The following is a 57,671-nucleotide window of genomic DNA, read 5'->3' on the forward strand; positions in this document are numbered from 1 at the left end:
CCAGCGCGTCCGCGACCCGCCGCTCCAGCTCGGCGGCGGGCACGCGCAGGTTCTCCGGGCCGAAGGCGACTTCGTCTTCGACCCGGCCCTGCACAAGCTGCGCGTCGGGGTCCTGGAACACGACCCCGACGCGCCGGGCCACCTCGCCGATCTCCGCTTCCGCGGGATCGACGCCGTCCACGCACACTCGGCCCGTACGGCTTCCTCCCCCGGCGCGGGGGAGATACCCGCTGATCAGCTGCGCCAGGGCCGATTTGCCGCTGCCGCTCGCCCCGACGAGCGCCACCCACTCCCCGCGTTCCACGGTGAGCGTGACGTCCTGCACCGCCGGGACCCCGCCGGGCTCAAAGGCGTAGCTGACGCCCAGCATCTCCAAAGCTGGCCGCGCCATGTTACGCTTCCATCCGGCGCCCGGCCGCAAAGCGGCGAAGGAGCCCGCTGCCGGCCAGGGCATCGCCGAGCAGCTTGACCAACAGGCCGCACAGGATCATCCCGCTCAGCACCCGGACGACCAATGCGAGGAGCAGGACGTCCGTCCCCCATTTCGTATACCCGAACATCTCGGCGGCGAAGAAGAACCACAACGGCACCATCGCGCCCCCGGTAACCGTCAGCATCAGCCAACTCCATTTTTGATAGCGCACAAGGGCAAACGCCACCTCAACAATGACCAGATAACAGGCCGCAGCCACGAAGCAGGACAAGATCCCGTACGCCGATCCCATAAAGGCTTGGACCACCGCACCGATACCGTAAGTAATCAGAGCCGTTCCCGGTTTGCGGATAATATAATACGCCAGCAATCCGTAGATCATATACAACCCGGTGATCGTGGAGGTGAGGATAGGTCCCCCCAACCCGTTCAGCGCCTGATTTAATGGCGACAGGAAAACCGTCAGCACGGCATTCGCCGCCGCCAGCATCGCCATCAGCACGATATCCAGCGTAGTAAAGCGTTGAAACGCCTTGGCGGAACTTGCTTCTTTCACTTGAACCACCCTCTCATCCGTTTTCAACTTAATTGTTAACCATAACTGTTAATTTAGGTTAACAATAAGGCGGCGTCAAGTCCTTTTTTCCGAAGTCTCGCCATCTGCACCCGTTTGAACCGGCTCTTGAAGCGCATGGTTATCGGATTGTTCCGGCCTTCGGGTCATTTTTTTCGCATTACAACATCCACAGGCCTGCCGTCCCCACCAAACTTAACGCGATCGTCCACACGCCAACCGCTGTTAGTGGCACGTCCCGCAAAAACGTACGCTCCCGGTACGCGCCAAATCCTTTGGCGTCCATGGCCCCGGCGGTTTGTTCCACCCGACGGATCGCACCGGTAAATACGGTAACCAGTTGCCCCCGCCATTGTTCCAACCGTTCGGTCAATCCCCGCGGCCGGCGCCCCATCCGGAGCTTGCGAGCGGCTGCCTCCTGTCTTGCTTCTTCCGCCAGCAACGGCAGAAACGTCAGCGCCATCGAGATGCCAAACACAAACCGATACGGCAGCTTCAGCCGGGTCGTCATCATTATGACGAAGTCCTTGGGATCGGTTGACTCGATATAAGTCAGCGAGGATAAGAACAAGCTGACCATCCGCAAGGTTACCACCGCGGCATCGCTAAACGCAGCAGCCGAAACCGGCAGCAATTCCCCGAATCCACCTTCGCGCATTTGCACGGCCAACGCGGTCACGACGAATAACGGCAGGCCAAAGCCTACAATCCAGGCGATGCGCCGCAGCAACCGCCGCCAGCTCATCCCGGCCCCAAGCCGGGCTGCCGCGATCAGCGCCAGCAGCAGAACGGCCTGCTGGCGCGGGTCTTCCCAGTGCATGGCGAGCACGGCCAGACAAACTAACGCAACCCATTTGCTAAGCGGATCAAGACGGTGCAACGCCCCGAGGTTCTTTTTCGTAAGCCCCATCGTTAAGTTATCCTCCCGCATAATGTTCTTTCTTCAGCAAAGAATACATCAGCAAATCGACGAACCCGCTCGCCGTGCGTTGATACTGACGCAGCAGTCCTTCCTCCGCGAACCCAAACGCCTTCAGCAGCTTGCGAGAGGCGTCGTTGCGCGGATCCACCAGCGCTTCAATCCGGTTTAACCCCATCGTTTCATACCCGTAGGCGAGCAGCATCCGCAGCGCTTCCGACATATATCCGTGCCCCCAGTACTCCCGGCCCAGGTCATAGCCGATTTCACCGCGATAAGCCCCCGCGAGTTCCCAGACGTTAAACCCGCAGCTGCCGATCAGCGTCTTCTCCTCTTTGAGTTCGATGCCAAAACGGAGCGCGTCTTCGCTCTCGGATAAACCGTTAAGCAGGTTAATCATTTCCCAGGCTTCCTCCACGGAAGCAAACGGCGGAACATTCATATACTTCGTGACTACAGGATCGCTCCAATAACGAAACATGACCTCCGCATCGCTTCTCCCCATCCGCCGCAAACGCAGCCTTTCGCTTTCCAGCACGGGGATGTCCCCGCCGCATTTATACACGATTGCCCAGCCCCCTTGCTGTTTCCGTTCTAACCTTGCCGATTGTGACCCCGAGTGAACTTCTCCCGACTGAACCGACACCCTTTAATAGCTAATCATATCGGATCAAGCTCGTCAAAGGGGGGCGGCAAATTTTCCGTACAGGCGATTTTCCTTCCAACTTTTCGGTGATACTATTATAGACATAGAGAGCTTTACGGATAGGCTCGCAAGGAGGAACCTGCGCACATGGTATTCACGATCGTCATTCTGGTTGTACTGCTGGTCGTGCTGGTATTCGTAAGCGGCTTGCCGCGTTTTGCGGTGCGCCAAATCACCCAGATGCGTCTGCAGCCGGAGGAGAGCATTTACGAATATTTGGAACGAACCGGGGTATACACCCGCGAACAATTCGAGCAGTTGCCTAAACGACCTGTACAAGTGATGTCCCGCGACGGGCTGAAGCTGGGCGGATTTGTGCTGGAGCTGTTTCCCGAAAGCCACCGCTGGATCATCATCGTGCACGGCTATACGGTTTCGCTGCATGCCTCCACGCAATATATCGACATGTTCCAGAAAGCGGGATTTAATATTCTGCTGGTGGACCAGCGTCGGCACGGAGGCAGTGAAGGCAGCTACACCACTTATGGTTATCAGGAGAAATACGATGTCCAAACATGGGTGCACTGGATATTGGAGAATTACGGGGAGAGCAGCGTGATCGGCCTGCATGGCCAATCCCTGGGGGGTGGAACGGTTCTGGAGTATCTCTCCATCGCTCATCCGAATGTGAAGTTCGTCATCGCTGACTGCCCTTATTCGGACTTAACCGAGCTTATGCGGCATCAGATTTCCAAGCTGAACAAGCTGCCGGCCAAGCCGCTCCTGCCGCTGGTCAACAAGCTGCTGCAGCGTAAGGCCGGCTTTCGTCTGGACCAGGTCAGCCCGATGAAAGCCGTCGAAAACAGCACCTTGCCGGTCTTGTTCATCCATGGCACGGAAGACAATTACGTCCCGACTTATATGAGCCGGGAGATGTACCGTCACAAGCCCGAGCCCAAGGAGCTGCTGCTTGTGGAGGGCGCCGTCCATGCCAATGCTTACGGCATAAATCCGAAGCGGTATGCCGAGGAGGTTCAGTCCTTCATCGAGAAGGCGTTAGGCCAGGAAGAACCGGCCGCCGCTTATTTGCCGAGCATCTGACTTTGGGCCATAACGATATACTGATCGAGGCGCTGGCTTAATTCCAGAATGGTGCCGCTGCTGAAGTTATCTTGGGTAGCGGCATTCATTAACTCCAGACGCAGGTGCTCGATGGTTGCCTTCAGATCGCTGCTGATTTTGTTATTGGTACGGCTTGCGCCTCGTAGTGTTTGGGGTACCATAAAAATCACCTTTTCATTAATCTTGTCCCTATTTTACCTCATGATGCCAAAAAACATATTTTGCAAATTTGATAAAAAATAGCACTCCATGTCGGACTTTGTAAGAAAAGAACAACTGCCTTTTGCGCATTATGCTATTCCTCGACAAAACTCTACCTTATAATAGATATATCGCTGCGCCGGCGCGGCGGTCTTGCCCGGCCCGCAGCTACAAGGAGGGAATCACACATGTTTCATGCCAACGAGTACAGCGGCTCCCGCGAAGAACGGCAGAATGCCGTCTTGTCGCAGCTTCAGGCGCTAATTTTCGAGGAAAGCAACCCGGTCGCCAATTTAGCCAATGCTGCCGCATTGTTGAACTTTTTCTTAGATGATATCAATTGGGTTGGCTTTTATTTATTTGACGGTCAAGAGCTGGTGCTCGGCCCGTTTCAGGGGCTTCCGGCCTGCATTCGGATCCCGCTCGGCAAAGGCGTATGCGGCACCAGCGCGGAACGCCGCGAGACGATGCGAATCGAAGACGTTCACGCTTTTCCAGGGCACATCGCCTGCGACGCCGCTTCCAACAGCGAGATCGTCGTTCCGCTCGTCAAGGAGGGGCAGCTGCTCGGCGTACTGGACATCGACAGCCCGCTCAAAGGGCGTTTTGACGCCGAAGACCAAGCGTTTCTGGAGAAGTTTGTGGCGACGCTGGTCAAGCAATTGCCGGTTCCCGCCTAACGAATGGAGGGTTGAGTCGAATGAGGCTCGTTTCAGCGAACTCCAAAGCCTCTGTGCGTTTAACGCACAGGGGCTTCAATTTTGTTCGGAGAGCTTGGGGCTGAGCTTGAGGCTGAACTTGAGCTGAGCTTGGGGCTGAACTTGGGGCTGAACTTGAGCTGAGCTTGGGGCTGAACTTGGGGCTGAGCCAGGTGCTGAGCTCGGGGCTCCCCCTTGCAACCTCCCGTTTCTAGTTGTGCAGTTGCCCCCCCACCTTTGATACGGATTTATATACGATTTTTCAAGTATATTGTGATGCCTCTGCCCTGTTTGTCCTCGCTTTATATGATTTTTCATATAAAATCCTGCAGTCAACCCTTCCCGCTGCCCGTTTTATATGATTTTTCGAGTATAATCTCGGTTTGGGCGCAATCTTGCCCAATTATGCACGAATTTTCGTATACAATCCGGGGTTAAGCGGGATTTCCTGCCCCCTGTGGGCGGCAAAAAAAACGCAAGCCTCGGGCATCCCCGAACCTTGCGCTCTCTTCTTCGTTTATTTTCGCGGGTTGGCCTTTCGTTCGCCGGATCCCGCTTCCTCTTCCCCCGGCTTCTTGATGATGACCAAACCCTCCACATGCCGCTTGCCCATCAGCTTGCGTTTCTTCCGGTTCTCCTTCGAATCAAAGACGATATCGAGATCGTAGTCCTCCGGATAGAGCGACTCGCTCTTCAAGTAAGGCTTCAAGCGCTTATGATTGATTTTGATTTTCTGCTTCTGGACCTGCACCATGACCATCCCCCAACGATCCGACGGTTCAACGACGATGCCGATCTTGCCGATGGAAGTCACGAGAACGGCGTCGCCAACCTCAAACCTGCGGGAAGGGGGAACCGCCCCCGCCATCGCGTCCCTGGTCGCGTCCCCGGTCGCTTCCCCAGCCCCTCCTGCCGCCGCTGCCCCGGCTTCGCCGGACGCCCCATCGACTTCCTCGCCGCCGCGGCCACTTTCCTCACGCTCTGTCTCCGCTGCTGCTCCGGCCCGCTTCCCCCCGCTGCCGCCGGGGGTTCTGCCGCTTCGAGCCGCTGCCATCGCCGGGGACGGGGACGGGGCCACCTTCGCCGGTACGATCTCGTCCCAGCGCAGCCCTCCGCCTCCGGAATCATCGGCGGATTGCTGGCGGCTGACGATGTGCTGCGAGCGTTCGATCACCCCGCCGGACATCCCCAGCTTGCGGGCGATTTCGATCGCATAGCTGCGGCCGGATTGCCCAATGGTCAACCGGTACAGCGGACGCAGCGTCTCGGCGTCGAATTCCATCCGCGCGTTCTCGAACCCTTCCGCTCGGGAGGCAAAGGTCTTGAGCTCGTTGAAATGGGTCGTGACCATTACGGTTGCCCCTTTACGGGCGAACTCCTCCAGAATTGCAATCGACAAGGCGATCCCTTCGCCCGGGTCAGTGCCCGCAGCCAGTTCGTCGATCAGCACCAGGGTGGCAGGACCCGCTTCCTTCAGGATCTGCACTAACGCTCCGATTTGGGCAGAGAACGTGCTGAGCGACTGCTCCAAATTCTGCCCGTCCCCGATCACCGCGCGGATCCCCTGGTACACGGCAAACCGGCTGTCTTGCGCCACCGGCACCAGCAAGCCGGATTGCACCATTAAGGACAGCAGGCCAAACGTTTTTAGGACCACTGTTTTCCCGCCGGTATTGGGTCCGGTGATGATCAGCGTCCGGTAATCCGCCCCGATCGCCATATCCAGAGGCACCATCGTTTGCAGCAATTTCGGATGTTTGGCCCCGCGAATCACCGTGTAGCCGGTGTCACTGAGCTGCACCGCAGTTCCGCCGATCGCAGCAGCGTACTTCGCTTTGGCAAAAATAAAGTCGTACGTTCCCGTAATCTCAATGTTCCGCATCAGGTCGGCCGCTTCCCGTTCGACCAAACCGGCGAGGTAACCCAGAATTTTGGCCTCCTCCCGTGCCTCTTCCCCTAGAAGCAGCTCCAGCTCCCCCTGCAAGGCTGCAACCTCCTGCGGTTCAATGAACACGGTCTGCCCGCTGGTGGATTGGTCCAGCATCCGTCCGTTGACTTGCTTGTAGTAATCTTTTTTGACCGGAATGACGTATCTGCCGCCGCGTACGCTGACAAGATTCTCCTGCAAAATGGAGGCGTGACGGGCCATGACCGACTGAAGGCGCTTCTGGATCCGCTCTTTGACGATGCCGATTTTCTTCCGCGTTTTCTCCAGCTCCCGGCTCGCTTCATCCGTGATTACTCCGAACCGGATGCAGCGGAGAATTTCCTGCTGCAGCGACGGCAAATCCTGCAGCTCGTTGGCATAAACCCCGATTCGCCAGGCCAGCTCCCCTTTGGAAGTCATATATTTCTTGAGCTGCCCGCAGCTATGCAGAAACGTCTGCACGGCCATCAAATCCTGTTCGGTGAACAGATAACCGGTGCCCAGCAGGGAGACGACCAGCTCGATCCCTTCCAGGGAGGGCAGCGGTACGCTGGCCCCTTTCCCGTATAAGGCAAGCGCTTCGGCCGTTTCTGCAATCGCCCGTTCGATCGCCCGTTTCTCCGTCATCGGCGCAAGCTCTTCAATCCGCTGCCGGCCGGCATAAGATACCGCGTAACTCAACAAATCCTGTTTGATGCTTTCATATTCCAACGTACTTCGCGAAAATGTAATCAAGCGATAACCTCCTCAAGGTATGGTTTGGGATTCCTTCTTTCCGGCATAAAAAAAGGCAAAGGACCGCACGTATGCCATCCTTTGCCTATACCTCTCCCGTTTCTGCCCCTGAGAAAATCAAAAAAACCGTGCTGAAAACAGCACGGCTTCATCATTTCCATCATGACGGCAGCTGGGAGTAGCTGCAAGATGTCCCGCGTGTGTTCTTAACTAATTCATAGACCGAAACAAGCGTACGGGAAAATACGGGCACGCTTAGTCTCCAAGCGGCACGTTCCTGTACCCAATGTAACTGTCTTTATGAAGTTGCTAGTTAAGAACCTTCACCGACATCAAAATCTCTCCTCTTTAGAGGTTGTTCAAAAAGTCATCTTTCGATCACGAAGCATTCCAGGAAGCGATCTCGACATCGAATCTTGAATTCACCCGGGCCCTCCGTTGCTCACGTAGGTTCCACTACGCTCCGCTACTCAGTCCCTAGCTTCATTCAACCTTCTCGGTGCTCCAAACCTGCCTTTTTGAACTTCATTGTAACTAGGTTGTTCAAAAAGTCATCTTTCGCTTAAGGAAAGAAGGAATATCTCCAATTTACCAAAAAGAGGCGCTATTCGTCAAGAATTCGGGTTTCGGCACACTACATCCCGGTTTAAGTGGAATATCTTGCTAATTGAGTGAATTGATTAATTTTATTCTTGCGATCATTTCATGTATTATATATGGGATGTTAATTTGTTAACTCGGCGTTAAATTCAAGTCAACAAAAGGAGCTTTTGCGGAAAGGAAGGAAACAAAGTGTCACAATTCAATCGCATCCGGCTCGCCAACATCCAGCCGTTTGTCTTTTTCTCCGTCATTATGATCTTGAAGATTTATCTCGTCTGGACGTCCATTTTTGATGGAGTTCCCGCTTGGGGGCCTTTGCTGAAGGAAATTCCGTTTATCTGGATTTTGTTCTGCCTGATTGAATGGTTCTCCTCCAAACGTAAGATCGGCCTTTATCTCACTGTAAATTTGATTGTTACCGCGATATTTTTCGCTGCGATTATGTATCATAAATATTATGGGGTGATCGTAAACTACACGGCCCTGCAGCAAGTCAACCAGGTCACCGCGGTGAAGAACAGCGTATTCTCTTTGCTGGCCCCTTATTATCTGCTGATCTTTTTGGACATTATCGTGATCGGCTTCTGGCTGCTGCGCAAGAAGCGCGCCGAGAAGCTCAGAGCTTTCTTTAATCTGAAAAAAGCCAGCACCGGCGTCATCACGGGGATTTTCGCCTTCTCGCTGCTGCTGTGCATCTTTAACATCTGGCCGAACCGCGCCAGCATGAACGAAATCAAGCAAGCCGAGAAAATGGGCATCCTGAACTATGAGACTTACACGATCTTCTCCAGCACCAAGAAGGAAGAACTGGTCGACAAGAACCAGATCTCGCAGGCCAAGATCGATAAGCTCAAGGGCATTACCCAACCGGCCGAGCCGAAGTATTTTGGCGCTGCCAAAGGCAAGAACCTGATCATCATTCAATTGGAATCGTTCCAGAATTTCCTGATCAATCTGAAGGTCGACGGTCAGGAAGTGACGCCGAATATGAACAAGCTGGTGAAGGAGAACACCTACTTCAAGCATTTCTATCAAATGGTAGGCCAAGGCAATACGTCCGATGCCGAGTTTGTCGTCAATACCTCGTTCTACATTCCATATAATGAGGCGGCCACGCAAAACTACCCGAACAAGGACCTGCCAAGCTTGCCGAAGCTTATGCGGGATCAGGGTTACGATACTGCGACGTTCCATACCAATGTCGTCGATTTCTGGAACCGCGGCGAGTTGTACAACGCGATTGGCTTTAACCGCTATTATGACCAGAAATGGTTTGGCACCGAAGATACCGTCTTCTTTGGCCCTTCGGATGAAGTGCTCTATAAGAAGACTGGCGATGAGCTGGATCGCATGCAGCAGACCGGACAGCCGTTCTATACTCAGGTGATTTCAATGACGGCGCATCATCCGTTTACGACGCCGCATGAGAAGGATAAAATCCAGCTTCCGGAACGTTATCAGGACAATATGGTCGGCGATTATCTGCGGGCGCAAAGCTATGCGGACTATGCGTTGGGCCAGTTCATCCAGAATCTGAAGCAAAGAGGCATTTGGGATAACAGCGTAGTGGTCATTTACGGGGACCATCTCGGCTTGCCGATGTATTCCCTGGACAAACATGGGCTCGAGCTGATGAAAGAAATCTACGGCCGGGATTACAGCTATATCGATATGATCAACATCCCGCTGCTCCTGCATGTCCCCGGCACCGAGACGCCTTCGGTCATGGACAATGTCGGCGGTCAGGTCGACATCCTGCCAACGGTAGCTAACCTGTTCGGCATTAACCTCGAGAACCATATTCACTTCGGCGAGGATCTTCTGAACCAGACGTCTTACAACCTGCTGCCGCAGCGATACTATCTGCCTTCCGGATCGTTCCTGAACGACCAGGCTTTGTTTATCCCGGGGGTTTGGTACGATGACGGCACGAAGTACCCGCTGGCCAAGGACGGCGTAGATCAAGCGCTGACTACCGAGAGTGAATACAACCGGGCCCTGGAGCTGCTCCGCCTCAGCGACAGCTATGTACAGCAGTTGCCTGACCGGGTGAAGGAGAACAAGGAATAATAAGCGATTTGCCTAACAAAAGCCGCAGGCCTCCCTCTTGGGATCGCCTGCGGCTCTTTTTTTACACCGATGATATTTACAAGGCAGGAGTAGCTGCTCCGTCCAGCGCCTTGTTCTCTTGGAACGGCCCCGGAACTTCTTGGCTGACTCCGCGTTCTCGAAGCAATTCTTGCTCTTTCATGCGCAGATGCTTGCGGCCTCTCCAGCGGAAGAAGGAGAACACGCCGCGGATATATTCGTCACTGATCATGCTCGCGTAAATCGCAATGATTCCCCAGCCGAGCGACACGCCAAACCAATACGAGCAGCCGGTCGCCACCACCGACATAAAGATCAAGGAAATGATCATCGTGTACCGGGTATCCCCTACCGCATTCAATGAGTTCCCGAGCGCCATGTTGATCATTTTTCCCGGTTGCAGCAACAGGTTCAGCCACAGTAGCGCCGCGCAAAGGGTCAGAATATCGGCGTCTTGCGTAAACAGCCCCAGCAGCTTAGGACCAAACAGTACCAGGATAAACGCATTGACGATGACCAACGGCAGCCCGAAGGCTAACACGCGGTATACTGCACGGTAGGCTTCCTTGGTCTTGCCCGCACCGTAGAGATGGGCGATCTGGATTTGCGCCGCCATCGCCAGTGAGAAGCCAAGCATGAAGCAAAAGGACTCCAATGTATTCATATAGGTTCGAGCCGCCAGCTCGGTGGAACCTAGCACCGCGAGGAACGAGAAGATCGCCAGCTGAGAGAATACCCAACTCGCCGAATTGACCCCGAGCGGCCAGCCAATGACGAGAACCTCCTTGAACAGCTTCCGGTCAAATACCGGTATATCTCTCAACCCGATACGCCGCTGGAAGGTGCCGAGGAAAATAAACAGCAGCACAATCGTGGCGATGAGACGGCTGATTACCGTTGAAATCGCTACCCCGGTCAACCCCCACTGCGGAAATCCAAAGGCACCGAAAATAAAGCAATAGTTCATGAAGATATGAATGACGTTCATGCCGACCGCTGTATACATCGGCCCTTTCGTATTCCCGGTATTGCGGATCGCGGTCCCCAGCATGGAGATCATCGCGGTCAGAATCATCCCGCCGCCAACGATCGATATATAGATTTTGGCCAGCGGCAGCAGTTCATCCGGCAGTTGCAGCATCGTAGCGATCGGCCCGGGAACGGCGATCAGCAGCAGGCTGAGGAAGATCCCGATCGCTGCGGTTACCTTGAAAGCGATAATCGCTACGGTCCGGGCATCCTCTTCGCGGCCCGAGCCGATCTTCTGAGCAATGACGATCCCCGCACCGCTTGCGACCGTGGCGAACAACGTGGTCAGCGCATTAAACAGCTGATTGGAAAACCCAACGACCGCCACGGCGTTGTCGGAGATGCGGCTGACCATCAACGTGTCGACGGTGCCCAGCAGGATCTGCAGGAACAACTCGATAAATATCGGCCAAGCGAGCAGCCAGAGGGAAAATTTATCCTTCTCGACGCTCTTGATTTTCTTCATTATTACAACCTCCTGGTTATCGGAGAACCCTACGGATTCCCTGTCATCGTGTTAGCATGAAACACATTATAGTTGCTAAAGTCATTTTGATGTATCATAGAATCAACTCAATCTTTCAATATTCCAACCTCAGAGGAGCTGGTACCCTTTGCCTCCGATTATCGAATTTACTGCGCCCCCTCTGCCCCATTACATCGTCAGCGGCTCGGCGGTGATCCCGGCGGGAGGCAAGCATCCCAGCCGGCAAAATATCGGTGCCTTCGATCTCCTGGTCGTTGAGCATGGACGATTATTCATCGGCGAGGAAGGGCGCGACTACGAAGTAACGGCAGGACAAGCGCTGATTCTCCGCCCGGATTGCTACCATTATGCGCTGGAAGGCTGCCGGGAGGATACGCTGCACCATTGGCTGCATTTTCAACTCCTGGGCGATTGGCGGGTCGTGGAGGAGGAGGAATATCGGCATTGCGGGTGCAGTATGACGGATAAGGACATCCCCGGAGCGATCTCCCTGCCTCCGTTCACCGCAACGTCGTACACGGTCCCCCTGCCCCAATATGCGAAGTTGGCCAAGCCGCAAAAAATCATCACCCTGCTGAATGATCTGTTCGAATTGAACCGGAACCTCCATTTGGACAGCGTACGGCTGCGCCAGCAGGCCCTTTTTCAGGACGTGATCGTAGAGTTGTCCACCTCGTCCACTAATGCCGGGCTCCCTCCGCAGTCGGCTTGTGCCGAGAAGGCGGCCTCCTATCTGCGCGAGCATTACGATGAACCTTTTTCCGCGCAAAAACTCGGAGAGAGCATCAATTTTCACCCGGTCTACATCGCGCGCTGCATGCAGAAGGTGTTCGGCTGTTCGCCCGCCGTTTATCTGCAGCGTCTGCGGATCGAACAAGCCAAACTGCTGCTCCTTCAAACCGATCTGACGATCGAGCGGATTGCCGAAGAGGTCGGCTTCAACCAAGCCGCGTATTTCACGGCCTGCTTCAGCAAAACGGAAGGTTTATCCCCGCGGAAATACCGCCAGCGATTTACTTGGAACCAGGAATAAGGCGGCCCGTTCCGCGATCCCCCAAGACCGACTTTTTTGCTTCTCGGTCGGGACTTCTCTATAATTCAAAGAAAGCAACCGCTTTGATTTGATCCTTAAACCAACTGGGGGAAATGTATTGACACTCGTGAAAATATTCGCCGACAGCATTTCGGATTTGCCGGAAACCTGGGCCGCCGCATACGATATCGGCATTGTTCCGCTTTATGTCGTTTTCGGCGAGACCGCCTACAAAGATAAGCTGGAGATTACCACCTCCGACATTTACCGCCGGGTCGACGAGGACGGAGTCCTGCCCGGAACAGCCGCTCCTGCCCCGGCCGATTTCATCGCCGCTTTCGCGCCTTGGATTGAGCAAGGGCATACGATCGTGTACATCAGCATGTCATCCAAGCTCTCGTCCACTTACCGGAATGCGTTGATCGCCGCAGCCGAATTTCCCGATGGACGCGTGCATGTCGTGGACTCCCTGAATGTTTCCGGCGGTATAGCGTTGCTGGTGGTGAAAGCCGCCATCGCTGCCAAGCAGGGGGCTAGCCCTTCCGAACTGGTCGGCATGCTGGAGGAAATGCGGAACCGGGTCGAAATCGAGGTGCTGGTGGACAATCTCGACTACCTGCACAAGGGGGGCCGCGCTTCCAGCGTTCAGTATATGATCGGGAGCCTGCTCAAAATCCGGCCCGTGCTGAAAGTCAAGGATGGCCTGGTCATCTCCGCCGACAAGTACCGCGGCAAAACCGAGAAAGCCGTCGAACGAATGCTTCATAACTTCATCAACAACGTCCACAAGGTCGATCGGGAGCTCATTATCGTCGCGCAGACGCTGGCTGAGAAAGCCGCCGGCTTCATCAGGAACACCCTCCTCGAAAAGACGGATGTGAAGGAAGTCGCCATTATTGAAGGCGGGTGCGCCATCTCCTGCCACTGCGGCCCGCGAACGGTCGCCATCATGTATCTTCGACAACCGAATTACGCCTTGTAAGCCGAATTGATCTCCCATATCAATCAAACGGAACAGGCCCTTTCGCCAGCCAGAACCTTACCGGTGAAGGGGCTTATTCCGTATGGAAACCATTACGTCTCGTCAAACGTAATAAGGGTTAGGAGGTGGGGAACATGAGACTTTATCGGATGGGCCGGATAGCATTGCTGGCGACCGCCTTATTGCTGACGCTGGACGCGTTATGCTTCGGCAGCGCCAATCGGGCCAATGCGGGAGTTTGGAATGATTGGGTCAACGGCGTGAAGGAATTGTCGCAGCTCCCCGCCGAAGTGAATGAACTGAAAGCCGATTACGCGGCGACGGTGGACAAGCTTGAAGAAGCCCGGGGGACGCTGGAGGAAACCCAAAGCACACTGGACGCGTTCCGGCAGCAAAACGAAGAGCTGATCGAACGCAACCGGGAGCTTACCGCTACCGTGGCCGCCTTGACCGAAGCGCAGCAAACCCGCGATGCTCATGCGCGCAAAATACGCGTTATGTTGTTTACGGCTGCCGGGCTGTTTGCCGGATATTTTATCGTGCTGCGGCTTATTCGTCTAGCCCTTCGCCGTTGATTTGAATTTCGATAGGCTCGGCTCCCGGGCAGGAGGTGAACCCCATGGACATATTTGAGCATCACGAGCCTTCCACGCTGGGCGGTCAGGCCGTTTCTTTTGACCTGGCCCCCGGAGAATTGCTGCATATCCTGCATCCCGGTCAAGTGATCGCCTATCGCGGTTCCGCCGCGCAGCGCAGCGACAAGCTGATGGACGCCAAAGGAATTTACCGCAAACGCAAGCTGATCCGCTCCGATTACAGCGGGCCTTGCCGCCTGGTCGCCGCATTTCCTCCCTCGGTCGGTTTGAAGACGCTGACGCTGACGGAGGAGAGTGATTGGCTGTATGACTTTCGACAGCTCTTTTTTTATACGGAAGGCATACGGATGGAGACGCGGATACTCAGCATGAAGAACATGATGATTACGCGCGATGCGGTGAAGGTCAAATTTTCCGGGCAGGGGCAGATCGGCGTGCTGACCCAGGGACAAGTGCTGGAGCTGCCGCTCCATCCGGAAGAACCGCTTTACGTCGATGCCGGGCGGGTGTTGGCCTATCCCGAGCACGCCAAGCTGGAACTGTCGGTTTACGGCAACCACTTGGCCAGCCAGCATATGCGCTATCAATGGAAAATCACAGGGAACGGGTCCGTCCTTATTCAATCAGGCGGCGCCGGGAGCCAGGAGCTGGAGCGGGACCTGCAAGAGGAGGACGGCATCGTGCGCCGTTTTCTGCGCGAGGCGCTTCCCTTTGGCGGGGTATTTATCAAATGAAAACAAGGCCGGACATTGGGAGGATTCTCCCGTTGCCCGGCCTTTTTCGCATCCTGCGGCGCTCATCGTGTTCAAAATATCCGAAGCGATCATTTCTTCCCGGGGTCGATATCCTGGGGACGGAGCCCCTCCCAAATATTCGGGATGTTCGCCTTGGACGGATCTTCGAAGACGAGAAAAGCCGTTGGCAAATAGCGCTCCCCATATTCGGACGAAGGCTTGTTGACGATATTCCCGCCTTCCTTCACCAGAACAGTGGACGATCCGCCGTCCAGGTTGGCGGCGATCACCGCGCCGTGTTCCAGCATGATCTGCTGGACATCGTACAGGCTGGCGCCGATGCTGTATCCCGGCTGGCGTCCGTCAATGACGACGAACAGGATCGCACCGTCTTCGCGCTGCCCCATGGCCGTCCGCGGCGCGATGCCCCAGCCTTCTTTTTGACTGCGGATCTGCCCTTTGCCATTCACGATGATTCTCGGCTGGAACGTTACCGCTTCCTGGATCCCCAACTTGTTCAGTTCTTCCAGCGTATATTTGCCGGCGATCATCTTGCCCTGCTTATCCAGACCGACGATTTGCGTCGCCGCGCCCGAACTGATCCCGTTGTAATACAGCTTCCCTTGCGAAATGACTACGCCGATCGGCTTGAAGCCGTTGCCCTTCCAGTTCGGGTCGGCAAAGCCGCCGCCATTCACGCCGGCGAGAGCTCCGGTCCGCTCCACCATGCTAGAGACCTTCTCCCCTTTGCCTCGTTTGGCCGGCACGCCTAAACGAATTTTGGTCGGGTCATTTACGGTCATCACATAACCGTGGTAGCTGTTACCCGAGACCTCCTCGATCTCGACGAGCGGCTTCTCCGTCTTCACGTCTTCTTTGTCGACGTTCGGCAAATCAATCGTATGCGTGTCTTTCTCCGTCCCCATCTGCTCGAATCGAGCCTGGTAGGCGGCGACTCGCTTGTCCAGTTCAGCTTGTCCAATAATATATTTCGCCCAATGGCGATGCTGCGTCGTAATCAGCGTATCGGCCATCAAATACCGCATATTGTTGCCGGACGGGGTGAAGAACAGCCAGATCAAGGCGGCCGTTCCGATCAGCATCATCGCAATGATAAACCGGGATAATAGAAAGAAAAATCCACGTTTCCGCCGTTTCTTCACGGACGTGCGTTTCTTCGCACCCGTTCCCCTCTTCACCGACGCACGGCTGGGTAGTGTAGGCGTTGGCATGATGCTTGTCTCTCCCTTGCTCTCTAAGATAGCTAGCTGTACATTTAACGTTCATTCTAGTCCGAAAGTTTCATCGCCTTAAAGAAGGCCTGCGATCGCACCAATGCAGCGACCGCAGGCCTTCTCCTCATCACAGCGACCACCAGATCTTCACGGCGGTGAAGGCGAGGTTGGCAGCATTTTCTATCGTAACCCACCTAAAAACCCGCCTGCATCAGCAGGCGGGTTTCTTCTCGAAGCACGGCTTCAGCGTAGCTCTTACCTGACATACTTCCCCACGCAGGGCGTACAGTTGCTTAAATCCCCGCCTTCTCAAGATCCGGGCAGCCTTCATGACCGCCAAACGGCGATCCGCCAAAATGAGAACCGGGTCCTCCGGCGACAGCTCTTTATTCCATACGAACGGCAGCCGCCCCAGCGAAATGTTGACTGTTCCATCCAAATGGCATTCTTCATAATACGACGCATCCCGGACATCCAGCTTCTTCGTCTGCGGCGGAAGCCCGGTTCCGCATAGCGCTGCGGCCTTAACGAACGTCAGGCCCGGGACAGGCCACATCACCCGCAGCAGATATCCGCTCACGGCTGCGCCAAGCAAGATTCCTCCAGTCATGGCCAATGCCGCGGTCACTCTACATCATCCTCCCAGGCCAGCATCCCGCCGATCATGTTGACCACGTTGTAGCCTCTTTCACCGAGCAGTTCACAGGCCAGGCTGCTGCGTCCGCCGCTGCGGCAGACGACGATCAGCTCTGCGTCTGGATCCAGCTCTGCGTGCCGCTCCGGCAGCTGACCCAGCGGGATATGCTTCGCCCCGGGAATATGGCCTTCGGCCCATTCGAGCGGCTCGCGTACATCCAGCACATGAACCGGCTCGCCTCGTTTGATCCGGGCGGCCAATTCGGCCGGGGTGATTTCCTTCTCTGGCTGAAACGCCATGTGTATCGTCTCCTTCTTTATATTAACGACTCTTGACCAGCAGCTCGACGGCTTCCTTCACCAAATGTTCGGTGTCGCCCCCCTTGGCCTGTTCCTCCAAGATGCACTGCTGCAGGTTATCCGCTACAATCTGCGCCATCGCTTTATCCGCCGCGCTCCGCACCGCGGACAATTGGCTCACGACCTCCTTGCAGGGCTTCCCTTCGTCCATCATCCGAAGCACGCCGCGAACCTGGCCTTCTATTCGTTTCAATCTGCGTTTGACTTCTTCCGCATAATGATAGTCGTCAGTCATGTCCCGCACTCCTTTCCATTCATCGTGCCTGACACCTCTCTCTATACCCCCACGGGTATAGATTGTAATTGAATATCCCCGCAGAGTCAACCTGCCCTGCCTCCAATAAGGAGAGGGCGGAACCAAGCTGGTTGTCCGCCCTCGGGTCTATTGCGATAGGTTGATTGCTTTTTATTGCAGCGTAATGTCCTTCTCCCAGGTTAACTCCTGGCCTTGCTCATTGCCGAATACGAAGGTCACCTTGCCCTTCTCGCCTTTCATTTCATCGGGATACAGAAAGCCCATAAATTGTCCGTCCCCGCTGATGTAAAATCCGTCCCCGCCGTCTTGCCCATGCTGGATCGCTTCTTCCAGCGTATTCACGATATTATTTGTCTCGGAGGTCCAATGGATCTCCTTCAGCATATAGCCCTCCGGCGCTTTTTTGACGGAGAAGTCGAAGCCGCCCCCTTCCGCAAGCGGTTTAGGCGTCTGGTCGATGACGATCAGGATGTCCCCGTTAGCAGCCCCGTTTGCATCGGTTGGGTTATCGTTCGTTTCCCCTTGATTGTTGTCCGTAGCCGTCTCATTGCCCGAAGTTGCCGAGTTATCCCCCGAATCGGGTTTGGCCGGAGTTGGGGCGTTGACCCCAGCCGTATTCGATGGCGCATTCTGGTTCTGCCCCGCAGATTCATTGCCGCAGGCGCTCAGCATCAGCACCGCCGCCAGGGCTGACGTCAAAAGTATCCTTGTTTTACGTTTCATCATGAGTTTCTCCTCCGTTAAAGGTTTCTTTATCTGATAAGGTAAAATAGAAAGCTACACCTTGCTTGGTATTCAACGCTCCATATTCACTGCCATGCAGCTCCAGGATATGCTTGACGATTGCCAGCCCCAGCCCGGTCCCGCCGGACTTGCGGTCCCGCGAACGTTCCGCCCGGTAGAAATGGTCCCAAATCCGGGCCAGATCCGCCTCGGCAATGGATGGGCCGGCATTTTCAATCGTTGTTGTAATTGTTCCCCCATCGTCCCGGTGCAGTGCGATGCGAATCGTACTCTGCTCCCGGGCATGGCGAACGGCGTTGCTTAATAAATTCAGGAGCACCTGCTCGATCCGCCGCGGATCGGCCCAAGCCGTAACCTCGCTCTGACCATAGTGCAGTTCGCCTTCCCCGCTGCTCTGCGTCAGTTCGATTCGAAGCCCCTTCGCTTCCAACTGCGGGTTGAAGGACTCGCTTACCCGCTGAACGAGGCCGGTCAGGGAGAAACTACGGGGGGACAGCTGCACCTTCTTCACCTCAAATTTGGACAACTCCAGCATATCCATAATCAGGGCGTTCATGCGGTCGGTTTCGCTGACGATCAAGGCCAGATAACGCTCCTTCTTGTCGTCCGCCACGCCATCCTGAAGGCCTTCCGCAAACCCCTTGACGATGCCTAGCGGCGTCTTCAGCTCATGCGAAATATTGGCGATCAGCTCTTTGCGCAGCTCTTCCGCTTTCCGCTTCTCCTCCACGTCTTGCTGCAATTGACGGTTTGCACGGGTCAGCTCCTTCAACGCCTGATCCAAATTGCGCGACAACCGCGCCAGATGACGGGACAACTCGCCGAACTCATCCTTTGACCGGACCTCCGGCACCGCGGAGAAATCCAGCTCCGCCAGCCGGGCCGCCGCGCGATTCAGAGCGAGCAGCGGACGGGAAACGAACCGCGAGAAGATCAGGGACAGCAGCACCACCAACACGACGATAAGCGGAGCCAACACGATGACATATCGCTGGAGAATGTCCACCGCCTCACCGACCGGCTGCAAAGAGGTTAAGGCCACCATATAGCGGGGCCCCGCCTTGCCCTCGTGCGTGAGCGGCTGCAGCAGCACGGCGTACTCGACGCCGCTCCACGCATCGCGCCATTCGAATCGAACCGCCTCCCCGGAGCGCAGCCGGGTCTCGGCAGCAGCCGCGCCGGATTGGGCCCGCCAAGCTTGGAGCGCATCATCGATGAGCGCATCCTGGTAATAAGGATTGTAAGAGCGGGAATTCAGCTCCGGCAGCAGCAGATCCGTGACCTCTCCTTCCACCCGCACCAGCCCCGGATCGGGCTCACGGCCCGCCTCTTTCGACAGCCGGATGTCTACGGGATTCAGAATCGTGTCCCGTTCATCCATAAACATCCCGTCGACCGTCAGCCGCTCGCCGAGGATCACCTGGGGAATCGCCTCGCTTGTCGTCCCTTCTGTCGGTATCACAACCTTGACCGATTTCCCTTCCCCTGTCCGCAAATCGATGAAATAAGGTTCATAACGGAGCTGGGCAAATTCCCGATTCAGAATCGCGATGCTGGCGTCATGCCGGTTCATGTATTCCCCCAGCAGCCGGGAGATCCGCAGGTCGTCGTCCGGATGCTCAGCGTACTGCTTGGCAAAGCTCTCCATGCTCCCGGCCAGCCGGTTGATTTGGGTACCCCGGTAAAACCGTTCGAAGAACAACCCTTCCGCCGCCATCACCACCCCGAAAGCAAGCAGAACCATCACCGCAGTCACGACGAACAACTTAAAAACAACGCTATGCCGCTTCATAGATTCGTATCCCATTTATAGCCCGATCGGATCACGGTCACGATGTAACGCCCTTCGTCTCCCAGCTTGGCTCTTAATTTCTTGATATGGGTATCCACCGTCCGCGAATCTCCCAAATAATCATACCCCCACACCGCATCCAAGATAGCCTCGCGGCTCAGCACCTTGCCGGCATGCTTAACCAGGAAGATTAGCAGTTCATATTCCTTGGGCGTCAAATTTACCGGTTCGCCCTTTGCCGTCACGACATGAGCTTCCCGCTGGATCGACAGATCGCCGAAGACTTGCAACTTGCTGTCCCGGCCAACCGTGCCTTCTCTCCTCTTCATCAGCGCGGTGGCCCGTGCAACGAGCACTCTGGGACTCAGCGGTTTCGTGACATATTCGTCAGCGCCCAGCTCGAATCCGAGAAGCTGATCGTCGTCTTCGGACCGGGCTGTCATGATGATGATCGGCACATCCGATTTGCCGCGAATTCGCCGGCACACAGACCAACCGTCCATCTCGGGCATCATGATGTCCAGCACGACCAGATCGACGGCGGTTTGCTCGAACATCTCCAGCGCGATCCGGCCGTTCTCCGCTTCATGCACTTCCCATTGTTCTTTTTTAAAATAGTCCGTGATAAACTCGCGCATCAGCGCATCGTCTTCCACCAGCAATATGCTTCGTTTCATTCCGGCATCACCTATGCTCGTATTCTGGCCTTCCTACTCCACTTGTATGAATTCGGGCGACACCTCCCGTTCTCCTTGCCAAATCAAGTATAACGAAGCGATGTGTCCGCCGTGTGAACTTGGGGTGAACAAGAAAAAAAGAGGCCTTCCGCGGATTGATCGCGAAAAACCTCTGTCTCCCTCTTATGAGGCGCTGTTCGTGGTCTTAGTTGCAGCCCTTGCATTCTCTCTTTCGTCATGGGCAGCCCTTCCTTAAATCTTATACGCCTTCATCGCTTTGCGCAGCTCCTTGAAGGTAGGACGTTTGCCGTACAGCAGGACGCCGGTGCGGTAAATCTTCGCGGACAACCAGCCGAACAGGAAGATCGCGACGGCCAGGACGACCAGCGAAACGGCGATTTCCCATACCGGCGGCTCGCCGATGCCAACCCGCACGATCATCGATACCGGCGAGACGAACGGGATGAAGGAACTTACCTTCATGAGCAGGGAGTTCGGCGTGCTCAAGCTGAAGATCCCGATATAGAACGCCGCCAGGGACAACATCGTAATCGGCATGACCGCCTGCCCCAATTCCTCAGTCCGGCTAACCAGCGATCCGATTGCAGCGAACAAGGTCGCATACAGGAAATAGCCCAAAACGTAGAAGACCAGACCCAGCACCAATACTTCTACACGGATGTCGGACAGATTCAGATCTAAATTCGCCAGCACCGGCTGATTGTAAGGCAGCGAAAGGTTGACCGCGATGACTATTGCGAAGACGGCGATCTGCAGTAAGCCGATCAGGAACATGCCCAGAATTTTGCCGAACATTTGCGCAAGCGGCGAGACGCTGGTGATGAGAATTTCCATGATGCGCGAGCTCTTCTCTGCAGTTACCTCAGCCGAGATCATATTGCCCGTCATCATAATCGTCATAAAGAATAAGATGATCAGCACATACACAAGCACATAATTAATGGGGCCGGCATCCGCTTGACCTCCGGACTTGGTTGCCCCCGCTTCCGCGGAAGCCTTCACCGCATCGATTTGGACCGGTGCGCTCAACGCAGCAATCTGCTCATCGGTCAGCATGCCCTTCGTCAGATACTCCGCCTTGACGTTCTGCAGTGCGGCCTGCAGCGCCGTTTGCAGTCCCATCCCCAAGCTATCTTTCTTCGAGGTATACATAACGGCCGGGAATACCCCATCCCCTGCATTGGCGAATTGCAGATATCCGTCGATATCCCCCGCATCCAATGCCGCTTCCAGTGCCTTCTGATCCGCCTGTTCATAAGGTACCAGCGTGTAGCCGGCTGCCGGCTGCTTCTCCGTATAGGCTGCAAGCGACTTCGCCAGCTCCGGCTGACCTTCGTACACAAGGCCGATCTTCGCAGGTTGATCATCTCCGCCGGTGAACTTGTCGATCAAATAAGGCAAATGCAGCGCGATGGTCACTAGCAGAGCTAACACAAGCGTAGTAATAAGAAATGACTTGGTTCTAACCTTATTCATGAAAGTAAAGCCGACAACCGTTCCCATTTTATTCATTCGACTCACCTACCTCTTTGATAAAGATTTGGTTCAGCGTGGGTTCCTTGATCTCGAAATGCTCCACTTCACTGACTTCCATCGCTTTGCGCAAAATCTCCTGCGCCGCCGATACCTGCGAGATGCGTACCAGGTAACCGCGCTCTTTCCGTTCAACCTTCTCTACGCCTGCAATATGCTCAAGCCCGGCCACCTCTCCGGTGGTATGCAGCAGGACCTCTTCGCGGGGATAACGTTTTTTGATTTCCTGCAGATTCCCCTGCAGCACGGTGTTCGAGCGGTGCAGAATGGTGATGTTGCGGCACAACTCCTCCACATGCTCCATCCGGTGGGTCGAGAACAGGATGCTGGTGCCTTGGTCCCGCAGCTCCTTTACCGTCGCCTTCAACAGCTCAACGTTTACCGGGTCCAGTCCGCTGAACGCTTCATCCATAATCACGATTTTCGGTTTATGGACAACCGCAGCGATGAAGCCCATTTTTTGCTGATTCCCCTTGGACAGCTCTTCGATCCTCTTATCGTAATATTCCGGTACCTCGAACCGATCAAGCCAATATTTCAGACTCTTGTCGGCTTCTGTCGAAGACATCCCCCGCAGGCGGGCCAGGTAAATGATCTGATCGCTGACTTTCACCTTCGGATATAGGCCGCGCTCTTCCGGCAGATAACCCATTTGCGACTGCATCTCGCGGCCATAAGGCTTGCCGTTGTAGAGGATTTGTCCGCCATCCGGATAGATCAACCCCAGGACCATACGCATCGTTGTCGTCTTGCCGGCGCCGTTTGCCCCGAGCAGCCCGTAAATCTCCCCTTCCTCGACCTGCAGTGAGATGTGATTAACGGCCGTCTTCTCTCCAAACTGCTTCATTACATTATCTAAAACCAATGGATTCGCCATATTTCCTCTCCTTCTTCTAAATGAGATTATTGCGGTTCAACCCTCGCCGCTTCCTGTGCCGGATTGACCGGCGGATGCCCTTGAATCCACAGCTGGAGGATTTCATCCAACTCCAGGCTGCGGGTCTGCATCACCTGCAAGCCTTTGGCCGCAAGGCTCCGCTGCAGCTCCCCTTCATGCTGCTCCTGAACGACCAGCTTAGTCACCGACGGACCATCCACGCAGAGAATGGTGCCTTCCGGCAAATCCCCCGGCGAACATCCACCGCTGCGGATCCAGATTTCCTTCCAACTGCTGAACAGCTGGTCTTTCTCGGCCATCCCCAGCACCTGTCCCTGGTGCACCAATGCGATGTAGTCCGCCAGGCGCTTCACTTCCTCCGCGACATGAGTTGCGATCAATATCGTCATCTCCTCGCCGGCCATGAAATCCCGGAGCTCGTCGATCATGCTCTTCCAGGCAAACGGATCCAATCCGGAGGAAGGCTCATCGAGCAGCAGCACCTTCGGCCGGGCCGCCAGGGCCGCTGCGATTTCGAATTTTCGCCGCTCCCCTTTGGATATCCGGTTTAATCGCTCCTGTCTTGGGATCTGAAATCGATCCATCAAGGTTTCAAAGAGCTTCTCGTCCCAGGACGGGTACCAATGGGACCTGAACTGAGCCGCCCGCTCCGCCGTCATATAATGTTCTTCCGCCTCCGGCGCTTCGGGAACATACCCGATTTGTTGGCGCAGCTCAATTGGCATTACTCCAGCAATAGTTTGCCCGAACCAGCGGATCTCCCCCGCATCCGGTCTGAGCGTCTGCTGGATCATTTGCATGATCGTGCTTTTTCCCGAACCGTTAGGACCGACCAGAGCTACGATATACCCCTTCGGCACCTGCAGATGCAGCGGTCCAATCGTCTTGCGCCGCCCTTGTTTAAGCGCTCCGACCAGCTCAATTGCCATGGCTTGTTCCATTAGTCCGTTCCCCCCTCGCTGGGCGCCGAATCATATTTCTGCTTAACGATTTGCAAAAACAGCTGCTTCAGCTCCTCCGCCCCATACTGCAGCGATTTTCCGGTATCGACGGCCTTCTCAATCGCTTCTTTCACGACAGCGGTGCGGTATTCATCGCGTTCCCCCGCACTCACTTTAGCGACGAAGGTGCCGGTACCCTGCCTGGTTCGAAGCAATCCCTCCGTCTCCAAATCCTGATAGACCCGGCGGACCGTAATCACGCTGCAGTTTAGAGCACCGGCGAACTCCCGGATGGATGGCAGCAGCGTCCCTTCTTCAATTTGCCCGCTGACGATCAGGGATCTAAGCTGCGACTCGATTTGATGATACATCGGCGCGGCGCTATTTTCGTTTATTTGAATGGGAATCCACACCTTTCTTGCTCACCTCCGCCTTACTCCCGATTTCCGTTCTTCATTTAGCCAAATCCCGATTCGTCAGTTTTCGTAGCGTCACCGAGCACAGCAGGGTCAATCCCAGAGCCCCTCCAACTAAGGATCCCCACATCAAAGGCGACAAGAGGACGTAACGCCGGGAGTTCTCCAGTATGAAGGTTAGCAGGTTGCCTCCAAACCAATTCGTAACAACAGCGACCCCGCCAAGCCCCAGCATGAACAGAAACGTTAACCCTAAATAAACGCTGCCTTTCTTTAGAAGCTCATAGTAGATGAACACCCCGTTGATCAGCAGGCCGTAACCAATCCAGGTGAAGCTGAACGCGAGAAAGGGCCCCGCCCCGATGGCATTGCCATTCATCAGGTACGTTACGAGATAGAACCCGCCGTAGAACAAAATGCCGTTCAGCAATGTCGCCACTCCCAAATGGATCAGTCTGCTTCGAATCACCGTTTTCAGAGGAATCGGCAACACGCGGTAATAACGGAGCATTTCGGTATATGAATCATCCTTAATGTAGTTAAATGATCGCCGGTTATATAGAAAACCCGTTAACGGAACCATGATCAGCATCAGGAAATCGCTCATCGGATCCATCAAGCGGGTCTCTTCCCGAGCCCCGACCAGGCTGCCGAGCATCAAGGTAATGTACAGCGTGAAGATGACGTTCCAGATCAGAAACAGCCGATCGTTTCGCAAATCCTTTTTGACAATCACCCAAGCGTCTTTCCAACTGTCCAAATCTATCAACCTCTTTTCAACCCCTTCGCCGATGGGTTTGATGATCACTGTGCTTACTGTTTATATCTTTATACACAGTATAATCAGTGTACATATCCATGTCAACCTCTTCCTTATGCCGCGCAAAAAAAAGAAAAACGCCAACCGCGCGATTCCAAGGAATCCGCCATTGGCGTTATAGATATTTCGGGATCTAAAGCTATTTTTCCGTCCCTGTATATACTTCGATCCGGTCCGCTGAGGAGCTACGCCCCCAGGATGACTTCCCACACCGGCTTGGTATGGCCGCCCGGATACATCAGGTACAGCAGTACGTAAACAGCCACTCCGGTAACGGCGGTGCAGAACCAGATCACCGAGGTCACCCGGCCCCATTTCCGGTGTTTGGCGTATTTCGCCTTGAAGCCCAGCACCAGGGTGGTAATGCCAAAAACAGCTGCAACGGTCGCCAGGATGATATGAAAGATGAGGAAGGTTTGATAATACCCTTTGAGATTGTCCGGTCCTCCCCAAGACGTGTTGCCGATAAATACGGTTCGCGACATGTAGATCACGAAGAACAACAGCGCAGCCACAGCCGCAGCGATCATCGTCTTTTTGTGGGCTTCCCGTTTCCCCTTGATGATCAGCCCCCAACCGATCGCTACCAACACGGCACTAATCACGATAAACGATGTGCTTAGCGTTGGAAATAACGTAAACAGATCCAATTTGCATCCTCCTAAACGTTTTGTGAGGGATCCTTCTCCCGATCCTAAGATCCGGTCTGAGGCGGGGGTGGATTCAGCGGGGCCTCAGGCAATCCCGTTCCTATCGTCTCTTCTTCCTCGGCGTTCTCCCGGTTCTCTTGCTTGTACCACTGGAAGAAAACATAGGCCAGCATCGACGCAAAGATAAATTCCTGAATGAACTTCATCAGGATTCCACCCACCTGTTGATCGATATCGGGCTGCAGGTAACCAAAGAACTGCGGACCGCCGAACTGGCGGAGCAGCATCGCCGGATCCCCCGCCACGCAATAGCCCATCGCCCGCGCCCAAACCGCAGGATCGCTGTACGTCGCGTAAAGCGGCTCGTCAGCGAAGATAATCAAGCCGCAGGCCGGCGTCAACAGCACCATGTTGAGGAAGATGAAGCCCATCTTCTTGAGTCCCTGCACCCCCGCACGCTCCGGCAGCGGATTGACCAGCGTCCACCACATCAGTCCTGCCGCAATAAACAAGATAATGTAATACAGGCGGTGCACCCCAAAGTGCAGCATAACATAGTCATGAACCACCGGCAGATGGTAAAACGAAAACAACCCGTTAAAAACCACAGCCGCGACGACCGGGCGGGCGAACACTTTCAGCTTCCTGAGCGGGCTTGCAGCAAGATAAGCGGTCACCTTGCGCCAGACCCACGGCGGCAGCCCCAGCATCAAGAGCGGCGGCGCCAACAGATAGGACAACGCCATGCTGAGCATGTGGAAGCTGAACATCATATGGCCCAGCAGTTCCACCGGACCGCCTTGAGCCAGATAGAGCAGCAGCATTCCGGTAATGAATAACAGCTTCCGTCCAACCGGAACACGGGATTCGCCCTCTGCCCATTTCTCACCGCCCGGCCCAATCAGCACGAAATATCCGGCTGTCACCAGCAGCATCAAAGCCAGAAATACCGGGCTCCATACGGCTGTAAAACTAAAATATTCTAATCCCAGCACGGCAAACCCTCCTTCCGCAGCGCCGTCAGTTCTGTCCAAATTGTGAACAAGGCCTCATATACGACAAAAACGGTGACAGCGCCCCCCTGGGACGGTACCGTTTTTGCGCCTTACTTATCATTATCTTACAGATGAACCTGTTACCACCACATCCAGTACAAAGCGGCAATAATCGCAGTAAACGCGACAAAAAATCCGCCGGCCATGAAGACGATCGGGATCAAATGCCCCTTATCCTTCATGTGCATCCAGTAGCCCAGTTGAACCAGCACCTGCAGCACGGCCATCACCAGCAGCAATATGACCGTGAAGGCGGTATTAACTCCGCCGGCCGCTACTGCCGCAAAGGCGATCAAGGTCAACACGATGGAGAATATAAACGCGATAATATGTTTCTCCGGACCTTCATGACGCTGACGGTGTTTTACCGCCGGTGAACCGTTCGATTCTTGATTGACCATCCGTTAGACCACCTTTCCGAGCAGGTAGACAACCGTGAAGATGAACACCCAGACAACGTCGATGAAATGCCAGTAAATGGCCGAGACGTAAATCTTCGGCGCCGTGACGACGGTCAAGCCCTTTTTAAAGAGTTGCCCGATAAGCAGTGAAATCCACAAAATCCCGAACAAGACGTGCGCTCCGTGGAAACCGACCAGCGTATAGAACGCCGAACTGAACGCGCTTGTCGTCATGCCGTATTCCTCATGCAGCACGTATTCGGCAAACTCGTAAATCTCCAGCACCAGGAAGGCGAGGCCAAGCAATACGGTGACACCTAACCAGCCTGCCAGCTTTCCCTTGTCGCCGCGATGCATCGCCTGAATGGCGAATACGCTCGTTAAACTGCTGACCAAGAGGATAAAGGTTGCAGCCGCCGTCATCGGCAAGTTAAACAACTCGCTCGCCGACGGGCCGTCTGCGATTTGGTTGCGCAAGGCCAGGAAGGTCGCGAACAAAGTACCGAACAGGACGGCCTCTCCCCCGAGAAACAACCAGAAGCCCAAAATTTTATTGCGGCCTTCCAGCGTCGCCTTCTCCGGTTCGTGCGGCAATGTGCCTGTGACCTGCGATGTGTTTGGTGTACTCATGCTTCGACCCCCTTCCCCTTCAGTTCTTCCGGTTCGATGTGCCAGCCGTGATCGTCATACAAGGAGCGAAGCAGCATGCACAGGAACGTGATCGCTAAACCGATGCCGACAACGATATAGTTGTTGAACAGGAAATTCATCAGGCTGTTGCCGAAATCATCGTTGGTGAACATGAAGCCCAACCCGGCGATGAACAAGCCCACCGACATCACAAAAGGAAGAATCGTTGGCGACGGCATGTGGATCGGCCCAACCGGCTCAGCCGGTGTCATTTCCTTATTGCCTGCCATCTTCTCTTTCCAGAACGCATCGATGCCGCGTACCAATGGAATTTGCTTGAAGTTGTATTCTTCCGGCGGCGACGGGATCGCCCATTCCAATGTACGTCCGTCTTCCCAGGCGTCGCCCGCGACGCCTTTCGGTTTTCTCGTCGTGATCGCGATATTCACCAGGAACAAAATCACCCCAACGCCCATCAGGAACGCACCGATCGTACTGACCAGGTTCATCAGATCGAAGCCCTGATTTGGCAAATACGTAAAGACGCGGCGCTGCATCCCGATCAATCCGAGGAAATGCTGCACGAAGAACGTCATATGGAAGCCGATAATGAAGAACCAAAACTCCCATTTACCCAGTCTTTCATCCAGGATGCGGCCAAACATCTTCGGCCACCAGTAATGCAGACCGGCAAACAATCCAAGCACCAGACCGCCGACGATAACGTAGTGGAAATGCGCGACTACGAAATAAGTGTCATGATACTGGTAGTCCGCCGGCGCCGAAGCCAGCATGACCCCCGTAACGCCGCCCATTACGAACGTCGGGATAAATCCGGAAGCAAACAGGTTCGCCGTCGTAAAGCGGATTTGCCCGCCCCACATCGTGAACAGCCAGTTGAAGATTTTGATCCCCGTCGGAACGGCGATCAGCATCGTGGCGATGGAGAACAGCGCGTTGGCCACCGGCCCCATCCCTGTCGTAAACATATGGTGCGCCCAAACCATGAAGCCGAGGAAGGCAATCAGGATCGTAGCGAATACCATCGAGCTATAACCGAACAGCCGCTTGCGCGAGAATGTACTTACGACCTCGGAGATTACCCCGAACGCCGGCAAAATCAAAATGTAAACTTCGGGGTGACCGAAGATCCAGAAAATATGCTGCCACAACACCGGGTTGCCGCCGCTCTCCACATTAAAGAAGTTAGCGCCGAGAATCCGGTCGAACGTAAGCAGAACCAGACCTACCGTGATCGCCGGAAAAGCGAACAGGATCATTGCCGATGTCACGAACGAGGTCCAGGTAAACATCGGCATCCGCATAAAGGACATCCCTGGCGCACGCATCGTAATGATCGTTGCCAGGAAGTTAATACCGCCGATCAAAGTCCCAAGACCGGCGATCTGTAGGCCGATGGTATAGAAATCGACCCCGTGCGTCAAGCTGTACGCCGATGAGGACAGCGGCGTGTACGAAGTCCAGCCGGCATCCGGCGCACCGCCCATGATCCAGCTGAGGTTCAGCAGCAAGCCGCCGAACAGGAAAGTCCAAAACCCGAGGGCGTTCAAGAATGGAAACGCCACGTCCCGGGCCCCGATTTGCAGCGGGATGACCGCATTCATCAGGGCGAAAATCACCGGCATCACGCCGAGGAAAATCATCGTCGTGCCGTGCATTGTAATTAGTTCGTTAAATTGCTGCGCCGTTACAAAGTCGTTCATCGGTTTCGCCAGCTGCACGCGGATCAGCAATGCCTCGATACCGCCAATCCCAAAGAAGAAACCGCCCGCCACCAAATACAAAATGGCGATTTTCTTGTGATCGACCGTCGTCAACCAGTCCATTAACCCCTTGTGCCGCTTGACAGTGTGAGCATGAGCCAAGGTTTGTACCCCCTCTTTTAATTCCTATCCATCCATGCCGTCCATAGAGGCACGCAAGATTAATAAGATAATTTGCTGTTTGCCAAGTAGTCGGCGATCGCTTCGATTTCCGCATCCGTCAATCCGAGATCTTCTTTCGGATTTGGCATTTTGTTGCCCGGTTTCACCTTCTGCGGATCTGTCAGCCATTCCACCAAATTATCCTTGACCGGTTTGCCATCGATCGGTTTGCCGGACGCTTCCGCATTATGTAAAATGCTCGCTACCGTCTCTCTGCTGCCGATCCCTGTCAGGTTAGGCCCGATGGGTCCGCCTTGGTCGCCTACGGCGTGGCAGCTCAAGCATTGCGTCTTAAATACTTCGGCCACAGCCGGGTCTTGAATCGTCTGTACCGGCGCCTTCATCGCATCAACCCAACGGTCGAAAGATTCCTGGCTCACCGCCTTGACTTTGAACTCCATGAAGGCATGGGATTTCCCGCATAGCTCGGCGCACTTCCCGAGGTAAACCCCTTCGTTCGTGGCTTCCAGCCAAGCTTTGTTAATTGTTCCGTCCGTATTCGTATCCGTTTTGCCGCCGAGCGAAGGCACCCAGAAGGAGTGCAGCACGTCCGCCGTCTTCAGCTCAAGCGCGATCTTCTTGCCCGTAGGAATAATCAAGTCCTGGGCCGTTGTAATTCCGTATTCCGGATAAGTGAATTCCCACCAGAATAAATGCGAGGTCACTTTGACCTTCACTGCATTTGCATCCTTCGAATAATCCTCGCCAAAAGCAAATACCTTCTGCACCGTAGCAACCGCCAGGATCAGCACCAGAACCAGCGGAATCGCCGTCCAGATGATCTCCAGCTTATGATTGCCTTCAACTTGCTTCGGAATATCCGTTTGTCCCGGCTTGCGGCGGTACTTGACCCACACGTATGCCGCGATTCCGAATACGATCAGCATGACCACTACCATGATCGTAATCGACAGTTTAATTAGTCCGAGCTGCCCCTCGGCCACCGGACCCTGCGGTCTAAGCACGGACAGGTCTTCGCGGCCGCATGCGGACAAGAGGAACGCCAGCATGGCAAACATAGGTGCCAGCCGCTTAACAGCCTTCCACGGTTTCATCATTGATCTACCCCACTTCTTACGTTTTCTTCCGCAGCATCACAGAGATTTCCAGCCTGTAGCAGCTCAAAAATCTACCTGTCTATCACGGAAACTACATTCCTGTCAATTAAAACAATCACCTATTAAATATATGATCGAACCCCTCGTTTGTCAATGATTCAGGGGCAGTTCACAAATTGTTCAAAAATCCGAGAAGCCGCACCACAAAAGGTTTTGTTAACGTTTTCTCCCATTCGACACCGACTGAAAAGGCTGCCAATTTTGAACATTTATCGGCGAATTATGACGTTTTCTTGCTCTGCTTCATTTTTGACATTTCTTCAAACTTTATTTCATTTTGATTGAAGAAATTTGCGTTTTATAGCCCGGGATCCGGTCTTCATTGGGGAATTACTAAGGGCGCGGCAGCCAGGGGGTAGATCAATGCGGAGAGAGTGTTGGGAGGCCCGGGAGATCGGTACGCGGACCAAGGTATGACTAAGTCTTGAGGGATGAGGGTGCGGGATGGGGGTGGGATGGGTGCCGGGAGATGCGAGGTGCCAGGGCGGCGTGGTGCCGAGGTTGACGTGGTGCGGGAGTGTGCAAGGTGGGGCGAGTGGCCTAATGCGGGTGAAGTTGGTGTGTTGACGAGGGCGACGTGGTGTGGGAGGCGAGTGTGGTGCTGAGGGCAGAGTGCCAAAGGAAGCGTAGTGTGGATACGAGTGTGGTGTTCCGATAGAGGGCATACCGAGGGGGGCGTAGTGTCTAGGGCAGCGTCTTGCTGGAGAGTGCGAGGTGCTGCGAGTGGCGTGGTGGTGCGAGGTGTTGACGAGGGCGACGTGGTGCGGGGTGCCATAACAAGATGGAATGCCATGGAGAAGTAAGTTTCGCTAATATCTTGCGCCGGAGGAGTCACTCCACCGCTCTAACGGAACCTAGTGACCTTATTTGCTCATTTCCCGGATATTTCCCGCTGTAACGGATCCCAGCGACCTTATTGGGCTCATTTCGCGAAGGTTTAGCCTCGTTTGCCCCAAATAAGGTCTCCTGGTTCCGTTAGACGGCGACACATCCGCAGCCCTTACCAATAGCGGCTCTAGGTTCCGTTAGAAAGCCGAAGTTTGCCAGAAGGTTCGACGTCATAACTTGCCGCGAACTCCCGCTGGAACCACATTTGCTACTTCACCACTCGCCTACAGCTAGCGCAGCACGAACTTACCATTGATGGCTGGAATCGCTGGTTGGATTCCCAGATTGGATTCGCGGGTTGGGTTCTGCTGATTTGGTTCTGCGGGTTGGGTTCTACTGATTGGGTTCGCTGCTGGATTTCCTGGTTGGATTCCCAGATTGGGTTGACTGGTTGGTTCTGCTGATTGGGTTCGCTGATTGGGTCCAAAGGTTGGTTTCGCACGCACTGGCTGGGTTACTGATGGCGAAGTCACTCCACCGCTCTAACGGAACCTAATGACCTTATTTGCTCATTTCCCGGTGATTTCCCGCTGTAACGGATCCCAGCGACCTTATTTGGCTCATTTCGCGAAGGTTTAGCCTCGTTTGCCCCAAATAAGGTCTCCTGGTTCCGTTAGACGGCGACACACCCGCAACCCTTACCAATAGCGGCTCTAGGTTCCGTTAGAAAGCCGACGGTCGCCGAGAAGGCGTGACCACCAATAGCATCTCGGTTCCGTTAGAAGCCGACGTCCGCGGAAGGTTCGACCACCAGTAGCGGTTCTGAGTTCCGACAAAAAGCCGACGGTCGTGGAAAGGCTCGATCACCAATCTCGATCACCAATAACGGTCTGCCCTGCTCCGACAGAAACAACAAGAGGCCATTCTGGTTGGAAGGGCCTCTTTTCCATTCTATTTGCCATCCGTCAGCACCAGCGGTCCGTCCTCCGTGATCGCCAGCGTATGCTCATAATGCGCTCCCAGGCTGCCGTCCGCCGTGCGGATCGTCCACCCGTCATCCTCCCACAACACGGCGCCGGTGTCCCCGCCGGTAAAGATCGGCTCGATCGTGATGACCATGCCCGGCTGCAGCGTCACTCCGCTGCGCGGCCGGCCGAAGTTCGGCACGTCCGGCGCCTCGTGCATCGCCCGGCCGATGCCGTGACCGATCAGCGGCTTCACAATGCCGATGCGGGCGGCCTGCGCCACGCGCTGCACTGCATACCCGATATCGCCGATCTTCTTGCCGGGAACCGCTTCAGCGATTCCGGCCAACAAAGCTCGCTCGGTGGTCGTCAGCAGCTTCTCCGCTTCATCGCTCACCTGCCCGATCCGGTAAGACCAACCGGAGTCAGCCATCCAGCCGTTTTTGCCTACGACGATGTCGATCGTGACGATATCCCCCGGAGCCAGCTTCTGCTTCCCCGGGAACCCGTGGCAGACCACGTCATTAATCGACGCACAGGTCGCATACGGAAAGCCGTTGTATCCCTTCTGCTCAGCAGTGGCCCCCCTCTTCTCCAAAAACGTCTCTACAAAAGCGTCAATCTCCAATGTGGTTATTCCCGGCCCGATCATTTTGGCGATTTCACGATGGCATTCGGCCAAGATCCGCCCCGCCTCATGGATTCGCTCGATTTCCTCTTTGGTTTTCAAACGTACCTTCACGTCCTGATTCTCCTCCCGCTGCCGTGCGACGATTAATTTCGTGATGCTCCCGCCTCATTTACCTTAATATATGTGGGAACGTACGAAAAAAACCGTCCCGAACGCCCAAGGCGCCGGAACGGCGATATGCTTACATCAAATGATTTCAGGAAACGGACGAATCCAATTTCCCGAGCTCATGCTCAACCAGGTGGGTCAATTCCTCTTCATAGCCGCCCATAATACGATATTTGCGGACATATTCTTTCACGAACTTCTTCGGATCCTTCGGTTTGAAGATTCGGGTCATTTCCCGTAAACTTTCTTTCACTTCGTCATGACCTTTCGTTGCCATACTGATTCCCTCCCAGAACGCTTAAGGTAAATGCTCCGATTTTGCGACGCCGAAAAGTGCAGGTTCACATTCATGAAGTCGTGCCGGCTATTCAGTTGTATGGAATGACCTCCTATTCCCTTATTGTAACATATTCAGAATCAGGTTTCAGCTTTCTTCCATTCGTACATTTTTTATCCGATTCACTCATCTTATTTATAAACGGGATAAAGGGGCAAACTACAAGCAACTTATGTCAAACGTCTGGACTTGAAGAGGAGGGATACGCCATGATTTCCCGGACGCCAAAAATCATCATATTATATGCCAGCTACGGGGACGGACATTACCAAGCCTCCAAAGCAGTCGAGGCCAGTCTGCGAAGCCGCGGCGTAAACGATGTCACGCTGCTGGATTTGATGGCCGAAGCACATCCGCTGATTAACGGACTGACGAAGTTCGTGTACATGCAAAGTTTCAAAACGATTCCCGGCCTCTACGGCTGGGTCTATAACGCCACTAAGGAAATGCCGCAGGAAGCGCCCCTGCTCGAGGTCATTAATTCGTTTGGCATCGGGAAGCTGCAGCAAACGTTAAGGCAAACCCGTCCGGATCTGATCATCCATACCTTCCCCCAACTCGCCATGCCTCGATTGTTGAAACGGACCGGGCAATCACTGCCGCTCGCCAATATCATCACTGACTTCGACCTGCACGGACGGTGGATCCACTCCGAAGTCGACCGCTATTACGTAGCGACCGAGGATCTGAAGGCGGAAATGTTGAACCGCGGCATCCCTGAAGAACGGATCCGGGTGAGCGGCATTCCGGTCAAGCCGGAATTTGCCAGTCCCAAGCCCAGCCCCGCCACCCCCTATATCCCAGCCGCCGGGATACGCCCCGATCTCCTTCCAAGGGATATTCGGGAGAACCGCCCCGGTAAAATCACCGTATTGCTGATGGCGGGAGCGTACGGTTCAATGCAAGGGGTTCGTGAGGTGATCGAGCGGTTAATAGCTCTGGAGCGTTACCGGGTCATCGCTGTGTGCGGGCGAAACCGCGAACTTCACCGCGCGCTCCAAGAACAGATCCGCCCCCATCCCGACGTGTGCCTCCTGGGGTACGTCGAGCAGGTGGCCGAGCTGATGCGGAATTGCGACTGTATCGTGACCAAGCCGGGGGGAATTACCTTATCCGAGGCATTGGCCTGCCGGCTGCCGGTCTTTGTGTACCGCCCCGTTCCCGGGCAGGAGCTGAACAACGCGCGGTACCTCGCCCAAAAGGGCGTAGCTCGCATCACCCGCACCCCCGCGGAGCTGACGGAAGAAATCGACGCGCTCTTCGAGGACGAACCCCGACTAACCGAGCTGCGCCGGAAAATCGAAAACCTCCGCCGGCCCGAAGCCGCGGAGGTCATTGCAGAGGATCTATTACAGAAGTGGTTCGCGCCCGAACGGGCGGAGCTGGTTCTTACGTGAGAGGGCTCGTCATACATTTAGGGTAAGACAATCCTTTCCGAAAGAAGGTCATGCCCTGATGTCTCCTTTCAAATCATCCACCGGCCTGTATGAGAACGTCGCCGGCTTCCTGTGTTACCTGTTCGCTTTTGTCGGCGGCGTCGCCTTTCTCGCACTGGAGCGGCGCAGCCGCTTCGTGCTGTTCCATGCCCTGCAATCGGTTATGCTGTTTGGCGGCTTGATGCTGGCCCATGCCTTATCCGGCTTCCTCCCGGTCATTGGCATCGCCGTCAATCTGCTGCTGACCCTGCTGGGCGTAACCCTTTGGATCGTACTGATGCTCGCCACGCTTCAAGGCAAATGGCTAAAGCTGCCCTGGATCGGCGAATTGGCAGAAAGGCAGTTACAACGGATGTAACTTGACCTGACGGCCCCCGACCGTGAGTGAGTTGCCGAGGATTAAGCCGTTGCTTGGGCGGTTTCGCTGGCTTCGGCTTCGATTTCAGCCGTGGAGATTTTACGTTTACTCCCCAAACCGTTAAACAGCAAATTCATGACAATTGCCGTAAAACTGCCCGCCACAATCCCGTTGTCCACGAGAATCCGCAGGGCAGCCGGCAGTCGATCGAACAGCTCGGGCATCACGGTAACCCCGAGTCCCATGCCGACGGAACAAGCGATGATCAGCAGGTTCTCGTGCCGGTTCAAATCCACCTGGTCACCCAACATCCGGATGCCGGAGGACAAGACGAGACCGAATAACGCGATCATCGCTCCGCCGAGCACCGACGTCGGCACCAGTTGGGTCAGGGCGGCGATCTTCGGCACGAAGCCGATCAAGATCAAAAGTCCGCCGGCCACGACGATAACATCACGGGTTTTCACCCGGCTCATCTGGACAAGCCCGACATTTTGCGAATACGTCGTATACGGGAACGAGTTGAAAATCCCCCCGAGCATAATCGCGAGCCCTTCTGCCCGGTACCCCCGCGTCAAGTCCTTGTCGGTTATTTCTTTACCCACGATTTTGCCAAGCGCCATAAAGACGCCCGTTGACTCGGCGACGCTCACGATCGCCACCAGAATCATCGTTAGGATCGCGGAGGCGTGAAACGTCGGTGTGCCGAAATAAAACGGCTGTACCGCATGAAACCAGCTGGCTTCCTTGAGGGGCGTCAGGTCTACTTTGCCGGCGAGCGCCGCCACCAGCGTCCCGACGATTAATCCCAGCAGTACGGAGATCGAGCGCGAAAAACCTTTGGCAAAGCGGTTCATCAGAATGACGAACAGCAACACGCCAAACCCAAGCGCAAGATTGAGCGGACTTCCGAAGTCGGGGTTCTCCCCCGGGCTGCCCCCGCCGAGATCGGAGATCGCCACAGGGATCAGGGTGACCCCGATAATCGTGACGACAGAACCGGTGACAACCGGCGGAAACAAGGCGATCAGCTTCCCGAACAAGCCGGCGAACAAGAAGACGAACAGACCGGAGGCGATGATCGCGCCATAAATGGCGGAGACCCCGGCGCCGTCCGTTAGTCCGATGGCGATCATCGGCGACACGGCTTGAAAAGCGCAGCCCAGCATGACTGGGAGACCGATGCCGAACAAACGGTTCCCCCACACCTGAAGCAGCGTGGCAACGCCGCAAGCCAGCAGGTCAATCGCAATCAGATAGGTCAATTGCTGCGGGGTGAAATCCAGCGCTCCCCCGACGATCAGCGGCACGATAACCGCCCCGGCATACATCGCCAGCACATGCTGCAGGCCCAGCGAGAAGGTTTTCATCGGATGACGGTGTTTCTGAAAAATACGTTCGCGTTCCATTTCGTTTAACTTCCTCCCTAGGCGATAATTAATCACATGAATGAACAGGGGTATCCTCTACAAAAGCAACCGCGCCGTCTTCCAGCGAAGCAACGCGAACGAGCGACTCGACGCGGTATCCCGCTTCCGTAAGCAGCCGCGCCCCCGGCTGGAACGACTTCTCGATCACGATCCCGATGCCGGCGACAACGGCCCCGGCTTTCTCCACGATACGAGCCAATCCAAAGGCGGCCTCGCCGTTTGCCAAGAAGTCGTCCACAATCAGCACCTGATCGTCCGCACGCAGAAACTTTTTCGACACCGTGATTTCGTTCGTTTCCTTTTTGGTGAACGAGTAGACTTTTTCCACATAAATGTTGTCCTTCAACGTCAGCGACTGATGCTTGCGCGCGAAGATCATCGGGACGTTCAACGCTAACGCCGTCATGATCGCCGGGGCGATCCCCGAGGATTCGATCGTCAGCACCTTCGTGATGCCTTCACCGGCAAACCGCCGGGCGAACTCGTCCCCCATTTCCTTCATCAGCACCGGATCCATTTGGTGATTGAGAAACGAATCGACCTTCAACACCTGGTTCCCCAGCACGATTCCTTCCGCCATCACTTTGTCCTTCAGCAACTTCATTCCCGTGTTCCCCTTTCCTATTCGCAGATCCATCCCAACAACTCAACGCCAAAAAAGCCCATCTCCTCAGCGGAAATGGACCTGTAGACAGAAAGCACTCGATGTGAACCCAAAGAAAACAGCGCAAGCAGGCAATCAGGCGATAACCAACCTGATCGAAGCCTGAAACCTCCGCCTTCCGGGCTTATGCACAGCGTTACTTTCCGTAGTCCGATCATTCCGGTGATCAGGTAGAGACATGCAGGCCGATTCCTGCACTTATACGGAACATTCATAGATTCATCTATACACAATGCTAGAAGTATAACGCATCCCGCCCGGGAAGAGAAAGAGGAATTTCGAGGGATTCGTGAAAATTTTGCAAAAACTGCGTTTCATTGACCTGCGGGTTAACCGCAGCAAGATCAGCTTATAGCGGTTTGGGCTCCCGCGGCAAAAGGTTGTTCAGCAGCGACTTCAGCTCGCCGTCTTCCTTATAGGTCTTCTCGCCGGTGTCCAATTGGCGCACGCGGATCTCACTATAGTCCGCACCGGCTTCCGTCGGTTTGAATATCAGGTTCTGGCGATCCTCCAGGCGCAATTTATACCCCATTTCGTCGAACATCTGCAGATAGTCCGCTTCGGTCGGAGATTTCCCGGGATCGAGAAAAATCAGCCCGCGCAAGTTCTTCACTTCATCCTTATGTACGACGTCAAAATGTACGATGCATTCCATATGCTGCACGCTCCTGTTCACTGATTTATGCGGTATAGCATCCCCCGCTGCAGGCGGGAGCATCCGCTGAAGCGGAGCATCGCCTGAGGCCTTGGCTGTAAAAAAGCGAAGCCGGCGCAGCAGCTGCGGGGCAACTTCGATCGCCTGGCCCCTGGCCGCCGTACCGGCGTATACCGCATGCTTATCTATTACTACGAATGAGTTTGCTGCCGCGGCAGTTCACTTTATGACAACCTGATGAACTTTCAGATAGGCAGCTCTGCCAGAGCTCTAAATCTGTTCCGAGCCGCAATGCGGACACCATTTTGTGCCTTTCACCAGCGTAGAGGAACAAATTTGGCATTTGACGGTGGCTACGCCGCCGATCATCACTTCGACTTCCGGGCTCTCCGGCTGCGGCGCGGCGGCATTCTGCGACCAGCTGCGAATGCGGCGATCCAGCTCCTCCTGACGTCTGCGCTCCCGCTCCAGCTCGCGCTGGCGGCGATCCTCGTCCTCGGGTTCGACCGGCTCCGCCGCTTCAGGTGCCGGTGCCGGCTCCCGCGTCTCCAACTTCTCGCGAACCAGGGAAGCGGCGAGCTCCAGCGTATCCATCTCGCCGATCGCTGCCGGCTTCATGACCGGCGGCTCGGAGCTGACCGCCGTCTCGCTCGCAACCGGAACCGGCGGTTTCTCCGGTTCCGCAGCGGGCTTCAGCAGCTCCGTCGGAACAGACGGCTTGGCTTTGACCAGCTTCTGGCCGCAGTACTGGCAGAACAAAGCATCTTCCGCCACGTTCCGGCCGCAGGCGCCGCACAGGCGTTCATTTTTGAGCTCGGCGATTTTCAACCGGATCTCATCCCGCTCTTCCGTCAGCAGATCGCAGGTCTTGGCCAACTCGAGCATCTCCTTCTCCGCTGCAGCCATATCCTTTCTCCGGTAGGCTTCGTAAAACACTTCACCCATTTTTTGAAAATATAAACCAAGCTCACGTTCGATATTTGAAATTTGGGTGTTCAGTTTCCCGATCTCTACGACATTTTGCGCGCGATCGGTCACCTTGCCCGCACCGTCTTTTAACCGTTGTAAAATATTCATGGATGATTCCTCCCCGCGAAATATTCATTATCATACCAGATTTTGCACCCCCGTGAAACCGCCTTGCGACTCAGGACGCGGCTTCCCCGGTTTTCCGTGCACGCCGGAGATCGCGATTATCGCCCTCCTTGGCGGATTTCAGCTTATCGTCCGGGACAACATGCGGCAATTAGTACAACATATGACCGAAGGACACCGGGCTAGTACGGGAAATATTGTGGAAAATGCAACACCGGTGCGCGGCGATAGGCCCAGGCTCAGATGTGTACTGTTCGCCGCTCAAAGCAGAGTTAGGGAAAATACCGCAAAAACGGGCTTGCATAGGATGCAATCAGGTTCAGGGAAGATCGTTGAAGAACATGAGATCTATTGTGGTGAGTAAGCGCCGTTGGGGCGAAGGGCGCAGCTTAGCGGAGAAATCCTTAAACAGTGTGTGCAGTGTGTGGGATGCGGGAGCGGTCTGGCGTCTCTGGTGCGTGGAGGCATCCTTCGTGCCACGGAAGTAGGGCTTGATGCGGAGGGATCGTTAGTCGAACGGGAAATTGCCACGGCGCGTAAGGCGCATGGGGGTGGAGGGCGGCGGCACCCGATCTTGCAGCCGGGGCGGCCGCGCTGACCGCGCTGACCGCGCGAGGCAGGTCAGCGCGGCTTACGGCNCAAAGGGATCTGCACCGCATGATCCGGTTCCAGTTCGACCTGCAGCTCGTCCGCTTCATAGCGGACACTGGGCAGGGCGTCTTGGGATGCTCTCGTTTTTGGCCTGGTCATGCGAACCTCCTCCTCACCGCAAGCGGTATTTACTCAACAAAATGTACTCAAGCTGCCGGACGAACACGGCTCGCTTATCTTAACTGCTCCCGGACTCCCTTGCTCGCTTCAGCCTGGGGGCGTTCAGCCGAACGCCCCCTCCGGGAACAGCCCTTTTTCCTGCAGCTCGATCAGACTGCGCAGCTCCTCATCGCTCATTTCCGTCAGCCACTGCTCCCCGGAGCCAACCACTTGCTCGGACAGCGATCTTTTTCGCTCAATCAACTCATCGATCCGCTCCTCCAGCGTTCCTTGGCAGATCAACTTGTGCACTTCGACGTTCTTCTGCTGTCCGATTCGGAACACCCGGTCGGTCGCCTGGTTCTCCACTGCCGGGTTCCACCACCGATCATAATGAACGACATGGTTGGCCCGGGTCAGATTGAGGCCGACACCGCCCGCTTTCAGCGATAACACAAAGATCGGCGAGCCCTCGCCGTCCTGAAACGCCCGGACCATCCTATCGCGATCCGCCTTCGGCACCCCTCCGTGGAGGAAAAACGGACGAACCCCGTACCGCTCCGTCAATCGCTCCTGCAGCAGCTCGCCCATCCGCACGTATTGGGTGAAGATCAGCGTTGCTTCCCCACTGTCCATAATCAGGTCGAGCAGCTCGCCGAGCCGTTCCATCTTGCCCGAACGGCCGAAGGCGCCCGGCTCCGGCGGCCGCGTCCCCTGCACCAGCTCGGGATGATCGCAGATTTGCTTCAGCCGGGTCAGCGAAGACAACACCAATCCCTTGCGGGCAATGCCGTTCTGGCTGCCGATCCGGCCAAGCAGCTCCGCGGTGACCGCTTGATACAGACGGGCCTGTTCAACCGTCAATGAACAGTAAGATTTCAGCTCGATTTTCTCCGGCAAATCCTTGCGGATATCCGGATCGCTCTTGAGACGGCGCAGCAGGAACGGCGCGACCAGCTTCCGCAGCTTCTGCAGCTCGGGTCCCTGCTGCTCCCCGGCGGCCCCGGTATAATGGGCTCGAAACGAAGCATGAGTCCCCAGGTATCCGGGATTGAGGAATTGAAAGATCGACCACAGCTCGCTCAGCCGGTTCTCCACCGGGGTACCCGTCATCGCGATCCGGTGCGGCGCGCTGAGCTTCATCACGCTTTGCGCCTGCTTGGTTCCGTAATTTTTGATATATTGGGCTTCGTCCAATACCACCGTTGTCCAGTCCGCCGATCGCAGTTCCTTGGCGTCGCGGCCCGCCAGTTGATAGGTTGTCAGAACGACGTCGCACGCCTGGTACTCCTCCAGAAACCGTTCTCCATGAGAACGATCGCTCCCATGGTGCACATATAGACGCAGGCTTGGAGCAAAGCGGGAGAATTCGCGCTGCCAGTTGCCGAGCAGGGAGGTCGGGCAGATGATCAGGCTTTTCCCTGCGTTTTCCCGGACGCCGTCCAGCAGCACAGAGATGACCTGTACGGTTTTTCCCAGTCCCATATCATCGGCCAGCAGAGCGCCGAACCCCAGCTCGCGCATCGCGGACAGCCACTGGTACCCCCGTTCCTGGTAAGGCCGCAGCGTTCCGATCAGACTGGAAGGCACGGGCCGCGCCTGCGGTTGACGAACCGCCCCGCCGCTCACCAGCAGGGACAGCATTCCCGTCGTTTCGATGCCGGTCACTTCTACGCCTTCCAACTGCACCTCTTCCTCGCCGGAAGCCAGGTGCATCAATTCCCGAAAAGTCAGGGTGCCGTTCTCATGCCGCTTCATGAACTTCAGCACCTGACGGATCTCCTTCACATCCACTTCAATCCATTCACCGCGAAAAAAAACCAGCGGCAGCTTCGCCGACGCCAACTCGGCCAGCTCTTCCCGGGTAAGCTCGCGGCCGCCAAGCAGCACCTCTGCATCATAGGCGACCAACTGATCCACCCCCAGCTTCGGCATTCCGGCTGTCCCGCCGTCCGGCAATCCGTTCGCGAACCCCCGGGTTTTAATGCGGATGCTGGCGGAGCGCCGCCCCTCCCGGGTCCAGCGGCTGGGCATCTGCACGGTGACCCCATGCTTGCGCAACGCGGGCACGGACTTGCTTAAGAAGGCAAACACGTCCTCCGGCTCCAATAGCAGCTCCCGCGGGCGCGGGTTCTCCAACGCGGCGGCCACTTCCCGGGAGATGTCCGCCGCCTTGCTGAGCCGCAGCAAGAAGCTTTCCTGTACGTTCCGGTATAGAAGACCGCGGATTTCCATATCCGGCTCGGGGTAGCTCCAAATGAGTCCGGCCGGCAGCAGCATGCCGGTATCCTCCGCGCCCTCCGCCCAGAAGCTCAGTCGCCAGACCGGAGCCGCCGCTCCGCTGCCCCTATTCTCCTCGCTGCTCTCCTGAACCGGCTCCACACGCAAGCAGAGGCGCAAGCTTCCCGTTGTCAGGCTGCCCTCTTCGGGTTCTTCCGCCCTTGGACGGCCGCCTCCGGCAGCGGCGACATCCGCGCTCAACTGCTCCAACTCCGCCGCAGCGCCCTGAATATCCGGAGGCTGCCCGCCCGTCAGAAGGCCGTTCCACCACAGCTCGGCGAGCGGCGACGACCCCCGATGGTAGTCCGCCCGAGCGGGGTTCAGCTTCCGCCCCAGATCCTGAACGGCCCCGCGCGTTTCGTGATCGATCATGGCGGTCAGAAAGGAATGCAGCACCGCCATTTGCCGGTCCTCCAGCTGCCCTTCGTCCTCGGAAGCGGTTCCCGCCCCCGTTTGCACTGCAGCCAGACCGATCGGCGGCATCGCCCCGGCCAGCCGCCGGAATCGCGCTGCATCCTCCGGCTCAGTCAGCAGCGGCCCCCAGGCCGCACGCATTTGCCCTTGCGTTCCGCGGCGCCGTCCGGCGGCAGCCACTGGACGTATGGAAGGCGCTATCCGGCCGCGCAGCAGCAGCTCCAGGGCAAACCTGGCCGCCTTGCTCCAATAGCTCATTTCCGCTCCCGGCTTGATCCCCTGCTCCTCCCATACCGATTCGTCCCAGTGCAGCAGCAAGCGCCACGCCTCGGGGACAGGCAAAGCCAATCCCTCCAGGGAACGGCCGATTAAACTGCGCCGCTCCCCGCCCTTATAGGAACTCCGTACGGAAGAAACCGGATACCTCACCTCAGCCAACCGCAGCACGGCATGCTGAAACGGCCGAACTCCCGGCTCCAGCTCCTTGCGCCGAAGCACGGCGGTCCAGGCATCCACCTTCGACTCCGATACCTCCCCGGAGAAGCAAAACAATACATCGCCCAACCATATTCCATAAAGACGTTGATTCATGGTGATCTCCCGTCGGTTATCCTGATTCCTGCCCAAATTCATTACTAACATCTTATACGAAAACCGCCGCTTATAAAACCGCCTTGCTTCCCATCCGGCCCTCTTCCTTCTCCCATCCCCTTATCTTTTCAGGAAAAGTGGGGAATATTTCTAGTACCAAGAACTTCGAAGGAGGAGGTTTCCCATGTTGCTGTTGCGCGGACGGGCCGGGTATTGGTGCAATCTTGCCTCGTTTGCTGCGTTGCTAGCGGCCAACCTGGCAACAGCGTCGCTTCCGTTCGGCAACCGCCCGTCCCGCGAGAGCTCGCACGGCCTTCACGCGCTCCTGACGCCGGCGGGTTATACCCTCTCGATTTGGCTGCTTATTTACGGTTTATTGGCCGGGTGGGTGCTTTATCCGCTGCTGCGGCCTGCTAGAGGACTGTTCTCCGCTCCGCCGATGCCGATCCGCTTTCTGCTCTCTTGCCTGCTCTCGATCGCCTGGGTGACGCTGGATGACCGGCATCCCTTGCTTTCATTGGCGGCATTGCTTCTGCTGGTGAGCGCAGTTGCCTCCATGTACCGAACCACCCGGCACATCGTCCGGCCAACCGCCGCGGAAATCGGGTTGGTTCGCCTGCCGTTCAGCTTATATTTCGGGTGGGTCAGCGTAACTACGCTTGCCAGCATCGACACCTTCCTTGCCGATAGTCATCTTCTCGGCAGCCCGCTTGTCGACAGCCCCTGGCAGCCCGGACTCCCGCTGCTGCTCCTTGCGTTCGGGCTCCTCACCGCCTGTCGGGTCGGATTCCGATGGCGAGACGCCCTCGTTCCGCTCACGTTCGCTTGGGGGTATGGCGCCATTGCAGCCGAGCCTCAGCTGCACCGCGCCGTGGCCTTCGCCTCCGGCGCCGGAGCTCTGGCCCTGACCGTCTACGCGCTTTGGCTCTCCTTCCTGCGATCCTCCGAGCGGGACTAAAAAAAGCCGCCGTAGGGCTTTCGCCTCCGGCAGCTTGCTCGCCCGGCTCTTCGAGCCTGGCCAGGCCGTTCCTCTTATTTCACCGCGATCACTTCGATCTCAACCCGTCCATCCTTCGGCAGACGCGCCACTTCGACGGCACTGCGCGCCGGATAAGGTTCGGCAAAAAACGAACCGTAAACTTCGTTCACCTTGGCAAAATCATTCATGTCCTTAAGAAATACGGTTGTCTTGATCACCTTCTCCAACCCGCTCCCGGCTGCAGCCAGCACGGCCTGAACATTTCGCAAAGCCTGTGCGGCCTGGGCCTCGACCCCATCGGCCAGCTGTCCGGTTTCCGGCACCAGCCCCAGTTGCCCGGAAGTAAAGATCAGATCCCCGAGCTGAATCCCCTGCGAATACGGGCCGATCGCCCCCGGCGCAGCGGTTGTAGAAATCACTTGTTTCATCATAACCTGTCATCCCATCCTTTCTACTCCTCATTTTAACGACAACCCGTCCGTCACGGCAACTTGAACTACGAGCAGATTCCTTCATCACGTTCTCGAGCCGGCTTTAAGGGCAAATAGAAAGAAAACACGCTGCCCTGACCTTCCTTGCTGCTCATGCGGATGAATCCTCCCAACAGGCGGGCCAGGTTGCTGCTGATCGACAGCCCCAGACCGGTTCCGCCGTATCGCCGACTGATCGAACCGTCCGCTTGCTGAAACGCCTCAAATACGGCCAACTGCTTGTCCTCCGCAACGCCAATGCCCGTGTCCGACACAGTGAAGACCAGCCAATCTCCTTCCGGCGTGTCGTCCGCTGAGGCCCGGCAGATGTCCAGCTCAACATGCCCCTCATGTGTAAATTTAAATGCATTGGCTAACAGATTTCGCAGGATTTGTACGATCCGCTGCGGGTCGGAGATAATCGAATCGGGCAAGCCTCTCTCCAACCGGGTATAGAACTCAATCTTCTTCTGGGCGGCGATCCGCTCGAACTGGGTCTGCATCCAGACAGGAAGCTCGGCCAGCACCACTTCCTCGTTCATAATCTCCAGCCGACCGGCCTCTACCTTGGACAAATCCAGGATATCGTTGATGATCTGCAACAGCTCCTGACCGGATTTATGGATAATGCGGCCGTACCCCGCGATCTCCTCCTCCGCTTCCTCCGATTCGCTGATCATTTCCGCGAAATTGATGATGCTGTTCAGCGGCGTCCGCAGCTCGTGCGACATCGTCGCCAGGAACTCCGATTTATAGCTGGATGCCTGCGCCAACTGCTTGGCCCGGTCCTCCAGCCCAATCTTCGCCTTGTGCAGCTCATCGGTCTGCTTGCGAAGCAGTTCGTTGGCGTACTTCAGCTCTAGATTTTGCCTTGCCCCAAGCTGGAAGTCGCGAAGGATCAGGGCAAATACCAGACTGAGCAATAAGCTCAGCGGCAAGGCAACCGGCATAATCTCCAATAAATAGTACCGCATCGGCACAACGCCAAAGAGAGCGATGTTGATGCAGTTCGCCACATTCACGACTAGAATCGTGACCAAACCTTTGACAGCAAAGCGATGACGGGTGCGCCGCATCCAGTAATTCAAGCCGGCACACACGAATCCGAGCAGCGTCAGGTTCAGCAAGCCAACCAAGGCGGCATCGCTGTAGCCGAACGTAAGTCGGGCCAGGCCAATGCCGACCCCGATCACAACCATCGTCAACGGGCTGGAATAGACAAAAGCCGCTATCATCAGCGGCACCAATCGAAGGTCGAATAGAACATCTTCTTTAAGCCGCAAGCCAAATCTCATACAGATCCAGCCTGCGAGGATCATCAGCAGGACGGACAGGACGTAGAGTACGTTCTGCGGTATTCTGCGCAACCCGTATTTATATAGGATATTGGCCGTATAGGCCACGGTAATCAACAAGCATAGATTTAGCACAAAGGCATTTCCGATCCCCATATCCCCACTCCTGAATGCCGAATCGGCTGGCCTGTCACAGATCAGCCGGATTCCTTGCTTTGGTTATCCCGCTGATAATACTGGACGAACAGCTCGGCAAAATATGGATCCCACTGGGTTCCCCGGCCTTGTTCCAGAATCTCGATCGCCTGGGCTCTCTCCAAGCCTTTTCGGTAAGGACGATCCGAGGTCATGGCGTCGAAGGCATCCGCTACAGCGATAATACGCCCAAACAGCGGGATTTCCTCCCCGGCTAACCCGTCCGGGTAGCCCCCGCCATCGTAACGTTCATGATGCGACCGGACCCCCGGTAAATAAGGGGCCATCGCGTCCGCAGGCTCCACCTGCTTTAAAATCGCCTCACCCAGCACCGGGTGCTGCTTCACCTGCTCCCACTCCTCATCGGTTAACCGGCCTTCCTTCAGCAGCACCGCATCCCGAATGCCAATTTTACCGATATCATGGAGCAACGCCGACTTGCGCAGCTCATCGATACGCTCCTCGGACAACCGGGCCAACTCGCCGATCTTGACCGCGTATTCCGCGACCCGAAGCGAATGGCCGGCTGTATAAGGATCGCGGGCGTCCAGCGCTGCCGCCAGCGTCGCGAAATAGCTGTCTACTAATTGGTTGTTTAGAGCGGCCTGGGTTTGCAGCCCCCTCAGCATATGATTAAATCCCGTAACCAGACGGGAAAACTCATCGGAAAATAAATCGCTGGCTCCTGTCCGAATGCGCCCGGACTTCACCTCCGCCATCCGCTCGTATAAGTGCTGGATAGGCATCATAATTTCGCGGGCCAGCAACCGGGAACCCATAAACGCAAACACAATGCTCACGGCCATAATATAGCCGGCCCACTGCCAATAGGCGTAGGCCCCATGGTCAAAGTCCTCAAGCCGAAACTGCATCGACAGGCTATACAGCAGCAAAGGCGCCATGCTCATTAAGAAGAAACTCCATATTAACTTTCGAGATACAGGGACAATTACCCTTCCGTGAAGCGATAATTCCTTGCCGAACATCTTGCGGCTCCAGGCGATCAGCTCCTCGAGAACCGGCCGGATCGCATAGGAGGTTAAGTAATATTCGATCAAAGCATGCATGCAGCTGACCAGCATCCCGCCCAAGGCAGCGAGCAATACGTAATAAGACGGGATCGACAGGCGTCCGGCATGAATCAAGCCCAGCGTGAGACCCGCACCGGGAACCATCAGACCAAACAAATGCGGTCCGAGAATCCGTTTGACGGCCAGCGAAGGCAAACGATGCGTGCGTATGTATACATTTTGAAGCGTTTGGTAACTGCCGACTTCCTCCATAAATACGCTGCGAATCGGCTTGATCTGCCGGGCGAATACAAACCATTCCAGCCCCAGCATACAGCAGAGCGACAGGAGCAGGATCCCGATCAACCAGGCATACTCCGAGGAGGATATATGTAATGGCGCAGCGGCGATGAGACTTGCGAGGGCAACAACCGCAAACAAGGAACCGGCAGCGTAATTCAATAATAGGCGAGAAATAAACGTCCTGTACACCGTCAAGGAGGATGCCTTCTTTCCGTCTCGCGATATTTTCGGGCATGCCCGCTCCTATCTATATCGGTAAATAACATGACGATTTTCATAAGGCGTTTGGAACTTCCTGTTGATTGGCCCCTCTTTCGGAGGGTGAAGCAGCCGATAACCTCTGAAATCCGGGAGATGAAACCTGTGCGCGAGCAGGAAATTCGCCCCCCTCTCATCAGACCCATCTTAAAAAATAAATATTTCAAAAATTAAGCAATCGCTTTCAAGTCGTCAAACCCTTGCGGGGAGCCGATTCTGACGTTTTGGGGAGTTGTTTTATGTCACACATTATGTGATTAATTTCACATTAACACCTATTTTTATATGCTAAAATTCGATCGAACAAAGGTTTTGGGACTCCCGATCCCTTATAAAACCAGCATTTCCTAAGGTTTCTCCCACCTGATTTCCGTTATTAAAATGTCTTCACATTTTAATATATATTTCACACTGGAGGTCTCTATCATGAAAAAAGCTTCAATTATTCTTAGCAGTGCCCTGCTGCTTGGTGTATTGGCCGGCTGCGGGTCGAGCAACGACGCCAATAGCGCAAACAAGACGGAACCGGCAAACAATGCGGCAGCAACCAACGAAACGAACACCGGCAGCAACAACGCCGCAGCCGAACAAGGCAAATATCAAGACGGCGTGTACTATGCCCAAGGGGAAGTGGATAAGGAGTCCGGTTGGCAATCTTACGTGACGTTGACGGTTTCCGGCGGCAAGATTACGGATGCCAAGTGGAACGCGCTGAGCGAGAAAGCACCGGTCGACAAAGTGACTTATTCCAAAGAGGGCAAATACGGCATGAAAGCCGGCGGCGCTTCTTCCGAATGGCATGAGCAAGCGGAGAAAGTTGAGCAATTCCTGATCGAGAAACAGGATCCTAAAGCCGTAACTTTGAATGATGAGGGCAAAACCGATGCAATTGCCGGTGTCTCTGTCCATGTAAGTGAATTCTTTAACTTGGCGGATCAAGCGCTTGCTGCCGGACCGGTTGAAGCGGGCCCTTACAAAGACGGCACTTATCATGCCGAAGGAGCAGCCTTCGACGAGCATTCGGGTTGGAAGGATACCGTTGATGTCGTTGTAGCGGCAGGCAAAATCGTCAAAGTGAACTTCAGCGGCGTCAACGACAAAGGCGAAGACAAGAAACAAGCTTCGATCGACGGCAAATACGGCATGAAAGCCGGCGGCGCGCAAGCTGAATGGCACGAAGAAGCCGCTAAAGCCGAAGCTTACCTCGTTGAGAAGCAAGATCCGGCAGCCGTAACGTTTAATGATGAAGGCAAAACCGACGCGATCGCCGGTGCAACGATTACCTTGAAGCCACATTTCGAACTGGTTGCTAAGGCACTTGAACAAGCGAAATAATCGCTGATTACCACCCACCCTAAAATGAGAAGGTGAATCTCTTGAAGAAAATCGTAGTTTTGGGCGGCGGTTATGGCGGTGTTGTGACTTCCAAGCATCTGGCCAAACTGTTTAAGAAAGACAAGGACGTGGAGATCCAACTGATTGACCGGAACCCCTACCACACCCTGCTGACCGAGCTGCATGAGGTCGCGGCTAACCGGGCGCCGGAAGATTCGGTCAAGATCGAACTGAAGAAGATTTTTGCCGGACAAAAAGTCGACGTGGTATTAGATTCCATCGATCATATTGATTTTACCGCCAAAGAGCTTCGTTCCGAGCAATCAACCTATAAATACGATTACCTCGTAATCGGTACCGGCTGTAAACCGACGTTCTTCGGGATCCCGGGCGCGGAGGAGCATGCGCTGACGCTCTGGTCCTATGAAGATGCGGTGCGTTTGAAGGAGCAGGTTCGCGGCAAATTCAGCGAAGCGGCCAAGGTTCGAAATCCGGCCAAACGCCGCAAAATGCTGTCCTTCGTCGTTGTAGGCGCCGGCTTTACCGGCGTGGAATTGGTTGGCGAATTGGCCGAATTCCGCGACGAGCTGTGCAAAGAGTTCTTTATCGATCCGAGCGAGGTTCGGCTGGTTGTTGCCGATATGGCTCCGAAGATCCTGCCGATCCTGCCGGATAAACTGATCGGGAAGGCAGCAAAACGCCTGCACAAGATGAACGTAGAGATCATTACGAGCGCCAAGATCACCGGCGTAACGCCAACCAGCGTCCAGCTCGGCGAAGGCCAAGAGCTGGAAGCCGACACGATCGTCTGGACGGCGGGCGTTGAAGGCTCCGAGCTCGTCGGCAAGCTTGATGTGAAGCAGGAAGGCCGCAAACGGATCGTCACCAACGATAAGCTGCAAAGCATCGATCACGATGACGTCTATGTCGTCGGCGACAACATCTTCTTCATTCCGGAAGGCGAGACCCGTCCGGTACCGCAGATGGTTGAAAATGCCGAGCAAGCCGGTCCGCTGATCGCGCACAACATTCATGCGGACATTCACGGCAAACCGAAGAAGTCTTATAAACCGGGCTTCCACGGAACCATGGTATGTATCGGCAGCCGCTACGGGGTAGCGAATGTCGGTCTGCCGAACAAAATGTTTATGCTGAGCGGCTTCCTGGCCATGTTCAGCAAGCACTTGATCAATATGTACTACCTGTTCACCGTGGCTGGTTTCGCCAAAGTCTGGACTTATATGATGCACGAGTTCTTCCATGTGAACAATCGCAGAAGCTTCGTTGGCGGTCATTTCGCGAAGCGCTCGCCGAACTTCTGGCTCCTGCCGCTTCGGATCTTCGTCGGCTACAAATGGCTGGAAGAAGGCCTCGACAAGCTGCCGAAAGTTTGGAAGAATCCTTCGAACATCTTCTTGATCCCGGCTTCTCCGAATGCCGACGTTGTCTCGGCAGCCAGTGAAGCCGCTGGCGAAGTGGCGAAAACCGTGGATGCCCAAGCGGCAGCCTCGGCTGTAGAAAGCGCCTCGACGGCGGTTACCGCCTTGCCGGTGCCCGGATTTATCAAATCGATCGTTGGCTGGTTCATGGATGTGTTCTTCTACACTTCCGACGGCGGATACACCGCTCTGGCTACCGTGTTCCAATTCTTCATGGTCTTCGCGGAAATCGCGCTTGGCGTCATGATCATTGTTGGCCTCTTCACCGCGGTTGCTTCGGCAGCCACCGTGGCGCTGGGCGTTATGATCTGGTCCTCCAGCATGGCTTCGTCGGAAATGCTGTGGTACATGACTGCAGGCGTCGCGCTGATCGGCGGATCCGGCAGCACGTTTGGCCTGGATTACTACGTACTTCCTTGGCTCAAGAAACAATGGAAACGAATCCCGCTGGTGCGAAGATGGTATCTCTACACGGAATAAACAACTGCTCTTTATGAACCTTGAACCGGAGTAATGTGCGCCCGGCGCACATTACTCTCCTTTTTCTCCTTATGCCGAAATCGGTGTCAGGGTCCCTGCAAGCCTGCCTGCTTTTAGGTGCAAGTTCAAAAAGTCAGGTTTTGCGTTCTTGCTTCGTGATCGAGAGATGACTTTTTTTGAACTACCTCGTTAAGGAGTGTTGTCCTTATGCATCATCCTAAGCTCATCCATGACGCTTACCGCTTATTGCAGAGCGAACTGTCGCCCGAGTCCGGCATCAAGATCGACTTGCCCTATGAAGAAGCAACGAAGCTGGCATCTATACTGGAGCCATACGACATGACGCCCCTACGCCAGTGCCAACAGTTATCCATTTACATCGCAATCAAGCTCGCTCTTCAGCGCCACGGCGAATGCAGCGCCCTCGCCCCCGGCGAGACGTTGACCCGCAAGGTGTTGGACGGCGACTATCTATACAGCCTTTATGTCGAACTTTGCTTGAAATGGGAAGAATATGACCTGCTTGCACACCTTGCCCCGATGATTAAGCAACTGCAGATCCAACGCGCCGAGGGGCGCTCCGAGGACGATCGCTTGCTCAAAGCCTGGGAATGGTTCCTGCAGCTCGAGAATACCCGCAGCACCGCCACCAAGGCGATGTAAGGGGCGCGCGCGGCTGTCTACCGCCGACATACCGCAAGCGTCGAATACGTAAAGCCGCCAACTCACATCCAGGGAGGGATCGCCATGAAGCTTGAAGAATCGCTGAACATCTCGTTAAAGACGGTCGATCGGGAAATTGAGAACATGGTGAAATACGACCGTGACGTCCCCCGCTCCTCCCAGCTTGCCAAGAGCATTGTGGAATTGGTTCGTTCGGGCGGCAAGCGGGTTCGTCCCCTGATGGTCATCGTGGGCAGCCGCTTTGGCCCCGCTCCTGATGCGAAGAAGGTATGGCGGCTTGCCGCAGCCGCGGAATTCATCCACGCGGCCTCCCTGATCCATGACGACATCATCGACGATTCCCCCATGAGGCGCGGCCAGACCGCAATGCATATCAAGCTGGGCGTCAGCGGCGCGCTGCATATTGGCAATTATATGTCCGCCCGGGTCATCGAGTTGATCTCCGTGTACTCCGCGGAACGGGAGAAATTCGTATACGATCTCTCCTCTCTGGCTACAACGAAGCTCTGTCTAGGGGAGTACCAGCAGTTGGCTCACCTGTTCGACTACGACGTCACGATCGCCGAATACTTGGAGAAGTCGAAGAACAAAACGGCGCAGTTGATGGCGACCTGCCTGCAAATCGGCGCGAAGGCCGCCGGCGCGGACGCGGAAACGGCCGAACTGCTGTACGCCTTCGGCGAGAAGCTCGGCATGTCGTTCCAAATCCGCGACGACGTGCTCGATTTTACCCAATCGGCGGAGAAGCTGGGCAAGCCGGCCGGCAGCGACCTGCGCGGCGGCCAAGTGACGCTCCCTGTCCTGTTCGCCCTGCAGGACGAGGCGCTGGCACCGTCGATCCGGGCGATTGCGGCGGACAGCCCCGCTGCGAAGGTCGACGCCGTCGTAGCGGCGATCCAAGCGAGCGGCGCGCTGGAGCAAACCGAAGCGCTCAGCCGCCGGTATCTTGGCGAAGCGCAAGATATCATCAACCGGCTGAGCCATTACCCGGCGCATCGCGATCTGCAGGCGCTGCTGGAGTATTTTGGCGGGCGGGAGAAGTAAAGAAGAACGAAAAGCGCGAACCTCAGGGGCCTGACGCCCTGGAGATTCACGCTTTTTTTTGCGTCTATAACCAGGCTCAGGCTCCGGAAGACATCCGGTAGAGCTGGAAACTGGAGGTAGAACCCGACGCTGACATAGGCCAAAGCCAGGATGATCGTAAACACGCCCATTGGCGGCAGGCCAAGCCGACAGGGTTACGGTCACCCGCGCCAGCGCTCGTCCGAAAGTATCTTGCAGGTTGTCCGCCCCTATACTGTCCGTTCGCCTGCTCCGGCGTATAACGGGTAAAGGAGCTTTGCGTTGCTTAGCGTTGCGGACATTCGCGCCATTTCCCCGAATCTCCAGATCCCTTGCCGACCTGGTCGTGCGAAGGGATTATTGATTTTTGCGATCGGAAGAAGTCAAGAAAAACTAAACAAATTTCCATGATTTTCCGATAAATCGATTAGGAATATATCGGACAGGGGGTTACGTTTCTATGCGAATAACACCTATGAGTCAGAACCTAAGAAATTCCAATACGCTGCATCAAGTGGTTTCCCTGCTGAATGAACGGATGCAGCAGAACGACCGCGGTACCGAGCAGGAACTGCTCACCAGGAAACGGGCATTGGCCGAGGCGACAAAGGCCGAGCCGAAGCAAAACAGCCCGACAGGAGGAACGGTAAGTGTAGGTGCCTCTGATTTACACCGGGCGATCTCCACCTACGATCACTTATTAAACGGACTGGAGCCGGTCGAGAAGTATATCGCGGTGCTGGATAAGCGTGAGCAAGCTTTGCAGGAAGCCCGAAACAACCCGCAAGCGAGCGCGGAAGAACTGGAAATGCTCGAACAACGTGTGAGTGTGGTCAAATTACGCATCCAGGATCAGGTGAACCTGATGACTGATTTTTATGGCAAATTCTATCTCAGCGTAAGTCGTCTGAATCAGCAGGCTCCCCTGCTGCCGCCGGGATACGAATCTCTGTCCGCCCAAGCGTTGGGATGGAGTCATCTGTCGGAGCAAAGCGCTGCCGAGATCGGCGAGTTGTACGGGCGCACCGTTACGGAACTGTCCGACTATAAGACGCAGCTTGAACAAAAAGCCGGGATCGTCTCCTCCCCACGCGGCAACGCAGGGGATCGTCACTCGCAACAATGGCAGGAGGAAATTGAGGAACTGGATCGTTCCCTCCTGCCGGTTTCAAAGGTGTTTGACTCGTTTGAAGTGGACTATTCCCAACATATTGACATCCGCTTCTAGTTGATCGGATCGGCCTTGAAGCAAAACCCCGCTCCTTGGGTTAGGGCGGGGTTTTTGACATATGCATAGATCGGCTGGAAGAGATCTGTTCACCGTAGGAAATAATCTCCAAGGGTAAAAAACAGGATCACCATGCTGATCACCTGATTCAAATTGTAGGAGGCCACGTTCATGCGTTTCCGGTTCGACGGCTTGATGATTTTGTGCTCCGTCATCAACAGCAGGATGGCCAGGAGGATTCCCGCGATATACAATCCCCCCAGGTGGCGGATCGGGATTAACGCGATCAGAAGCACGACCATGATGAAATGCAGGCCGGCTGCGATGCGCAGGCCGTTCTTTAGACCAAACGCACTGGGGATCGACCAGAGGCCGTGGCTGCGGTCAAACTCGATATCCTGCGAACCGTAGATAATGTCGAACCCGGCAATCCACAACATGACGATCGTGCCGAGAATAAAAGGCGTAAATGCAAACTGTCCGGTGACCGCGAACCAGGCGCCGATTGGAGCGGAAGCGATCGTAAAGCCCAGGTACAAGTGGCTGAGATACGTAAACCGCTTGGTGTATGAATAGGACGAGATCAGGAAGATGGCGACCGGCGACAGGATCAGGCACAACGGATTCAACATCCCCGCAGCAAAAATAAAGATCGCGTAGTTGACCGCAACGAACACCAGCACCTCCTTCGACTCCAACAGCTTCCGCGGCAAGTGGCGATGCGCGGTGCGCGGGTTCTGCGCATCAAAGACGCGGTCGACCACGCGGTTAAAGGCGTTCGCCCCGTTGCGGGCGCCGATCAGGGCGATCAGCCCCCACAGCATCACGCGCCACGACGGGAATCCCTCCGCCGCCCAAATCATGGAGATGATCGCGAAGGGCAGCGAAAACAAAGTATGCGAAAACATCACCAATTCGCTGTACAACCGGATTTTGGTGCCGATTTTACGGGCTACTTCCATGGGATGGTCACTCTCCTTCCAAAGCATTCTGCATGGCGCCGCAGCGCTGCGGCGCCATGGCACCCCGGCCTAATAGGCGCCCACACGCCGCCAGATCCAAAATAGCGGTAAAAAATACTGCTATTTGCCGGGAAACCGCCGGTTTGGCTGAAATAGCGGTATTTTATACTCCTATTTCGCCTTCCTCCGCGTTTTCATCGGGCTTTGACCGCAAATAGAGGTACTTTGTACCGCTATTTAGGGAGCCGAGGGCGGGAGCAAGCGAAATAAGGGAATGATTTACCGCTATTGGACTTGGGGGGCCGGCCAAGCAGCCGTTGCACCGCCTCGTAACCGACGGCCAAGCGCTCGCGGCACGCGGGGCAGGCACCCCGGCGGCCGTTGGCGGTTACGGGGCCGGCTGGATGGCCGGTTCAGCGAGCGGCTCAGCCGGGCCCCGTTGCGGTGGCGGCGACCCGCCGCGCCAGCGGTTACGGCTGCTCGGCGGCTGACGCTACGCCAGCGCCGCCAGCACGGCCTCGAGCGCGTCCAGCATGCCGCGCACGTCGTCCTCGGCGATGACCAGCGGCGGCTGGAAGGCCAGAACGTTGCGGTTTACGCCGTTCTTGCCGATGATATAGCCGCGGTCCAGCATCGCCTCCAGCACGTCGTCGGTGAGTCGCGCGCCGCGCTCAGGCTCCTCGGCGCAAAGCTCCGCGCCGAGCATCAGCCCCGCGCCGCGCACCTCGGAGACGTGCTGTGGGAACCGCGCGGCGAGGCGCGTCAAGCCGCCGCGCAGCAGCTCGCCGAGGCGCTCGGCCCGCTCGGGCAGGCGATGCGCCTCGATGTAGTCCAGGACCGCGAGCGCGGTCACGGACGAGACGGGGTTGCCGCCGAACGTGGAGGCGGATGGCCGGTTCAGGCTGGCCGCGATCTCATCGGTGGTGGCGAAGCCCGCCACCGGGATGCCGCTGCCCAGCGCTTTGGCCATCGTCAGGATGTCCGGCGTGACGCCGTACCGGTCCATGGCGAACATCCGGCCCGTCCGGCCGAACCCGGTCTGAATCTCATCGGCGATCAGCAGCACGCCGTGCTGCGTAAGCAGCCGCTTCACTTCAGCAAAATACCAGTCCGCCGGCGCGACGATGCCGGCGTTGCCCTGGATCGGCTCGGCGATCATCGCGGCGATGGTATCGCCTTTCTCCGCCAGCGCCGCCTCCAACGCCGCGAGGGAGCGGCGAGCCGCCTCATCGGCGCTTAGCCCCCGCTCGTACGGCCGGGGAATAAACGTGACGTCGGCGTCGTGGGCCAGCTGTGGATCGGTCCGCCACATCTGGAGCCCGGTCACGCTCATCGTCAGATAGGTCCGGCCGTGCAGCCCTTGCTCCAGCGCCAGGAATCCCCGCCGCCCCGTATGCATGCGGGCCAGCAGCAGGGCGCCTTCATTCGCCTCCGAGCCGCTGTTCACGAAGAAGGTCCGGCGCAGGTCGCCCGGCAGCACGCCAGCCAACCGCTCCGCCAAATCTACGTTAGGCTGCGTTAAATAAATCGTGCACGTATGCTGCAACGTCCGCAGCTGCTCGGCTGTTCGCTCGGCGATTTCCGGGTTGCAATGGCCGCTCGCCACCACCGACACGCCGGCAAAAAAGTCGGTATACCGCTTCCCGTCATGCCCATACAAATATTGCATTTCCCCCTTCACCAACTGCGGCGGATTCCGATAAAAGTGACTGGTGCAAGGGTAAAAATACTGTCCACGCTTCTTCAACACTTCTTCCGGTCCGATATAGCTTTGCATATCCCTTCGCTCCTTTTCCGCCGTTAGGCTTGGCTTGCCGCGACTTCCGCCTGCGTGCGGGCAGACGTCTCCCCAGCAGATTCACTAGCTGCATCTTCAGTTGCCAGGCCTCCCTCATCAACAACCGAGGTTTCCGCCCCGGCACCGGCTGCCCCGCTGGCGCTGCCGCCGTCAAACTGCAGTGCGCCCAGCGTATATCCGGCATACACCGGCGTCATGCGGGCAAACTGCTCCCCGGCGGTGTCCGGATGAGCCAGTGCCGCCTTGTAGGCGCGTATGATCTCGGCCAACTGCTCCGGCTTGTAGGTTGCGCCTTCGATGCGGAACACGGACAAGCCCGCCGCCAGCAGCTCTTTCACGACCGGCATCAGGCACAATTCCTTAGCCATCATCAGATGATTGCGGCCATGCACATCCCGATAGACGGGGTTCTCGCCTTTATCCGTTTTCAGCACCAGAATGCTGTTATCGACGTAATGGTTATCCTCCTCAGCAATCGCCTGGTACACCTCCGCATTCTCGTACAGGTCGTGCTCCATGTACATAATCGTCGGTGAGCCATGCACGATCGCCTCCAACGGTCCCGGCGCATGGGCCAGCATCCCGGCCAGATCCTTCAGCGGCAGCTCCATCGATGCCGTTAATCGGCCCACTCC

General features: G+C 55.9%; 53 protein-coding genes and 1 riboswitch (1 of these 54 running past the window's edge). Of the genes, 15 read left to right on the plus strand and 38 right to left on the minus strand.

Going from position 1 to position 57,671, the window contains the following annotated elements; genetic code table 11:
• The 4 genes from BN3795_RS00505 to BN3795_RS00520 all read right to left on the minus strand — a co-directional run.
• On the minus strand, window positions 1-391 hold a 391-nt coding region (locus tag BN3795_RS00505), incomplete at its 3' end, for an ATP-binding cassette domain-containing protein (protein ID WP_198524605.1).
• 1 nt (window position 392) lies between these two features.
• The gene (locus BN3795_RS00510; RefSeq protein WP_068782961.1) at window positions 393-929 is read right to left on the minus strand and encodes an ECF transporter S component; all 537 of its coding nucleotides are present in this window, start codon (window positions 927-929) and stop codon (window positions 393-395) included.
• 238 nt (window positions 930-1,167) lie between these two features.
• Window positions 1,168-1,917 carry an energy-coupling factor transporter transmembrane component T family protein gene (locus BN3795_RS00515; protein ID WP_068782799.1) on the minus strand — a complete coding sequence of 250 codons (750 nt, stop codon included), beginning with the start codon at window positions 1,915-1,917 and terminating at the stop codon, window positions 1,168-1,170.
• Window positions 1,918-1,924: 7 nt separating this feature from the next.
• Window positions 1,925-2,491 carry a GNAT family N-acetyltransferase gene (locus tag BN3795_RS00520; protein WP_068782800.1) on the minus strand — a complete coding sequence of 189 codons (567 nt, stop codon included), beginning with the start codon at window positions 2,489-2,491 and terminating at the stop codon, window positions 1,925-1,927.
• 228 nt (window positions 2,492-2,719) lie between these two features.
• Between BN3795_RS00520 and BN3795_RS00525 the strand changes: the two genes are divergently transcribed.
• Entirely contained in the window at window positions 2,720-3,673 is a 954-nt protein-coding gene (locus tag BN3795_RS00525; RefSeq protein ID WP_068782801.1) for an alpha/beta hydrolase, read from the plus strand.
• Here the strand turns inward: BN3795_RS00525 and BN3795_RS00530 are convergent.
• Window positions 3,655-3,855 (minus strand): aspartyl-phosphate phosphatase Spo0E family protein, encoded by a 201-nt coding sequence (locus BN3795_RS00530; protein ID WP_068782802.1) that lies wholly within the window; start codon window positions 3,853-3,855, stop codon window positions 3,655-3,657. The genes BN3795_RS00525 and BN3795_RS00530 overlap by 19 nt on opposite strands.
• Before the next feature lie 228 nt (window positions 3,856-4,083).
• On the opposite strand from BN3795_RS00530, the gene BN3795_RS00535 reads away from it, so the two are divergent.
• Window positions 4,084-4,575, plus strand: coding sequence for a GAF domain-containing protein (locus BN3795_RS00535; protein WP_068782803.1), 492 nt, complete (start codon window positions 4,084-4,086; stop codon window positions 4,573-4,575).
• Window positions 4,576-5,110: 535 nt separating this feature from the next.
• On the opposite strand, the gene BN3795_RS00540 is transcribed toward BN3795_RS00535, so the two are convergent.
• Window positions 5,111-7,255 (minus strand): endonuclease MutS2, encoded by a 2,145-nt coding sequence (locus tag BN3795_RS00540; RefSeq protein WP_068782804.1) that lies wholly within the window; start codon window positions 7,253-7,255, stop codon window positions 5,111-5,113.
• A 792-nt stretch (window positions 7,256-8,047) separates the two neighbouring features.
• Between BN3795_RS00540 and BN3795_RS00545 the strand changes: the two genes are divergently transcribed.
• The gene (locus BN3795_RS00545; protein WP_068782805.1) at window positions 8,048-9,928 is read left to right on the plus strand and encodes an LTA synthase family protein; all 1,881 of its coding nucleotides are present in this window, start codon (window positions 8,048-8,050) and stop codon (window positions 9,926-9,928) included.
• A gap of 76 nt (window positions 9,929-10,004) precedes the next feature.
• Here BN3795_RS00545 and BN3795_RS00550 read toward each other — a convergent pair whose 3' ends face one another.
• Window positions 10,005-11,441 carry an MATE family efflux transporter gene (locus BN3795_RS00550; protein WP_068782806.1) on the minus strand — a complete coding sequence of 479 codons (1,437 nt, stop codon included), beginning with the start codon at window positions 11,439-11,441 and terminating at the stop codon, window positions 10,005-10,007.
• Between the two features lie 148 nt (window positions 11,442-11,589).
• Here BN3795_RS00550 and BN3795_RS00555 point away from each other — a divergent pair, with 148 nt between their 5' ends.
• The 4 genes from BN3795_RS00555 to BN3795_RS00570 all read left to right on the plus strand — a co-directional run bounded on the left by BN3795_RS00555 (window position 11,590) and on the right by BN3795_RS00570 (window position 14,807).
• Window positions 11,590-12,495 (plus strand): AraC family transcriptional regulator, encoded by a 906-nt coding sequence (locus BN3795_RS00555; RefSeq protein ID WP_068782807.1) that lies wholly within the window; start codon window positions 11,590-11,592, stop codon window positions 12,493-12,495.
• A 118-nt stretch (window positions 12,496-12,613) separates the two neighbouring features.
• The gene (locus tag BN3795_RS00560) at window positions 12,614-13,477 is read left to right on the plus strand and encodes a DegV family protein (protein WP_068782808.1); all 864 of its coding nucleotides are present in this window, start codon (window positions 12,614-12,616) and stop codon (window positions 13,475-13,477) included.
• 134 nt (window positions 13,478-13,611) lie between these two features.
• Window positions 13,612-14,052: a hypothetical protein gene (locus tag BN3795_RS00565; RefSeq protein WP_068782809.1), complete on the plus strand. Its 441-nt coding sequence runs from the start codon at window positions 13,612-13,614 to the stop codon at window positions 14,050-14,052.
• A gap of 44 nt (window positions 14,053-14,096) precedes the next feature.
• On the plus strand, window positions 14,097-14,807 hold the full coding sequence (locus BN3795_RS00570; RefSeq protein ID WP_068782810.1) for an AIM24 family protein: 711 nt from the start codon (window positions 14,097-14,099) through the stop codon (window positions 14,805-14,807).
• 89 nt (window positions 14,808-14,896) lie between these two features.
• On the opposite strand, the gene BN3795_RS00575 is transcribed toward BN3795_RS00570, so the two are convergent.
• The 20 genes from BN3795_RS00575 to BN3795_RS00670 form a co-directional block, all read right to left on the minus strand.
• On the minus strand, window positions 14,897-16,039 hold the full coding sequence (locus BN3795_RS00575; RefSeq protein ID WP_068782811.1) for a phosphodiester glycosidase family protein: 1,143 nt from the start codon (window positions 16,037-16,039) through the stop codon (window positions 14,897-14,899).
• 214 nt (window positions 16,040-16,253) lie between these two features.
• A complete protein-coding gene (locus BN3795_RS00580; protein WP_068782812.1) occupies window positions 16,254-16,670 on the minus strand; it encodes a rhodanese-like domain-containing protein in 417 nt (138 codons plus the stop codon).
• Window positions 16,667-16,978 carry a rhodanese-like domain-containing protein gene (locus tag BN3795_RS00585; RefSeq protein ID WP_068782813.1) on the minus strand — a complete coding sequence of 104 codons (312 nt, stop codon included), beginning with the start codon at window positions 16,976-16,978 and terminating at the stop codon, window positions 16,667-16,669. The genes BN3795_RS00580 and BN3795_RS00585 overlap by 4 nt, the downstream gene beginning before the upstream one ends.
• A 22-nt stretch (window positions 16,979-17,000) precedes the next feature.
• Window positions 17,001-17,273: a metal-sensitive transcriptional regulator gene (locus BN3795_RS00590; RefSeq protein ID WP_068782814.1), complete on the minus strand. Its 273-nt coding sequence runs from the start codon at window positions 17,271-17,273 to the stop codon at window positions 17,001-17,003.
• Window positions 17,274-17,444: 171 nt separating this feature from the next.
• Complete coding sequence (locus BN3795_RS00595) at window positions 17,445-18,020, minus strand: hypothetical protein (RefSeq protein ID WP_232729811.1); 576 nt, start codon at window positions 18,018-18,020, stop codon at window positions 17,445-17,447.
• Entirely contained in the window at window positions 18,007-19,830 is a 1,824-nt protein-coding gene (locus tag BN3795_RS00600) for a sensor histidine kinase (RefSeq protein ID WP_068782816.1), read from the minus strand. Before BN3795_RS00600 ends, BN3795_RS00595 begins: the two co-directional genes overlap by 14 nt.
• A complete protein-coding gene (locus BN3795_RS00605) occupies window positions 19,827-20,507 on the minus strand; it encodes a response regulator transcription factor (RefSeq protein ID WP_068782817.1) in 681 nt (226 codons plus the stop codon). Before BN3795_RS00605 ends, BN3795_RS00600 begins: the two co-directional genes overlap by 4 nt.
• A 252-nt stretch (window positions 20,508-20,759) precedes the next feature.
• Window positions 20,760-22,040 (minus strand): ABC transporter permease, encoded by a 1,281-nt coding sequence (locus tag BN3795_RS00610; RefSeq protein WP_068782818.1) that lies wholly within the window; start codon window positions 22,038-22,040, stop codon window positions 20,760-20,762.
• The gene (locus BN3795_RS00615; RefSeq protein WP_068782819.1) at window positions 22,033-22,938 is read right to left on the minus strand and encodes an ABC transporter ATP-binding protein; all 906 of its coding nucleotides are present in this window, start codon (window positions 22,936-22,938) and stop codon (window positions 22,033-22,035) included. The genes BN3795_RS00610 and BN3795_RS00615 overlap by 8 nt, the downstream gene beginning before the upstream one ends.
• A gap of 26 nt (window positions 22,939-22,964) precedes the next feature.
• Window positions 22,965-23,900: an ABC transporter ATP-binding protein gene (locus tag BN3795_RS00620; protein WP_110944917.1), complete on the minus strand. Its 936-nt coding sequence runs from the start codon at window positions 23,898-23,900 to the stop codon at window positions 22,965-22,967.
• On the minus strand, window positions 23,900-24,313 hold the full coding sequence (locus tag BN3795_RS00625) for a GntR family transcriptional regulator (RefSeq protein WP_068782820.1): 414 nt from the start codon (window positions 24,311-24,313) through the stop codon (window positions 23,900-23,902). The genes BN3795_RS00620 and BN3795_RS00625 overlap by 1 nt, the downstream gene beginning before the upstream one ends.
• Before the next feature lie 40 nt (window positions 24,314-24,353).
• Window positions 24,354-25,076, minus strand: a complete 723-nt coding sequence (locus BN3795_RS00630) for an ABC-2 transporter permease (RefSeq protein WP_068782821.1) — start codon at window positions 25,074-25,076, stop codon at window positions 24,354-24,356.
• Between the two features lie 245 nt (window positions 25,077-25,321).
• Window positions 25,322-25,786, minus strand: coding sequence for a DUF420 domain-containing protein (locus tag BN3795_RS00635; RefSeq protein WP_068782822.1), 465 nt, complete (start codon window positions 25,784-25,786; stop codon window positions 25,322-25,324).
• Between the two features lie 44 nt (window positions 25,787-25,830).
• Window positions 25,831-26,781, minus strand: a complete 951-nt coding sequence (ctaG, locus tag BN3795_RS00640) for a cytochrome c oxidase assembly factor CtaG (protein ID WP_068782823.1) — start codon at window positions 26,779-26,781, stop codon at window positions 25,831-25,833.
• A gap of 140 nt (window positions 26,782-26,921) precedes the next feature.
• Entirely contained in the window at window positions 26,922-27,242 is a 321-nt protein-coding gene (locus BN3795_RS00645; protein WP_068782824.1) for a cytochrome C oxidase subunit IV family protein, read from the minus strand.
• A 3-nt stretch (window positions 27,243-27,245) separates the two neighbouring features.
• The gene (locus BN3795_RS00650) at window positions 27,246-27,872 is read right to left on the minus strand and encodes a cytochrome (ubi)quinol oxidase subunit III (RefSeq protein WP_068782825.1); all 627 of its coding nucleotides are present in this window, start codon (window positions 27,870-27,872) and stop codon (window positions 27,246-27,248) included.
• Window positions 27,869-29,719, minus strand: a complete 1,851-nt coding sequence (gene ctaD, locus BN3795_RS00655; RefSeq protein WP_068782963.1) for a cytochrome c oxidase subunit I — start codon at window positions 29,717-29,719, stop codon at window positions 27,869-27,871. Before ctaD ends, BN3795_RS00650 begins: the two co-directional genes overlap by 4 nt.
• A 98-nt stretch (window positions 29,720-29,817) precedes the next feature.
• On the minus strand, window positions 29,818-30,876 hold the full coding sequence (gene coxB / locus BN3795_RS00660; protein WP_068782826.1) for a cytochrome c oxidase subunit II: 1,059 nt from the start codon (window positions 30,874-30,876) through the stop codon (window positions 29,818-29,820).
• A 1,839-nt stretch (window positions 30,877-32,715) separates the two neighbouring features.
• Complete coding sequence (gene map / locus BN3795_RS00665; protein ID WP_068782827.1) at window positions 32,716-33,471, minus strand: type I methionyl aminopeptidase; 756 nt, start codon at window positions 33,469-33,471, stop codon at window positions 32,716-32,718.
• A gap of 145 nt (window positions 33,472-33,616) precedes the next feature.
• Window positions 33,617-33,805 (minus strand): hypothetical protein, encoded by a 189-nt coding sequence (locus BN3795_RS00670; protein WP_059042463.1) that lies wholly within the window; start codon window positions 33,803-33,805, stop codon window positions 33,617-33,619.
• A gap of 269 nt (window positions 33,806-34,074) precedes the next feature.
• Here BN3795_RS00670 and BN3795_RS00675 point away from each other — a divergent pair, with 269 nt between their 5' ends.
• Both BN3795_RS00675 and BN3795_RS00680 read left to right on the plus strand, forming a co-directional pair.
• Window positions 34,075-35,262, plus strand: coding sequence for an MGDG synthase family glycosyltransferase (locus BN3795_RS00675; protein WP_068782828.1), 1,188 nt, complete (start codon window positions 34,075-34,077; stop codon window positions 35,260-35,262).
• Window positions 35,263-35,320: 58 nt separating this feature from the next.
• Window positions 35,321-35,659: a DUF4870 domain-containing protein gene (locus tag BN3795_RS00680; RefSeq protein WP_068782829.1), complete on the plus strand. Its 339-nt coding sequence runs from the start codon at window positions 35,321-35,323 to the stop codon at window positions 35,657-35,659.
• Window positions 35,660-35,700: 41 nt separating this feature from the next.
• Here BN3795_RS00680 and BN3795_RS00685 read toward each other — a convergent pair whose 3' ends face one another.
• The 5 genes from BN3795_RS00685 to BN3795_RS00705 all read right to left on the minus strand — a co-directional run bounded on the left by BN3795_RS00685 (window position 35,701) and on the right by BN3795_RS00705 (window position 43,538).
• Complete coding sequence (locus tag BN3795_RS00685; protein ID WP_068782830.1) at window positions 35,701-37,068, minus strand: nucleobase:cation symporter-2 family protein; 1,368 nt, start codon at window positions 37,066-37,068, stop codon at window positions 35,701-35,703.
• Window positions 37,069-37,096: 28 nt separating this feature from the next.
• The gene (locus BN3795_RS00690; RefSeq protein ID WP_068782831.1) at window positions 37,097-37,693 is read right to left on the minus strand and encodes a xanthine phosphoribosyltransferase; all 597 of its coding nucleotides are present in this window, start codon (window positions 37,691-37,693) and stop codon (window positions 37,097-37,099) included.
• Between the two features lie 186 nt (window positions 37,694-37,879).
• Window positions 37,880-37,979, minus strand: a riboswitch (purine riboswitch).
• Window positions 37,980-38,102: 123 nt separating this feature from the next.
• Window positions 38,103-38,408, minus strand: a complete 306-nt coding sequence (locus BN3795_RS00695) for a hypothetical protein (protein WP_068782832.1) — start codon at window positions 38,406-38,408, stop codon at window positions 38,103-38,105.
• A gap of 270 nt (window positions 38,409-38,678) precedes the next feature.
• A complete protein-coding gene (locus BN3795_RS00700) occupies window positions 38,679-39,485 on the minus strand; it encodes a zinc ribbon domain-containing protein (protein WP_068782833.1) in 807 nt (268 codons plus the stop codon).
• Window positions 39,486-40,376: 891 nt separating this feature from the next.
• Window positions 40,377-43,538 carry a DEAD/DEAH box helicase gene (locus BN3795_RS00705; protein WP_068782964.1) on the minus strand — a complete coding sequence of 1,054 codons (3,162 nt, stop codon included), beginning with the start codon at window positions 43,536-43,538 and terminating at the stop codon, window positions 40,377-40,379.
• 184 nt (window positions 43,539-43,722) lie between these two features.
• On the opposite strand from BN3795_RS00705, the gene BN3795_RS00710 reads away from it, so the two are divergent.
• On the plus strand, window positions 43,723-44,496 hold the full coding sequence (locus tag BN3795_RS00710; protein ID WP_068782834.1) for a hypothetical protein: 774 nt from the start codon (window positions 43,723-43,725) through the stop codon (window positions 44,494-44,496).
• A 74-nt stretch (window positions 44,497-44,570) separates the two neighbouring features.
• On the opposite strand, the gene BN3795_RS00715 is transcribed toward BN3795_RS00710, so the two are convergent.
• The 3 genes from BN3795_RS00715 to BN3795_RS00725 form a co-directional block, all read right to left on the minus strand.
• Window positions 44,571-44,948: a RidA family protein gene (locus tag BN3795_RS00715; RefSeq protein ID WP_068782835.1), complete on the minus strand. Its 378-nt coding sequence runs from the start codon at window positions 44,946-44,948 to the stop codon at window positions 44,571-44,573.
• Between the two features lie 65 nt (window positions 44,949-45,013).
• Entirely contained in the window at window positions 45,014-46,438 is a 1,425-nt protein-coding gene (locus tag BN3795_RS00720; RefSeq protein ID WP_068782836.1) for a sensor histidine kinase, read from the minus strand.
• A 41-nt stretch (window positions 46,439-46,479) separates the two neighbouring features.
• Window positions 46,480-47,985: an HD domain-containing phosphohydrolase gene (locus BN3795_RS00725; protein WP_068782837.1), complete on the minus strand. Its 1,506-nt coding sequence runs from the start codon at window positions 47,983-47,985 to the stop codon at window positions 46,480-46,482.
• Between the two features lie 489 nt (window positions 47,986-48,474).
• Between BN3795_RS00725 and BN3795_RS00730 the strand changes: the two genes are divergently transcribed.
• The 5 genes from BN3795_RS00730 to BN3795_RS00750 all read left to right on the plus strand — a co-directional run bounded on the left by BN3795_RS00730 (window position 48,475) and on the right by BN3795_RS00750 (window position 54,276).
• Window positions 48,475-49,383 (plus strand): FMN-binding protein, encoded by a 909-nt coding sequence (locus BN3795_RS00730; protein ID WP_068782838.1) that lies wholly within the window; start codon window positions 48,475-48,477, stop codon window positions 49,381-49,383.
• A gap of 41 nt (window positions 49,384-49,424) precedes the next feature.
• Window positions 49,425-51,302: an NAD(P)/FAD-dependent oxidoreductase gene (locus BN3795_RS00735; RefSeq protein ID WP_068782839.1), complete on the plus strand. Its 1,878-nt coding sequence runs from the start codon at window positions 49,425-49,427 to the stop codon at window positions 51,300-51,302.
• Between the two features lie 207 nt (window positions 51,303-51,509).
• Window positions 51,510-51,965, plus strand: coding sequence for a hypothetical protein (locus tag BN3795_RS00740; protein WP_068782840.1), 456 nt, complete (start codon window positions 51,510-51,512; stop codon window positions 51,963-51,965).
• Window positions 51,966-52,049: 84 nt separating this feature from the next.
• A complete protein-coding gene (locus BN3795_RS00745; RefSeq protein WP_068782841.1) occupies window positions 52,050-53,030 on the plus strand; it encodes a polyprenyl synthetase family protein in 981 nt (326 codons plus the stop codon).
• Between the two features lie 478 nt (window positions 53,031-53,508).
• Complete coding sequence (locus BN3795_RS00750; RefSeq protein WP_198524606.1) at window positions 53,509-54,276, plus strand: hypothetical protein; 768 nt, start codon at window positions 53,509-53,511, stop codon at window positions 54,274-54,276.
• An 89-nt stretch (window positions 54,277-54,365) separates the two neighbouring features.
• On the opposite strand, the gene BN3795_RS00755 is transcribed toward BN3795_RS00750, so the two are convergent.
• From BN3795_RS00755 to BN3795_RS00765, 3 genes are all read right to left on the minus strand, one after another.
• Entirely contained in the window at window positions 54,366-55,238 is an 873-nt protein-coding gene (locus BN3795_RS00755; protein WP_068782843.1) for a UbiA-like polyprenyltransferase, read from the minus strand.
• 493 nt (window positions 55,239-55,731) lie between these two features.
• On the minus strand, window positions 55,732-57,015 hold the full coding sequence (locus BN3795_RS00760) for an aspartate aminotransferase family protein (protein ID WP_068782844.1): 1,284 nt from the start codon (window positions 57,013-57,015) through the stop codon (window positions 55,732-55,734).
• 23 nt (window positions 57,016-57,038) lie between these two features.
• Window positions 57,039-57,671: the end of a peptidase U32 family protein gene (locus BN3795_RS00765; RefSeq protein WP_068782845.1), read on the minus strand. It continues 1,458 nt past the right edge of the window; only the last 633 of its 2,091 coding nucleotides appear in the window; its start codon lies beyond the right edge, outside the window; the stop codon is at window positions 57,039-57,041.

The sequence above is a fragment of the Paenibacillus phocaeensis genome (assembly GCF_900021165.1).
GTDB classification, from domain to species: Bacteria; Bacillota; Bacilli; order Paenibacillales; family Paenibacillaceae; genus Fontibacillus; species Fontibacillus phocaensis.

Excerpts from the sequence above, each read along its gene's own strand:
- BN3795_RS00590 (WP_068782814.1), bottom strand. The coding sequence starts at position 17,273 with ATGACTGACGACTATCATTATGCGGAAGAAGTCAAACGCAGATTGAAA.
- BN3795_RS00600 (WP_068782816.1), bottom strand. The coding sequence starts at position 19,830 with ATGAAGCGGCATAGCGTTGTTTTTAAGTTGTTCGTCGTGACTGCGGTG.
- BN3795_RS00585 (WP_068782813.1), bottom strand. The coding sequence starts at position 16,978 with ATGGCGTTTCAGCCAGAGAAGGAAATCACCCCGGCCGAATTGGCCGCC.
- BN3795_RS00745 (WP_068782841.1), top strand. The coding sequence starts at position 52,050 with ATGAAGCTTGAAGAATCGCTGAACATCTCGTTAAAGACGGTCGATCGG.
- BN3795_RS00760 (WP_068782844.1), bottom strand. The coding sequence starts at position 57,015 with ATGCAAAGCTATATCGGACCGGAAGAAGTGTTGAAGAAGCGTGGACAG.
- BN3795_RS00615 (WP_068782819.1), bottom strand. The coding sequence starts at position 22,938 with ATGGCGAATCCATTGGTTTTAGATAATGTAATGAAGCAGTTTGGAGAG.
- BN3795_RS00720 (WP_068782836.1), bottom strand. The coding sequence starts at position 46,438 with ATGGGGATCGGAAATGCCTTTGTGCTAAATCTATGCTTGTTGATTACC.
- BN3795_RS00685 (WP_068782830.1), bottom strand. The coding sequence starts at position 37,068 with ATGGAACGCGAACGTATTTTTCAGAAACACCGTCATCCGATGAAAACC.
- BN3795_RS00690 (WP_068782831.1), bottom strand. The coding sequence starts at position 37,693 with ATGAAGTTGCTGAAGGACAAAGTGATGGCGGAAGGAATCGTGCTGGGG.
- BN3795_RS00610 (WP_068782818.1), bottom strand. The coding sequence starts at position 22,040 with ATGAATAAAATGGGAACGGTTGTCGGCTTTACTTTCATGAATAAGGTT.
- BN3795_RS00715 (WP_068782835.1), bottom strand. The coding sequence starts at position 44,948 with ATGATGAAACAAGTGATTTCTACAACCGCTGCGCCGGGGGCGATCGGC.
- BN3795_RS00755 (WP_068782843.1), bottom strand. The coding sequence starts at position 55,238 with ATGGAAGTAGCCCGTAAAATCGGCACCAAAATCCGGTTGTACAGCGAA.
- BN3795_RS00515 (WP_068782799.1), bottom strand. The coding sequence starts at position 1,917 with ATGGGGCTTACGAAAAAGAACCTCGGGGCGTTGCACCGTCTTGATCCG.
- BN3795_RS00710 (WP_068782834.1), top strand. The coding sequence starts at position 43,723 with ATGTTGCTGTTGCGCGGACGGGCCGGGTATTGGTGCAATCTTGCCTCG.
- BN3795_RS00750 (WP_198524606.1), top strand. The coding sequence starts at position 53,509 with ATGCGAATAACACCTATGAGTCAGAACCTAAGAAATTCCAATACGCTG.
- BN3795_RS00705 (WP_068782964.1), bottom strand. The coding sequence starts at position 43,538 with ATGAATCAACGTCTTTATGGAATATGGTTGGGCGATGTATTGTTTTGC.
- BN3795_RS00510 (WP_068782961.1), bottom strand. The coding sequence starts at position 929 with ATGGCGATGCTGGCGGCGGCGAATGCCGTGCTGACGGTTTTCCTGTCG.
- BN3795_RS00675 (WP_068782828.1), top strand. The coding sequence starts at position 34,075 with ATGATTTCCCGGACGCCAAAAATCATCATATTATATGCCAGCTACGGG.
- BN3795_RS00695 (WP_068782832.1), bottom strand. The coding sequence starts at position 38,408 with ATGGAATGCATCGTACATTTTGACGTCGTACATAAGGATGAAGTGAAG.
- BN3795_RS00525 (WP_068782801.1), top strand. The coding sequence starts at position 2,720 with ATGGTATTCACGATCGTCATTCTGGTTGTACTGCTGGTCGTGCTGGTA.
- BN3795_RS00620 (WP_110944917.1), bottom strand. The coding sequence starts at position 23,900 with ATGGAACAAGCCATGGCAATTGAGCTGGTCGGAGCGCTTAAACAAGGG.
- BN3795_RS00680 (WP_068782829.1), top strand. The coding sequence starts at position 35,321 with ATGTCTCCTTTCAAATCATCCACCGGCCTGTATGAGAACGTCGCCGGC.
- BN3795_RS00605 (WP_068782817.1), bottom strand. The coding sequence starts at position 20,507 with ATGAAACGAAGCATATTGCTGGTGGAAGACGATGCGCTGATGCGCGAG.
- BN3795_RS00530 (WP_068782802.1), bottom strand. The coding sequence starts at position 3,855 with ATGGTACCCCAAACACTACGAGGCGCAAGCCGTACCAATAACAAAATC.
- BN3795_RS00740 (WP_068782840.1), top strand. The coding sequence starts at position 51,510 with ATGCATCATCCTAAGCTCATCCATGACGCTTACCGCTTATTGCAGAGC.
- BN3795_RS00730 (WP_068782838.1), top strand. The coding sequence starts at position 48,475 with ATGAAAAAAGCTTCAATTATTCTTAGCAGTGCCCTGCTGCTTGGTGTA.
- coxB (WP_068782826.1), bottom strand. The coding sequence starts at position 30,876 with ATGATGAAACCGTGGAAGGCTGTTAAGCGGCTGGCACCTATGTTTGCC.
- BN3795_RS00595 (WP_232729811.1), bottom strand. The coding sequence starts at position 18,020 with ATGATGAAACGTAAAACAAGGATACTTTTGACGTCAGCCCTGGCGGCG.
- BN3795_RS00575 (WP_068782811.1), bottom strand. The coding sequence starts at position 16,039 with ATGCCAACGCCTACACTACCCAGCCGTGCGTCGGTGAAGAGGGGAACG.
- BN3795_RS00670 (WP_059042463.1), bottom strand. The coding sequence starts at position 33,805 with ATGGCAACGAAAGGTCATGACGAAGTGAAAGAAAGTTTACGGGAAATG.
- ctaD (WP_068782963.1), bottom strand. The coding sequence starts at position 29,719 with ATGGACTGGTTGACGACGGTCGATCACAAGAAAATCGCCATTTTGTAT.
- BN3795_RS00570 (WP_068782810.1), top strand. The coding sequence starts at position 14,097 with ATGGACATATTTGAGCATCACGAGCCTTCCACGCTGGGCGGTCAGGCC.
- BN3795_RS00565 (WP_068782809.1), top strand. The coding sequence starts at position 13,612 with ATGAGACTTTATCGGATGGGCCGGATAGCATTGCTGGCGACCGCCTTA.
- BN3795_RS00550 (WP_068782806.1), bottom strand. The coding sequence starts at position 11,441 with ATGAAGAAAATCAAGAGCGTCGAGAAGGATAAATTTTCCCTCTGGCTG.
- BN3795_RS00645 (WP_068782824.1), bottom strand. The coding sequence starts at position 27,242 with ATGGTCAATCAAGAATCGAACGGTTCACCGGCGGTAAAACACCGTCAG.
- BN3795_RS00535 (WP_068782803.1), top strand. The coding sequence starts at position 4,084 with ATGTTTCATGCCAACGAGTACAGCGGCTCCCGCGAAGAACGGCAGAAT.
- BN3795_RS00650 (WP_068782825.1), bottom strand. The coding sequence starts at position 27,872 with ATGAGTACACCAAACACATCGCAGGTCACAGGCACATTGCCGCACGAA.
- BN3795_RS00700 (WP_068782833.1), bottom strand. The coding sequence starts at position 39,485 with ATGAATATTTTACAACGGTTAAAAGACGGTGCGGGCAAGGTGACCGAT.